We start from the raw sequence: 57,671 nt of genomic DNA on the forward strand, positions 1-57,671 counted from the left end.
AACCGCACCGTCGAAGGGGCTGTCCCCACCCGCCGCGCAATCTCGCGGGTCGGCATCCCGGCCGACTTCAATCTGATCACATCGCGCACATGGCGCATCGCAAACCTCTCCGTCGGCATCCAGGTCCCCCTTCGCAAAGCCGAAAGGCGGACCGTATCGGACCCAGAAGAGGCCTCGTCACCCCGGGCGACATCATCCCGGAATGGTGGGCGAGATCATCTCGGAATGGCGGGCGAGATCAAATCGGAACGGTGGGCGAGATCATTCCGGAATGGTGGGCGACATCGAGCGGAATCAGCAACCTGGGAGCTACGCTTCTACTTGCGCGTCGCGCAAATTGAACCCGGAGACCGGCTTATCCGCGCGAGCGACCCAACGCTCTCGGTGTGCGGAGATGCGGGTTCCGAAGTCAGCGATTCACAGATTGGGCAGACCAGCCTGCATGGGATGGGCTGGCTTGAGGCCTCACACCGGCTTCTGTAGAGGAGAGCCGAAGATCGCTCGCTGATATTCGGCGAGCAGAGCGGGATCCTCAATCGATCCGTGATGACGGAGCTGCCTCCAGACGCCGTTCATCCTCGTGAACCAGCGCGTAGTTCGGAAGCGCAGGTCGATGGTAGTCGACGGTGTCTTGCAGGCGCCCTTCTCACGCCCCACGAAGAGGTGCCAGTCGCTTCCACCTTGCGAGGAAAAGTCATAAAACGTCACGTTCACGACTGCGGCTCCTCCGAACAGCTTGGCACAGCCATTACGGATGGAGGGCCAACCGCGACGAATTCCGCTAATAGGATTGTCCATGCTCGGCACATCGCCTTCCGCCCAATTTACCGCGAGACCATCGAGGTCCCGCGCGTTGAAGAGCGATAAAAAGTCGATCAGCGCATCGAGCGCACCGCCGTCGTTTCACTTGCTTTCGACCTCCGATATCTCAGGGGGAGTTGAGGACATCTGAGATGGCTCCTTTCTTCAGTCAAGGGGGCAATGGGTCACCCTCGTGAGGCCTATCGTGAGATTTTGTTCTCCGTGCAGCAATGACAGTCCCGAGGCTGAACTCGATCACGAATGCTAATGCGAGGGCTTTGGCAACAATTTGCGCCGCAACATCGGCTGCGGAAACAGACCCTGCAGCAGCGCCTGCTCGACTCGGTTCGAGACGGCAGCCTCAAGGCTCGGCTGAGCAGGACCAAGCTCGCAGCAATTGCAACTCTTGCCGGCGAAGCCATGACGATCCGATGCATCACCCATGTGCTTTGCCCCCTTCAGCGTGCGAATTCAAAGATGGCACTCGGCGCCGCCTTGACGGAGCTTGGCGTATCAGCCGGGAAGCGGTACTTCGAAAATGCGCAACGGCCTTCGCGGAAAAGCGATCACCCGGCCTACGGGCGCCAGCAAAGCGCAGCCGATCAGCTCATCCTCGTCGAACTGAAGGCAAGGTATCTGGGTCACCAAGATCCCAATATAGCCCCGCCATAATCTCCAGAGCTTCACGCGCGAGTCCGATCGGCAGATGCTCGTTGGCTGCATGTTGCCGGCATCCAGGATAGGCATGGGGTACCCACAACGTGGGCAAATCCAGCACGTTGGCAAAGATGTCGTTCGGAAGCGATGCTGCAAAATTGGGCAAGATTGCCGGCGATTTCTGCGTCGTCCGAGCGATCGATGCTTGGGCCCACCTAGCCCAGGGATCCGAAGGATCGAGGCGCGTGGCAAGAAAAATGCCATCGTCTGGGCTAAGTGTCACCTGCACCATGTCGAGACCGGACTTCGCGAGGTGTCGTCGAAGCGCCGGTAAAATATCCTCGTGATCAACGCCAACCACGAAGCGGAGCTGACACCGTGCCCAAGCACTCGGGGGAATGGCGTTGATCGGCGCCTGCGGATTTCCGGAAGTGACGGCGAGAACATCAAACGAGCACCAGCCATACACCTGCTCTGCCGGAGTCAGTCCCGGCTCGCCCCAAGCCGGATCGATATCAGGCCCGCCAAGTCCTCCGTCAACGACACAATCGGCAAGCACCCTCCGGACGGAGTCAGGCAGCCCACCTGGAAGCCATTCTGGAATCAGGCTGGATTGCAGGATCGGAAAAGCAGACCGCCCCAATTGCCCGAATAATACTTGCGCATGCCCTGGCCACGATCGTCTCTCCGACCGGCCGCATCCATGCGCTCTCGCGCGCGTCAATTGAGATGTCGAATGTGACACATCCGCGCGAGCCCAGGAATATAGTAGGCCGATGCTCGGATAGACGGGGTCCGTCAGACGCCAAGAAAAGATCGCCGCAGAGGAGGTTCTTGTGCGTCGTGCATAGTTCGCGGAGGCCAGGGGAATCGACCTCTTCGCCCATTTCTATGAGGTATTTCAGGTTGAACCCCAGCCGACCCCTCGTCTCGAGGACAGCGCGGAGGCTGGCAATATTGATGGCATGCTGTCCTTTGTTGTCGGCGATACCACGGCCATACCAGCGATCACCGAGCTTTGCGAGGCGCCAAGGCGATATTTCTGTGGCCCACGATTCGTCCATTCCTCGAACCACATCGCCGTGCCCATATCCGAGCACCGTCAGTAACGCTCCCGCTTCTCTGCGCTCTGCATACAGGAAATCCGTGCCTGCAGCAGTCAAATGCTGCCAATCGCAGCCGAGCTCTTCAAGCATGCAGCGGAGTTCGTTGAGATATTCGACTATCTGAAGTGCTCGTTCCGGATTCTGACTCTCGGAACGAATGGCGACGAGCCGCGAAAGCACGGTCTCGAAGTCCCCAGAATCGAGATGGCTTCTCGCGCGCGAGATTGCGGCGTTCCGGCTCATCTAGGGCACCTCCTTACGCCAAAGGGACCTCAACGGGCGGCCGGAAACACGCGAGTATGCACAGCTTCGATCTCAACGCGGACCCGCTGACCGGATTGGAATAGCGGCCGTCCTGGCTTGACCGGAATCCGCGCGGTCAGCCTCAGCCCGCCCACTTGCACCAAAACGCTCTGGTTGGTGCCGGTGTACGCGGACTCCAGCACCGTCGCTTTGCCCTCGTCATCGATCTCCAAACGGATAAATTCGGGGCGCACTGCGAGCAGCCCTCGATCCTGCTGAGAGAGCACCTGCTCCTTGCGTAGGTCAACACGCAGCCCGAGATCCGGCGTTGCTACTTCAACATTTTCGCCAGACCGGCTTAGCTCGGCGGGCAAGAAATTCGTCTCGCCGATGAAATCAGCGACGAAGGCCGTAGCCGGCTCCTCGTACAGTTCACGAGGAGATCCGAACTGCTGCAGGCGGCCATGCTCAAGAACGGCCACGCGATCGGCCATTGACAGGGCTTCTTCCTGATCGTGAGTGACGAAGATGATGGTGCTGCCTACCTCCTTATGGATCAGCTTGATCTCTATCTGAAGCTGCTGCCGAAGCTTGCGATCGAGAGCCCCGAGCGGCTCGTCCATCAACAGAAGAGGCGGACGGAACACCAATGCACGGGCCAGCGCGACACGTTGCTGCTGCCCTCCCGAAATCTGGCTTGGAAGCCGCGCACCGTAACCGTCGAGCGCGACCAGCTTCAATGCCTTCGTGACCTCACGTTCGACATCGCGGCCGCTCATGCCGCGTCTACGAAGAGGATACGCAATGTTCTCCGCGATGGTCATATGCGGGAAGAGTGCATAGTTCTGGAACACCATTCCAAAACCACGGCGATGTCCGGGAACATCGTTGATCCGGACGCCATCAAGCTTGATATCGCCCGAAGAAGGAATCTCGAAGCCAGCGATCATCATCAGGAGCGTGGACTTCCCGGACCCACTGGATCCGAGCAGGGCGACGAACTCGCCGGGCTCTACCGACAACGAGACGCCGTCGACTGCTTTCACCGAACCGAACATCTTGGTGATCGCGTCGACCGACACCGCGCCCCGCTTGTCCTTGCTGGACACAGGAATACTAGCCGAATGCTCAGCGGTCATCGCTGCAATCATTGTCATGTTGCGTCCGTTTCGAAGATCTGGCGTGGCGTCTTGGTCAGTCGTTCGCCTCGCTCCTGGTCACGACGATGGAATCGCTCATCGCAAGACCTGCGGCCGAGGTATACATGTGGAAGACCATGCCCTCCTCAATCACCCAGTCCGAGTGGGGAGTGAAGCACCGATATAGATCACTCGTATGCTGAGAGACGAGTGGCGTCACTCCAAGCGTATAGCCGGTGATATTGTCGTAGGAATCACGCAAGCCCGCCGCCACAACACCTTCCCGCACGATGCGATCGACGTCGGCAGCTGCCGCACCAGGCCGAAGCGCAGCAATTTGCTGGTCCTGTAGCGAGATTAGGGTCTCCGCAGCCGCCCTCTGCTCATCGGTTGCTCGCCCCACGATGACAGAACGCATAATGCGAACAGTATAGAAGCGCAGGCGAGGCAGGAGCTCGATGCGAACGATGTCACCGTCCGCCAGAGGTCGCTCTTCGAGAAATCCGTGTAGAGAGTCCCAGCCGGATCCGACATTCAGCGGACCGACGAAGCCATCGTCAAACCCGAGTTTGTAATAGGCGCTTGCAGCGGCCCCCGCGACATCGCGCTGGCTCTTTCCACGTTCGATCTCCCTCACGGTCGCTTGCAGGGCGCTGTCCAGAAGGGAACCCGCGCGCTTCATATGGGCGATCTCCTCGGCCGACTTTCGTCCTCTGAGGCTCCATGCAGAGCGTTCGAGATCGCGAATGTCGGAGCCAGGGAGAAGCTCGCGAAGGCGATTGTGTCGCTGAACGGTGAAGGAGTTCGATTGAAAGTCGGCACCGATGTGCTTGTGGGTGATGCTCCGCTCGCGCAAGGCATCTACCAGGGCGACCAGCGGATCATCCCAGTCGCCGAAGCCGACGATATCTTCCATCCAGCTCCGCTGGCGCGCCGGCGGTATATCGAGCTTACGAACCAGAAGGAAGGGCTCGCCCGAGGCCGGCACGACGCATGTACGCCAGAGGTTCTCAGAGACGGTGTAGCTAGACAGCCACGCCATCATCTCCGGTTCATCGAGAATAACGCAGTCCAGCGACGAGCCGCCATCAGCGCCTGAACCAACAACAATCGCCGCCTGTACTCGTCGACAGAGAAGGTGAGATCGCGAACCATGTTACAAACTTTCTGCTCTTAAACTAGCGTAGCGACACCAACGAGATCACCCGTGTGCCAATGCGATGCGACGCGTCCCAAAGTCGTCATCTTCATTGTCAAGCTCCAACCTGCGTCCGGCGTCCTTCAAGGGCTGCTCCGACAAAGAGACGCAATAAGCAAAGTAGAACCAGCACGGCCAGGAACAAGACAGCGATCACCGCGATCTGCGGACTGATCTCCAGGCGGATATTGTCCCACATTCGCGTAGGCAGCGGGGTCGCGGATGGCCCACTCAGGAAAAGGCCAAACACCACGTCGTCGAAGCCCACGATGAAGGCGAATATCGCCGCGCTCGCGAGCGTCGGAAACAGAAGAGGCAAAGTCACGGTCCGTAAGGTGGTTAGAGCTTCGAGGGCTCAACACCGTCCGCCATCAGCGCTGCCTCGAACGTCCCGCCATCGGAGGCCCAGGTACCGGCCATCAACGAACGTCGGCCTGCAAATTTCTGGACATCCCAGACATCAGCCCATGAGTTCGGTGCATTGGATGTAAACTTCGACGCGTCGTACGCGATGAAGAGTGAATAGACGATCGCGGGCACAGTGAACTTGCCGACCTTGACAGGAGAAAACGCCTCCAGGTCGGACTTGTCGAAATAACCGTAGTCGATCGGGAGCAGCAGATTATCTCGCTCGAATGTCGGCGCCTTACCACCGGCAGAATCGTGACGTCATAACGAGGCGCCCCCGCGAGAACGCTCGCGCGCACAGCTCCTGTATCGGTGCGAGGTTGCGCGATCACCTTGATGCCGGTCTCGCGCTCGAAAGGCTCGAAATAGGCTATCCGCTTTGCTTCACCCCAGGACCCGCCGCCGTCATAGACGACGACTTCGCCGGTGCCTTTGGAATTTGAGCGATCGCGGGAGCCGGAAACAGCGAGCGCGTCGCCGCAAGGCCTCCGATGAGCGCGGTGCCCTGAAGAAGTCTGCGTCTCACGATGTCGACCATAGCTGCTCTCCCTTTACCTGATGACGACACTTGCTCCGACACTGCTCGCGCATATAATGTGACGTGCCGGCGGCGGAATTCTCCGTTTTTCATTCCTCCGTGCCGGAAAGTTGCAATCTTGAGGGAAGTTCGGATGACCGTCACGCGCGCGGATCTCGATCGCCTCGATCTCAAGTTGCTGATGTTGCTTCAGGAGAACAATCAGCAGACCTCGGAAGAGCTTGGGGAGCGTGTAGGCCTGTCACCGACATCCTGCCTGCGTCGACTACGGCGGCTACGCGAGAGCGGCGCGATCATGTCTGATGTTTCGATCGTAGCCCCGTCGGTCACGGGAAAGCGGGTGACGTCAATTGTGCTCGTCGCTCTGGAACAGGAACACCTTCCTCTGCTCGACACCTTCAAGAGCCGAATGAGCGGCTATCCCGAGGTCACGCAATGTTACTACGTGACCGGGGCAGCCGATTTCATATTGGTCGTCAATACGGATTCGATGGAAGAGTATGGAGCTTTCACTGAAAGGGCGTTTTTCCCTGACAAGAATATCAAGTCGTTCACAACCTTCGTTGCGATGCAGACAGTCAAGTTCACGACGCGCATCAATCTCGACGTTTCCTGACTGGACGTGCGCGCTCTCTTTGCCGCAGCCTAACGGCTCCCGCTCCAGGCTGAGAGGTCTGTGGGGCCTTCAGTCGCGAACAGCAGAACTTTCGAAGACTGTCCGAGTGCGAGCCTGTCTCGATCTTCGCCAGCTGCTCTGATGAGACCGGCAAATCCCGCCGCTCCCGACTCGCCAACCCGAAGACGCGGATCGTCGGACACGCCTGCATTTAGTAGACGAACCGCATCGGCCGCTTGCTCGTCTGTGACAGTAAGGAAGCCAGTGGACATGGATTCGATGATGGGCCAAACGAGCAACGACGGGCTCTGGCACTCGAGCATGGCCATGTTCGTGGGCGGCCCCGACGGAAGACGTACAGGCCTCTCTGCATGAGCGCTCTCGTAGAGGCATGCCGACCGTTCTGGCTCCACGATCCACAGATGGGTATCGCGCCCGAATAGACCTCGCGCCCAGCCGTGGCCGAACACGCTTGCTGCAAGGCCTCCAACGCCAGCCTGAACCAGAACATGCGTAAATGGCTTTGGTTGTCCCGCCGTCGCTGCAATGATTTCGTCGATCAGGATTGAGTAGCCCTGGACCACGAGCGTGCAGGCAGTCTCATCTTCTCCCGGCCCGACTGTATCCGGGACAGCAATCCAACCGTCCTGCGAAGCTGCCTTGGCCGCGGCCTCGACAGAGTCGTGATAGTCTCCGGCCACACGCACGATCGCAGCGCCGAGCCTGGAGATATGAGCGGCTCGCTCGTCGCTCACGCCTTCGTGGAGATACACGACAGCCCGCGCTCCGATGAGCCTCGCTCCTGCCGATACCGAACGACCATGATTCCCATCCGAAGCGCAGGAAAATGTGAGCTCGGAAAGCATGGATCGCACACCAGGCTCCAACAACTCTACCGGCAGACTCGCTCGTCCCGTCCGTCCCTCAACGTGTTTCATAGCGAGCTTCAGCACCGCGTATGCGCCGCCGAGCCCTTTGAAGCTGCCTATGCCGAGTCGGTGTGTCTCGTCCTTGATCCAGATCTCGCCGACGCCCAGCCTCTCGGCCGTACGCGGCAGAGAGATCAGTTTGGTAGGAGCGTAGCGCGGACAAGCTCGAAGCAGGCAGAGCGGCTCCTCCCCTGCGTTTCGGTCGCACCACCAAGGAATGTGCTTTAGGTCCGAGGACGGACGCAGCAGCATGGGTCGAAGCTGGCTGGATGGATCGGTCGATGCAGCCTTGACAGGCTGTAGGGGCGCTCGCAATTCGTCCTCCCTCGTGTCAGACCATACTTTGGCGAAACCCGATGGCGATTACCGCAAAGTTTGAGCTGCTCGATGACAGAATTGGGCATTGTTCGATGTAAAACGCCCGGTTTGGGCCTGAAGCTCCAGTTACGCTTCGAAGACTCGTGCACTGAACTTGGCCGAACGGGTTCTTAAGTTGAGGAAAGGTGATTTCCGGTGCAGCCGTCTTTTTCACAGCCGACAGGTTATTCGGAATTCGCGGATCTTTCCGATTCCGACGTGGATCGTTTGCGAGAAGATACACCAGGCGTCGCAAATCGACTCCATTTTAATAATGCAGGCGCGGCATTGATGCCGAAGCAGGTTGTCGGCGGCATGATCGAATACCTGCAGCGCGAAGCGGTAATTGGCGGCTATGAGGCAAGCGCTGAGAACACCGCTCGCCTCGACGGCGTATACGACAGCATCGCCCGGCTCGTCGGCTCCAGACGGGACGAGATCGCGCTAGCCGAGAACGCCACTCTGGCATGGCAGCGCGCCTTTTATTCGCTTTCCTTTGGCCCAGAAGACCGAATTCTCACGACCTCAGCCGAATTTGCGGCCAACTACGTTGCGTTGTTGCAAGTAGCGCGTCGTACCGGCGCACGGGTTGAGGTCATCCCTGACGACGCAAATCGTGTTCTCGACCCGCAAGCGTTCGAGCGTATGATTGATGCTCGCGTACGACTGATCGCTATCACGTGGGGTGCCGACCAATGGCGGCCTCGTGAATCCGGCTGAGGCCGTGGGACGGATCGCGCGCCGACATGGTATCCCCTACTTGCTAGATGCGTGTCAGGCGGTTGGGCAGATGCCGATCGATGTCTGTGCACTTGGTTGCGATATGCTTACCGCAACAGGCCGGAAGTTCTTGCGCGGTCCGCGCGGGACAGGGTTCCTGTATATACGTGACGATTTCCTGAAGGGCGTCGAACCTGCCATGATCGACCTGTTCGGAGCACCGTGGGTTGGACCTGAGCGCTACGAACTTAGATCCGACGCGCGACGATTCGAGACGTGGGAAGCAAACTATGCAGCGCGGCTTGGACTTGGGATAGCTGTCGATTACGCGCTTTCGATCGGCATCGAGAGAATCGAACGACGTTGCCGTCTGCTTGCGAATGGACTGCGCGAACTGCTCGCTGCAATCGCTGAAGTGTCGATTCATGACCTGGGAGAACGTCCCGCTTCAATCGTCTCCTTCACAATTCGCAACGTGGGTGCACGCGAGGTCATGCGTCAGTTGGCAGCAGGGAAAATCAATGTGTCAGTCTCGCCGCCAACAAGCACCCCGTTGGACGCAACGCGGAGAGACCTTCCTGATGTCGTTCGCGCGTCGCCGCATTACTACAATACATTCCAGGAGGTTGAAACTCTCGTGTCGGCGGTCCGCCGAATAAGCAGTTGATGGTAGCCTCGCCGAGGCTGCCTAGTCGGAAGCATCGGCGCCCGATCGGGCAGCTCCCTCATATCAAGGTACGACAGCAAGCAAGCCGCTTTACAATTGGACAGCTTCCACCCCGCGAGAGCTGAGAACCTGCCTAAGCTACTGGCCTAAGGCTTCGTTAGGCTGTTACTCCTTGTCACCGTGCTGGTAGCATCCAACTAAGCCATCCCCGACCACCACGAAGCCATCGGCAACGCGGCGACACCCCCTGCCCGCACGTACGACGACACCGCGGCGCCAAACATTGACGCCCACGTGTCGCAGATCGCACCCGATCAGACATTGATGTCGCGGCCACGAGTTTCCGGCAACAACAGCGCACCGACGATCGCCGTCAGGCCGGCAAACACCACCGTGTACCAGGGCCCAGCGAAGATGTTACCGGTCGCAATGACGACCGCGGTCGCGACGAACGGAACGAATCCGCCGATCCAGCCGTTTCCGAGTTGCAGGGCTACGGAAACGCCTCTATGGAGTGCGGACCGGAAAGAGTTCAACGAGAAGCGCTCCGAGCGGCCCGTAAACCATGGTCGCCAGGAAGACCATGGCGAACAAGATGGCCATGACCATGGGCCCGTTGGGCTGCGCCGGCGTCTTTGCCTATGGCAGGCCTTTTTTCGGTCAGCACATTCACAAGCTTGGTTTCGTCGAAGCCTTGATCCGCCGCCTCTGCTGCTGCTTCTGCTGATTATGGAAGGGTGTCGAGGACCACGGTTCAAGTTTGGAAGTCCTGCTGATTCGCTAGAGCTGAAGCTTGCCGAAGGAGAGCCCAATAGAAAGCGAGTGACAACGCCGCTCCAACATCCTCTATTCGTTGGAAAAACGCAGAGGCAGGATGGGATCGAGCTCCTCCTGCTCCAGCGTCTTGGCATCTTCCTTCGCCAGGTACGCCGCCAGAGCTGCAATCCCGGACTCCGGCGGACATCTCGCCGGGGCGGACTTTTTCGACGGCACCTCGCCGAATCTTTCAGCTATTTCGACGCTCATCAAATGGGGTCGAACCGGGCGACCGACGGCACGCTCGATCGTATGGAAGATCCAGGTGCCGTCCGGATCGATGTCCGACCAATGGAAGAGCGGCGTGCGTTCGGACACCATGCCCGCGATCGTTCGCAGCGCCTGTTGGGTGGCGAGCGAAGGATAGCCACCCACGTACATCGTCGTGCCAAGTCGACCAGGGTCCGCCTCGGCAATGTGCCTGTTGAAGCTTGCGAAGTTCTCTATCGTCAGGACGTAAGTCGGAGGCTCCCGAAAGCGGATGCGATCCGCCTCCTTGGGCGTAATTCCGAGATAGTGGGGTGAGGCGCGGGACAGATCGGCCCCATCTAGATCAATCCGCCCCGCGATCAGGAGCGGCGGAGCGAAGCGCTCCAACCCGATGGTTCGCAGCGCCTCTCGCGGGCGGGCGCCGGGCGGAAATTCGAGAATTCCGTTGAGAAGCCGCACGACGACGCCTTCTATGTGCTCGAGCGTCTTGCTGTAACCCACCGTCCTTCGTGAAAATGTTTTGTAATCGACGTCGAGATGCTTGTTGTCCAGGATCGCCTGAGCGAGAGCGAAGGCATCGCGCAGCTTGTTGACATCCGACGAGCCGAATCCATGCCAGCTCTTCCCTCTTCCCCAAGCATCTGTGATCGACGGGATTGCCTCGACCAGGCGCCCGTCCAAGGCGAGGCCGGCGACGAGTCGCATACCAGCATCTTGCGCGAGCTGTCCGGCCGGAACGCGACCTAGATGGCCATAAAGCGCATTGGCCGCGCGCAGCCTGACGTGCGCGATCTGGTCTCGTCTGGCGCCCTTTCCCGTTCCGAGACTGACTGCGCCGGCCTCTTCGGCGCGCGCGATTTGCTTTAGGAATGTGTCGGCAGCTACCACAGAAGAAAACGCGTCGTAGTCCGGATGCGCTATGGGGCTCGCGGCCCCGCCTTCGTACCGGTCGAGGAGGTCGTTCAGTAGCTCGTTTGCGTCAGTGAAGCGCCGCGCCATGGCTACTCGGCGGCAAGGCGCGTGGCGAGCTCATCTTCGGACATCAGATCCGGATCGATCGCCATCAGTTCGCGCTTGGCCTTTTCCTTTAGCGCGACCACGGTCGCCCTCGACTGCTCGCCGATGCGATCCACTTCCACGATCGTGTCCATGTGCTCCAGCACCGCGACCCGCTTCTCGAATGGCGCCGCGATCACGAACTGCAGCCCCAAATTCTTGTAGAAGCTCATCATCTGCCGCTGGTTCTTGCCGTCCATCTTGGAGAAGGCCTCGTCGAACATGGCAAGCGCGAAACCCGAAGGCTTTCCGGCACGCCGCTCCGCGCTGCCGTAGACGGCCGCAAGCGAGGCGCCGATGGCCACGTAGATCGGCACCTGCTGTTCGGCGCCTGATCCGGTGCCGCGCCGCTGCTCCCAGCGGCTCGACCGCCCCGTCGCGACGTCCTCCATATGGATTTCGAAGGTATAGAAGTTTCGGTAGTCCTCAAATTGGGTGAAATCCTTGTCGGGATCCTCGAGCAACGCCTCGAGCGCCAGGATCGTGTCCTTGTGCGGAAAGTCGTCGGGGACGTCGCCGCGGAACAGCATCTCCAACGCCTCCGGAGACGTCTTGCCGATCTCGATGATCTTCAGGATCGGTTGGAATTCCACCACCTGGGTCCGGTGGAACGAATAGCGCTCGTTATGGAATGGGTGGGCATGCAGACTGCGGGTCAGGGACTGCAGATCCCGCTCCATCTTGCCGATCCGCGAAGTCAGCGCGTTGATGAACTCCCCGCGCAGCAGCGTGGCGGCCTTCTCGGCCGCTTCACGCGCCTGCCGTTCGTACTGGCGCAACTCGTTCGACTCGATGTCGTCGATCAACTGAGTCATCCAGGGCTTCACCTCCTGGAGAGGCTCGCTCTCGATGCCCACCTGAGAGCTGACGCCGAACTCCCCGAAATACACCTCCAGCGCCTCGCGCACCTCCCGCTCGATCTCCCTGCGCTTGTCGTTCGCCGCCTCGACATCCTTGGCGGACTTCTCCGCAATGACGCGATGGCGTTCGACCTCGTTCTTGTGCGGCCGGGCGTCGAGACGCGCCCGGTGCACGGGGCGGCCTTTCGCCACTGAGTAGAGCGAGAGGTTCTTGGCGAAGAGCGACCAAGCGATCTTCAGGTTGAGCTGAGAGCCAGGCACGTTTTCACCATCGCTCAACCTGCTTCGCGCTGTCCTCACCTCGCCGTCGTGCTTGTTGAAGGCATCCTGCTGGGTTTTGCGCTCGGCGAGCCTTCTCTGCTTGAGTTGGTGCTGGGCCAGCTTTTTGTCCCGGAGGCCGCCGTCGCTAGCGCCGTTGAGGGCCGCAAGCCTCGCCTGCGCGTCCGCTGCCTCGGCTTGGGCTGCGGCAAACGCCGTGGCTGCGGCCTTCAGGTCGTTGGAAGGGGCATCACAGAGCGTCTTCAGCGCCATGAAGGCGCTGTCGGCGATTTGAGCTTCCTTTTCGGCCAGCGCCAACGAGTCCGCCAGATCTTCGGCTCGGTCCTGCAGGGCGCGCAGCGCGCTCGCCTGCGCCGCCTTGCCGATCTTGTGCTGCGACGGGTCGATCGACCGATGCGTCCGGACGAGACCGTCGTCGTAAAGGCCGTCCTTCATGATGGCGCGGCCGGGCCTATTGAACTGGTCCAGCGTGTCGGCAAGCCGAACCGAGCCGTACCGGCGCATGATGAACGAAAGCGCGTCCGGATCCTGTGTCCGGAAGATCGAGGGGAACGTTCCTCGCTCCGGCTTGGCCCTGAACTGTTCAAGCTTATTGAGACTCACAAGGGAGGTACGGCGGAATTCGCGGCGTCCTTCCTTGAAGATTCCCGTGGCCACTCCGATCTGCGTCCGGTCGACGAACACCGCATCGCGGTCGCGGCCAAGTAGGGCCTCCGCGGCTCCTGCCCATTCGGACTCAGCGACTTCGATCAATTCGCAAAGCACGCGCGGCGCCATTCCCTTCTGCCGAAGCCGTTGGCAGAGGAGTTTCGTATCATCCTCCAGGTGCGCTCCGGGTCCTCCGGATGCATGCTGCCGGATCCGCTCGAGGAGCTCGTTCCGCTCGCTGCGCAGCTTCGACACCTGTGCGATGATCGTCTGACGCCCCTCGTCCACTTTCGCGAGCCGCTGCGCGCCCAAGCCCGTCACGGCAGCTTCCGCGGCAGAGAGCTCCCCGGAAACTGAGGTGACGGAGCTCGTCCCTGCGGCGGCAAGGAGACTCTCGATGACGGGAATGAGATCGTCAAATCCGTGGCCAGCCATCGCGCGCAGCGGCCGCAGCCGGCGGATGGTCTCGAGCCGAGCCTTGAAATCGGAGGTCGCGCGGTGCGCTGCCTGCTCGGCTACCGAGGCGCTCTGCTGCAGCGACTTCCTGCCGGTCTTGGCGTCGTGCTGGGCGATGGCCTCGGTCAGTCGTTCGATCTCGTCGTCGATCGCCTTGATGTCGTCGTCCAGGAACTTGAGTTCGCCAGTGGCGGCGTCGCGCTGGGCCGTAGCCAGTCGCAGCTTGTTCCTGAATTCGCGGTTGGCGGCTCGCGCAGCGAGCCATTCCGCGCGCTTGGCGATCCACTGTTCGCGGAAAATGGCTTCGAATGTCGCCTCCAGGCTGGCCAGGATTTCCCTCAATTGCTTGAGTGCCTCCAGCTTCAGGCGCATCTTCCGGATGGTATCGCTGATGTTGCGGTAGGTCTGGATCGACTCGCGCAGCTCCTTGATCCCGATCGGACTGTCCTCGAGGATGTAGTTCCGCACGAACTGAGTGGCGGTCTGATTGTGGTCGAGTGTCATGGCGTTGACGATCGACTTTTGCAGCGCGCTCGCGTTCTGCTCGCCCCACGGCGAGTGCGGCAGGAGATGCCGCATGTACTCGCGGACGTAGTCGCCCGCCCGGTCGCGGTGATTGACGAAATTCGCCTCGCCGACCGCGGCGACGATCCTGGCGCGCACGTCGTCCCACTGCGCGGGGTACTGCGACTTTCCTTTCTGTTCGATGAAGTCCTTGGAGGTCAGGATCGCTCCAACCGCGACGAACAGTGCAAGCACGATCTCCCTGGTGTCTGACTTTCGGGCCTCCAGTGCCATGCCGATGGTGACCGACGGCCGCTCTCCGTCCGCGTCTTCGAAGCCGAGCGCGATGTAGGTGCGCGCCTCGTCGCGCCGCCGCTGGTCTTCGCCGAGAGCTCCAAGACAGTAGTCGACGACGCTGCGTTTCGAGGCGCTGCGAGATTTTCCGCTGTCGCCGGCGACCGCGTTCAGGCGCAGGAAGCGGCGGCTGCCGCCCGTGAGAACGACCTGCGCCATGTCCAGGATCGTCGATTTGCCGGAGCGGTTTTCGCCGAGCACGCCGACGTGACCCGCCACTTCGATGTCGGCAACATCGAACAGATGCCAGTTCACCATCGTGAGATGGCGGAGCTCCATCATGTCTCTCCTCCCGCCCTTTGCGGGAAACGAGCCTCCTCGCTGCGGACGTAACGCTCCAGGCGCTGAAGGGCGTCACCGCCGCTGATTAGCTTGATCATCGGGCGAATTCTGACCTCCCAATCCTGCTGCTCGTCGTCGAAGTCGCCGATCTCGACCAGGTTGCGCTGGGCGACCTCGCGCAGGATGTCGCGGAAACGGGCTGCGGAGATCGCCCCTCCGCCACTGTGCTGGGCCATCTCCCTATAACGGTCGAAGAGGTCGTTCAAGGTCGCCACCACGACCGCGCGATCTTCGACCGCGCCGATGTTGACCTCCTGTTGCCAATATGCCGCCAGCACCAGCACCACGATGGTTTCGTCGAGCTTCATCCGGGGCAGTGGCACGTCCTCGTCCATGGCGACGATGCCTGCCCACTGCGCCTCCGGATCGCGATGCACGCGATAGCCGCAACTGTCAAAGAAGCCGTCAATCACATCGCGGAAGCGGCCGTCCATGATCGTGTTGAAGACGCTACCGGTCCTGGGGTCTCCCGCGAACACGAATTGTCGGCGCAACAGGAAGTGCAGCGCCTTCCGGAGATCGGCCGCCTTCTCGGCGCCGGAGGAATTCTCGATGTTCTCGAATTCGCTAAGCATGGACCGTCCTGCCCTTCCGGAGCGGGCCCGAACGCCGGACCAGGAAGTTGGCGCACCGAAGCCAGTCGCTGTCGTGCGGCGGCGTGTCTGGACACGGCTCGAGTTCGAATCCGGCGGCGATCTGCACCGGCACTTCGCCGGTCAGCGCATAACGACGGGCGCAATCGAATGCGAGAAAGTCGTCCACGGTGTCGATCTCCATGAAGCGGGCTTCTTTGGTCGCGAAGGGAGGTACCTGCCCTTCGAGAAAGCGTCTTACGTCCTCGGGGTTCGGCGCGATGCGCGCGATGTATTCGAGACGGAGTTTCTTGCGCAGCTCGTACAGCGGATCCGATGGCGGTCCGGCGAGCGCCCTCGCCTCGACGGGGCGGCGCGGCTGCCTGGTCGGCGCCTGATGATGCTCCGACCAGGGTGACCGCAGCGGCTCGACGCTCCACTCGACGGTCGCCTTGTCGTGCCGGCCGTCGCGCAGGAGCGCGTCCAAGCGACGTACCAAGTCGCCGGCCCGTCCGACGAGCCCCTGGGCTCCGCGTTCGGCGTATTTGATCGTGTTGCGGACCCGGGCCTCGAGCTGCCTGCGGAAGGTCTCGATCCGATCGAACATCTCGCCGATCTGCTCGAAGATGTTTTCGATCGCCAACAGATCGTCCGCAGCGGCCATTCGCCCGTCCTCGACATCGGATGCCATACTGGCTGCCACGTATTCCTCGGCGAGCACCTGCATGGTCTCGGGGGTGTAGGAGACCCGTCGGGCGAGGTCGACGATGGCGTCGCGGAACCGGTACGGATGGTTGACGGTCAGGATGGACTCGAAATCCTTCAACAAGAGCTGGTCGACGAACTCTTCGAAGAAGGCCTCCAGGCGAGTGCCCACTGTCTTCGACTCCATGACCGTCCGGCGGATGCGCTTCAGGTCGGCGAGAATTGCCCGCAAGCTCTTGGTGAACTGGTCGGCCTGGTTGCGCGCCTCGCGGACAGCTAGTGCGGCTTCGCGCTGCTTGCGGTCGGTGATCTCGGGCGTGAGTTTTTCGACTGCCTCGAGATTGAGACGGATCTGCACGATCAGTCCGCCGAACCGCTGCGAGAGATCCTTGTTGAGACTAGCCAACCGCTGGATGACGAGGAGTGGTCCCATCGCCATGTCGACGGTGACCCTCAGACCGTATTCCTCCTCCTCGAGCCATCCCCAGGCGAGTAACCGCGCGTAGAGCTGCCGTGCCAGGCCGAGTGCTTTGTCGCCCTTCTCGGAGGCGAGCGCGACATCCGCCTTCCGGATGCGGCGGCGGCCCGCCGAGATCATTTCCGGCAGCGCGCCGAAATCATCGCCCTCGTTCCACAACGCAGGATTGGCTCGCATGACGTCGTAGACGGCGTGGACGACCTGTTGGGGCGTCGGAAACGCCGGCGCGCCCGAAAAAAAGCGCTCATGGAGGTCGAGCAGACACGCTGCGTACAGGTGTTTGTGATCGCGCGAAAAGGCCAGAAACGCTTCGTCATGCAAATGGCGGAACAAGGACAATGGGCGCTGCTCCTTGGACCGGCTTCATCCCGAAGGACTCATCAAGTCGGCCCCTAAACTCATGATATGCGGCAGAATATTGTGGTTGAGGGTGGGTTCAATAGGGTGCAACCAGGGGAATAGTTCTTACTATGTTCTTGATATAGCTTTCCAGTCCCGGCGTTGTCGAGTCTCCGAAAGTCGCAGCAGGGATCCCACCGCCGCTGGCTTCAGCGGCTCTAGGCTCCCGAAGGTTCGACGGGTGTCGGCCAGCGATACTACTGCCTAGCTGTTGAAATCATTTTGCTTTCTCCACATACGTAGATTTCGGCGAAGCAATTAAAAGCATATATGCAAACATTATGCATATTTTGCTTTGCGCATCCCTCACCTCCCACGAATGACCAAATGCTCGATGAGTTGCGGACCATCTTCCTGTTCGAGGCCGACCACGTCCTGATGAGTTCCGGATGGCGAAGGCGGAGGCCTTCATCGGATTCCCGGCCCGAGACAAGGGCGAGTACGTCCACGAGTCGCCCTCGAAGCTGGACCTATTGTTGTTTGCGGACATCACGGCGTTCGCGTTTGAGCTTCTCGATCCGCAGCTCAAGATGCGCGATCAGCGCCTCGTTGTCCGACAGCTCCGCCCGCACACTGGCAGCCACCGCCTCGGCTCGCAGCCGCGCCTCACGCTCGGCCTGCAGCGCCGCCAGGGCACTCGCAAGGTCAGATGGAAGATCGTCCGGCTTCGATATCATGAATCCAGTGAATCAGATCAAGCCGCAGATTCAAACCACAAAACGCTATCCGACCCGCGTCGGCCGCTGGGTTTCTTGTGGGTTGCGCCAATCGATCCCGGACAACAGATAGCCCAACTGCGCCGGCGAGATCGTTACCGATTCACCGGCAACCGATGGCCAGATGAACCGGCCTCTCTCGAGCCTTTTGGTAAACAGGCATGCTCCCTGGCCATCGTGCCAGATCACCTTCACAAGATCGCTGCGGCGACCACGGAAGACGAACAGATGACCATTGAGCGGGTCTTTGTGCAGCACCTCCTGCACCTGGAGTGCCAACGACGGAAAGCCTCTGCGCATATCGGTGTAGCCTGTCGCGAGCCACACTCGCGCGCCTGTCGGAACCGGGATCATCGGCGCACCAGGGCATCGAGAACTCGACGTAGCGCGTCTCCATCAACCTCACCATCGACCCGGATGCGGTGTCCGCTACCAAGATCAATCTCGATGATGCCCTGGCTCTTCCGTCGACGCGCCGACGCCGTCGTCGATCGTGCCGCATCAATGCGTCGTCACCGTGTTGCCGTTCATCGAGCCGGCTCCTTATCGTAATAGACATTGCGCCGCCCGATTCTTCCAGCGTCGAAAGGCGCCGGAGCGATGACGACCTCGGCGAGACCAGTCGCGGTATCAGACGATCTCTTTCGAGCTTCTTGCCTCGTTTTTGCAAGGTGACCTTGCCCCTCGGGCTTAATCCAGTTTGAAGTTCGTTCTGGCCCAAGACGAGGACCAGAGCATGAAGCGCAGGCGGTTTACGGAAGAACAGATCATCGGGATTTTGAAGGAGCACGAAGCCGGGGTTCCGGTCGCCGATCTCTGCCGCAAGCATGGTGTCAGCGACGCCAGCATCTACAAATGGAAGGCCAGGTTCGGCGGAATGGACGTCTCGGAGGCCAAGCGACTGCGGTCGCTGGAGGACGAGAACACGAAGCTGAAGCGGCTTCTGGCAGACGCCATGTTGGACAATGCGGCGCTGAAGGATCTCCTGGGAAAGAAGTGGTGACGCCCGCGGGGAAGCGGAAAGCTGTCGCTCATCTGGTGGATGCCCATGGGATGAGCGAACGGCGGGCGTGTAAAGCCATCGGCTGCTGCCGCATGACCATGAGATACCGGACGACCCAGGCTGACGATGCGAGCCTTCGCCAGCGCATGAGGGCGATCGCCCAGGAGCGCCGCCGCTTCGGCTACCGGCGGCTGCATGTTCTGCTCAAGCGGGAGGGGTATCTGATCAACCACAAGAAGCTCTTCCCGCTGTATCGGGAAGAGAAGCTGACAGTGCGCCGCCGTGGTGGCCGAAAGCGGGCGATCGGGACCAGGGCGCCGATGCTGGTTCCGATGACGCCGAACGACCGGTGGTCGCTCGACTTTGTGTCGGATCAGCTGACCGAGGGCCGCCGCTTCCGCATCCTGACTGTCGTCGATGATTGTACCCGTGAGTGCCTGGCGCTGGTGGCCGACACCTCGCTCTCCGGCGTCCGCGTGGCGCGGGAACTGGACCGGCTGATGATCGAGCGCGGCAAGCCCAGGATGGTGGTCAGCGACAACGGCAGCGAACTCACCAGCAACGCCATCCTGGTGTGGGCCGACCAAAGCCGCGTCGAATGGCACTACATCGCGCCGGGCAAACCCATGCAGAACGCCTTCATCGAGAGCTTCAACGGCCGGCTGCGGGATGAGCTGTTGAACGAGACGTTGTTCACGTCACTGGCACAAGCCCGCGTCACACTTGGATGTTGGCGGGCCGATTACAACGACACACGACCACACTCGCAGCTCGGATGGAGAACCCCGTCCGAGTTCGCGATGACCTGCCACCCGCGCCGGGATCTGGCGCTGCGCTATGCCGAAGGCTCCGCGCCAGCCCCCGTCGCTCCCACCGCCCAACCGGGCAAATCCAACGGCACGGGCGAACTCAGGACTGGATAAAACTTGGGAGCAAGGTCAAAGGCATGAGCCGCTGGCACGCTATGGGCCTAGCAGCTTCAGAAGCTCCGCTAAGGTTACGAATTGAACCCCAAACTCAGTGGTGAGCCACGCCCTGTTTGTCGCATCGAAAATGGACTTGCCCGCGGCGCGCGCCAGATCGTTCGTACATAAAAGATCGTTCCGATAAGCGATATGGCTGGCAACCAGTTCTCCATCAGCCCATTCAGCGCATGCCTTTGCGAACACTTTTTCATTGTAGGACGCGCCAGGCTGCGCATTCCAACCGCCAGCAGCGTCAAACGCAGCCTTGCCGACGCCCCGGCCTTCAATGCGGGCCGCAGCGTCGATTTGACGTTGCTCACCTTCAGGATCGCTGGTCTGTACGAAAAGTGCAGGATCGAGGATGTCCACGGGAGAAGGCAGTCCCAACCAAGCCCCGCCACGCATAAGCCGGACGCCCGCGGCAAGTGCGCTTTTCAATTTGAAGGCTTGGACCTCGGGCAAGCCCGGGTGGACCTCGTTCTTCGGCCCGACCGACATGATCTGAACGTAGGGCTTGCCGTTCTTGATTACGGTAGAAAACGGAAACTGAACCTCCATCGCGGGTTCAGCAAAATAGGCGGCGCGCTCGCGTTTGCGGATTGCTTCAATTCGGAAGCCCGCGTCGCAAATGAACCCGGTTATTCTTCCGCTCGACAGCGCTGCCCGAACCGGCGCGCAATCGTGATCGAGCGGATCAAAAACCTTCTCCCAAGAATTGCTGTCGAACGTAATTTTCATTGTTCGGACCTGGCGAGAATATACGGGTTCTGCGCCTTTCAAATTTGTCAGCTCTTAGCCGTTTGGCGCAACTGCCGAGCTACCCCAACCAGCCTCGCGGCCATGAGGCGACAGAACGCGATTTTCCGTCTGAATTTTTGTGGCATTTTGTGCGAGTTTTGTGCCGTGGAAATCTTGTGAGCGATTGGGAACGTGAGCCGAAATTCCGCTAACTAATTGGGATTAAACGTTTTCGTTCGAACAGGTTGCGAATGATTTGTAAGGCATGAACAAGCCCGCCACAGGAGCCTAATCCTCTGATTTCATTTGGAAATCTTGGTTGCGGGGAGGCGCGATACTTATCCAGCCCTTCACGACGGACTTCTGAGGCCGGCCCTGACGCGTGCGCGTCAGATCGCGTCGTCAACAATCAAATGTGGCTTACCCTGCGAGCAGGATTCAACACGTGCCTTAATGCGGAAGGTTGCGGCGAGGTTTTCCGGCGTCAAAACGCCAGCCGCCGTGCCGAAATCATGCAATGTTCCAGCGGAGAGGATTGCGACCTTGTCGGCGAATTTCAGTGCGAGGTCGAGATGGTGCAGCGCGATCAGCACGAGCATTCCGTCGTCATGTGCAAGGCTGCGCACCCGCCGCATCGCTTCGAGCTGGCGGTGCATGTCCAACGCGCTGGTCGGCTCGTCCAAGAGCAGCACCTGCGGTTCGCGCACGAGACATTGGGCAAGCCCAACGAGCTGACGCTGACCACCGCTCAGCTCGGAAAGGATTTCATTGGCGAGATCGCCCATGTCGAGTGCTGCCAGCGCCTGGTCCACCGCCACCAGATCAGAGCTCTCCAGACGCCAGGCGCTGACCTGCTTGCGCGCAAGAAGAACGGATTCGAAAACGGTCAGCACGGCGCTTGCCGTTTGGTCCTGAGGCATGTAGGCGACGGCGCGATCTGCATCGCGCACGCCTTCCAACCGGCACTCGCCGGGCCCCGGAAGAATGGCTGCCAGGCGCCGGAACAGCGTCGACTTGCCCGCTGCGTTCGGTCCGATGACGGCGACCACCTCGCCGCCGTAACAGGGCGGAAGCGTCACATCGCGTAGTACCTGGCGCGATCCGAAGCGGGCGCCGAGGCGATGGGTGCTCAGCACTACCATATGTCTCTTCCGCTTTTCAGGATCAAATAGAGGAAGACCGGCAATCCGATCGCTGAGGTGACGATGCCGATCGGCAGGACGGCGCCGGGTACCACGATTTTAGTCAGGATGGAGCTCAACGACATGATCAGCGCGCCAGTCAGCGCGCTCGCGGGCAGCAGGAAGCGCTGGTCCTCGCCGACCATCATGCGGGCGATGTGCGGGCCTACGAGACCGATAAAACCGATCGTGCCGACAAACGCGACGGGGATCGCGGACAAAAGGGAAACAAGGATCAGGGTTTCGAGTCGCAGGCGCCGCACGGGAATGCCGAAGCTCGCCGCGCGCGCCTCGCCAAGACGCAAGGCCGTCAGCTGCCAGCGGCGGCGCAGAAACACCGGCAAGGTGAGACCCACGACGAGTGCGGTGATGGCAAACTTGGGCCATGTCGCCTTGGTGAGGCTGCCCATGGTCCAGAAAACGATGGCCGCGACGGCCTGCTCGGCGGCGAAATATTGGGTGATAGCGAGCGCCGTATTGAAACTGAAAACCAGCGCTATACCCAAAAGCACGATCATCTGGATCGAGGCGCCGCGTCGAAGGCTGGCCAAATGAATCAGGAAAGCGGTTGCCATGGCCACGACGAAAGCATTGGCCGCGACGATGTAGTCGCCTGCCATCGGAAGCAGCGCGACACCAAAGGCCAGCGCCAGGGCCGCACCGAAGCTTGCACCGGCGGAAATGCCCAGCGTGAACGGGCTCGCCAGCGGATTGTTCAGGATGGTTTGCATCTGAGCGCCGCCAATGGCAAGCGCCGCGCCGACCACGACGCCCATAAGCGCCGATGGCATGCGGATCGACCAGACAATGACCCGCATCTGCGCATCCGCCTCTGCTGGCAAGATGAGCGTGCGCACAACGTCTCCAAGCCCGTAGCTGGCCGGTCCGGTCGAGAGGTCGCCGACCAATGAGATGCAAACCGCGACCACCAGCACAAGGAGAACGATCCACCGCCTGACGCTGAGCGCTTGGTAAGCGTGGCGTCCGGCTAAGGTCAGTGTTTCGGTATGGAGATCTATCATCGCTCGCTGTCGGAAAGGCTGACGCTATAGCCGGGCCGGTAGTCTATCGGCAGGAATCGACGATGGTACTCGGCAAAGCTTGCGTTGGGATCCAGATCGGCGAACAGGTGGGGGTGGAACCACTTCGCCAATTGCTGAACGGCAACAAATTCATATGGGCTATTGTAGAATTGGTGCCAAATGCCGTGAAAGTTCCGCGTCTTCTTTGCCGCAATACCGGTATAGGCATCGCGTGTAGTGAACCATTCGAGCTTCTTCCGCGTCACCTGAGGATCCGCCCCTGGTCCGAGCGGAATCCAGCGGCCACCGGCCGCATAGGCTTGCCAGTCGGCGCTGGTAACCACCACATGCTCGGGGTTGGCGACGATGACCTGTTCGGGGCTGATCTGCCCGAAGGTCGAAGGAATGATATCGCTGCCGATATTATGGCCGCCAGCCAGTTCGACATATTTGCCAAAATTTTCCGCGCCGAAAGACAGGCAGCAATCCTGCGTGTAGCCACCGATCCGCTCGACGAACACATTGGGGCGTTTCGGGTGTTTGGCGGCAAGGACGTTGGCAACCGCAGCCATGGCTTCTCGGCGAAATGCAATGATTTCCTCCGCACGCGCTTCGCGCCCCATGATCCTGCCCAGCAGCCGAATGGTCGGCTCGGTGTTTTCCAGGGGACGGTGGCGAAAATCGACATAAACAATCGGTATGTTCAGCGCCGCGAGCTTCTCGATGTAGTTGGCGTCCTTGTTGACCTGCATGGCTTCAAGATTGAGCAGCACCACATCAGGCTTCTGAATGATCGCGGATTCGATGTCGATCAGGCTGTCCTCCTGGCCCTTAAAGGCAGGGAGCTTCGCCAACTGGGGAAACACTTCGAGATACTGCGCGTAAGTGGCCGGGTCGGCCGCGATCAGATCGGTGCGCCAGGCAACCACATGGGCCAGAGGATCTTTGGGCTCCAGCGACGCGATCAGATAGAGCTGCCGGCCTTCGCCCAGAAGCATGCGCTTGACGGGCGCGTTAAGCGTCACCTGGCGGCCCGCGATATCAGTGACGGTAAGCGGCGCTTGTGTCTGTGTCAGCCTGGGTTCGCCGGCAAATGCTGCTGTTGGAAGCAAAGCGATCAGGGCAAAAGCCGTCACCGCGGCATGCAGCAGCGATCGGTGTTCCGTCATGGTCGGCTTCCTTTTTGAGTGGGGTGCGCAGTTTTGAGCCAAATGCCGAGAGCCGACAAAAATGATAAGGCGTAAAGCGTGGCGACGAGCGGGAAAGCGGCCTCGAGACCAAAGAGCTGGGTGACCGCGACACCGGCAATGATGCCGCTCGCGGAAGCGACCTGCTGGCAAGCTTGCGCAAGGCCCAGCACGGAACCTTGCCGATCATGAGCCACGGCCATCGAAATAAGCGCAAGTAGGACCGGCGTCGTTCCACCAAGAAGCATGCCCCAGATAAAGTACAGGAACGCAAATACGGCAACGGAGCCCGTACTGCCCGCCAGATGCGTCACCGAAACGCACGCGGCCGAAATTAGCACGTTGCCGCCCAGTACATAGGACGGCGTGCGATTGTCGAAGAGCCGCGCCCATAGCGGCGCGGCCACGACAAAGCCGCACGCGAGCAGCCCGTAAGTGAAGCCGGCGACCCAATGCCGGGCGCCAAATACCTGGGTGATGTACAGTGAGAAAGGAACCTGCAGGACCATGCGGCTGGCAAGCAGCATCCCCATCAAGACAAGAAGAGCTGCGATCGGAGCACCTGTCGATGCCCCGGGCTTTCGGGTACCCGCGTTTCCTGGATTGGCGGCAACAGCTCCCGGCGTCGGTACCGGCAGGCTCAACCAGGCAACGACAGCGCACAGCGCACAAATTGCCCCGGCGGTCAGATTTATTGCGGCAAAGGGGAAGCTATCGAGAATGAGCCCGCCCAAGAAGGCGCCGCCCAGCGAGCCCACATTGGTGGCGACCTGAAGCCAGGCGAAGAGGCTTGCGCGATCCTTCCCGCCGGTCATCTGCACGCCATAGGCCTGCGCTGGCGCGATATAGCCGGCGCAGGCGCCCTGCAAGAAACGCAGCGACATGATGGTCCAGACATCCTGTGCAATGGCAACAAGGAGCTGCGTGACCGCCAGACCGCCGAGCGCCCGAACCATCATCAGCCGATTGCCGTAGCGATCGCCCATTCGCCCCCAAAAGGCGCTGGTCAGCGACATGCCAATCATTGGGCCGACATAGACGCCAACGCCTGCGAGTCCAAAGACGGAGTCGGAAGGGCTCAGCACCTTGATTTGGATCGGCCAGAATGGACCACTCATTTCCATAGCCCCCATGGAAATGAATTGCAGCCCGAACAGCAGAGCAAAAACAGGTCCGAAGCCACGAACCGCGGCAGAAGCAGTCGTCATTCCGCTCCCGCCAGTGGATTTGGAAGTTCATGCTCAAGGCGATAGTCGCGATAACGCTCCAGATGCATCCGCAGCACCGAGCGGGTCGGCCATGGCTTCTGAAGAAAGGCTTCGCGTTCTTCCAGCCAGAACGCGTCCGACAACATGCGCGGCCTTAGCGCGTCGAAAACTGCTTCGACCTCTTCCCGCAGGATGCGCCAAAGGCTGGTGCTCGACAGCGCATAATGTTCGTCGAGGCACAGTGCCACCTCATGAAGGTGGCAGACGAAGCAGGCATCGATGACGAATGAGCGCACGAGACTGATATCGTCATCAAATGTGGTGGGTAAGATCCCCGCGCGACTGAAGGGCTTTAGGTGGTGCCCGCGTTCCTTAAAGAGAGGCGCAAAACTGCGGCCGTCACCGAAATCACGGATCAGCAGTTTTCGCGGGCGGCCCGTGTCATCGAACAGGATCGTGCTGTTTTGCTGATGCGCCTCAAAGGCGATACCGTAGAGCAGATACATGGCAAGCGTTGGCCCGATCACGGTCCCTGCATAGGCACGGAAGAACGCCGATACGGCTGCTTCGCTTTCATCGCCGTTTCTCGCGATCAATTCGCAAATGAGCGGGCGGCCATCGATCGGACTTGCCGTCAACAGTGCCGCGACGGTGACCGGCAACAGTCCATCATTTCGCGCTAGAGCGTTGGAGTTGCGGTAGACAACCGAAAGAAAGCGGCCGGGATGCTCGTCGCCGGTCACGGGATGGTGCAGGATTGCGCCCAGCTCTTCGGTGAAGACCTCCAACTTGTCGTGAAGATCCCTCTCTTTTGACAGAATATCGGAAATCAGGGTGCTGAGACGCGGTCCCATGTGAATCGACTTGGCCTGCAGCGTGCGCTGTTCGCTGGTCATCCAAATCGCGACCGGCAGCTTGATAAAGGACCTCGGTTCCCGTGTGTCCGGCAGCATCGTGCGGAACGACATTGACGGCAGCGTTACGACCTCCGGACCGTCCGGGTCGAAGACTCCGGAAGCTATCTCGGACGCAAATTCGCGGTGCAGGAAATTGTCAAGGTGCCAAATATGGACAGGCAGAGGCAGCCAGTCCTCAGGAGACTTTCCACGCTTGTTCAATCCTTCGGCCCAGTCGCGCGAGAGCCCGGGGAAGTTTTGTGCGAACCATTCCGGATAGCTGCCAACATGCGGCATCTTCTCCACGTAGGACCATTCCTTACGCAGCGCTGCGATTCGAACGCGCACGCGAGCACCGAACTCCGGCGACAAAGCAGTGACGTCCTCGGGCGACAGGTCGGGTTTGGCCTTCCATGTCGGATAGAAGGGGTGACCTTCCAGCGCGCCCCACTGATCGAGAGTCATGGCCGCAAGATGCGGTGGCAAGGTCTTTTGCAGATATGCGAGGAATCCCTGCGCACCTGCTTCGGTCACCTCGCCTCGCAGCTCGGCGCTCCATTGCTCCCGATGACGGCGCGCCAGGACGTCGTTGCGCACGCTGTCCTCGACATCGCGTATGAGATCCTGGATGCCGTCCGATGCAGGCGAGATCGCCAAGGCGGGCGCGACCTGCCCGATGAAGTCGGAGGGATCATCGATCCGGCGCCGAGCGCCGGTCTCGTCCAGGACTTCGACAGAACCACGAATTTGCAATGTTCCGGCAGGTGCACGACGCAGGTCGGTGAAATGCAGGACCCGGCGTGACTGCCAAAGGGGGAGCCATGCCTGGTTGGCGTCACGCGCCCACAATAATGCACCAGGGTCAAGAAGACGCTCGGCGAACAGGCAGCGTACCAACCGCTTGAGCGCATTGCGCGATGCGCCGAACCGAAGCTGCGCCTGAGCGTCGGCATTTGGGCAGGAAGACATCCTCTCGTCCATCACGCTTCCTCCGGCCAGTTGATGGGCAAACAGGCCGGCGCGCTTTCGGTGAACCCGCCGTGATAGTTGAGCGCCCAGTTGTAGGTTTTCGTAATCGCGGGAGTTGCCACTTCAAGCCGCGCGGCCAGTTCCACGAGCAGTGCCTGCCCGAAGGCGATGTCTTCGTGGAAAGCGCGGCTTGCGCGATCGATGACAAGGCCGGGCCCGTCCGGATTGGGAACAAGTGGGGCATGAATGCCAGCGTAAGCACGGTTGGTTCGCAACAGAGTATACATGGTCCGGTCGTCCTCGATCTGGCTGCCATAAGCCTCGATCAATTCCTGTCGGAGCGGCTTCACCGAACTCAGATCAATGCCCAGGCGTGACTCGACGGCATGGCGGATTGCCTGGTTTTCTGCATCGCAGTCCTCCAGCAATTCGGCGCCGGCGCGCGGGCAATCGCTCCACCAGCAAAAGGGACGGTCAAAAGGCTTGTCTTCCCAGGGGGCGCCAGGACCGATTAAGGCATAGAGCACGGCGGGATGCATCAGCGCGTTGCCCGGCGTCAGCGTGATTTCCAGATAGTCCTGCAGCACGGCGACCGGGGCTTCATAAAGGCTATTCAGCATCGCCTGAAGCTTGGCACGGCTCGCTGCGGTCTCGCGGCGATGAAGCGCCGCAAAGAGCTGAGCCTTTGCCCCGCCCATGCGCACCCGCTCGCCCGGAACAAGGTCGAAGGCCGTATGGGGCACGTCCTTCATGCCCCAGATCACCACATTGTCTGTGGCGGAAAGGGTTTTGGCTGCGAGCCAGTCGAAGCCGCAAAAGCCAGGAATGGCGCCGACATAGACGCGCCTGTCGCGCGGGAGATGCCGTGCGAAGTCACCCAGAAGCGCAGGCCGCGCGTGGGCTGGCTGCGTCACGATCACCAGGTCCGTGTCTTTGAGTGCCTCGCCCGGATCGGTCCCGACATAGTCAGGCCGCCCGCTCAAGACTTGGCCGTCCGGCATCTCGGCGCACCAAACACCATCTCCGCTCGTCCATCGATTGGCGACGGCTGCCGCTCCGGTCAGCACCGACACAGTGAGACCTGGACGCTGCTTGAAGAGCACGGCATTCAAATGCCCCGTGCGCCCCGCACCGCAGATCGTCACCTTCATGCTGCGCGCGCCCTTCCGGATAGCCAACCGTCGAGCTGTGCGCCGATTGTCGGATCCAACAAATTGCGCTTGGCCATCCACTCATCGTCGAACACCGAACTCAGATATTTCTCGCCACCGTCAGCAACGGGCGTGACCACGGTGCCGGACAGCTTGCCGGCTGTAATGAATTCGAGCGCCTTGTAGATGGTGCCTCCGGTCGAGCCCCCGACTAGAATCCCATGGCGCCGGGCGATAAAACGTGCTGTTTCGAAGGCTTGGGTGTCGGTGACCTGGACCCCTTCATCGATGCATCCATAGTCGAGCACCTTGCCGATTTCATCGCCAGCGGGCGTCCCCGTTCCCGACTGGTAGTAGGGATGGCCGGGTTTGCCGAAGATGATCGAGCCGGCCGGCTCCACGGCGATCGTCCGGACAGCAGGATTAACCCGCTTCAGACGCTGGGCTATACCGGTCATGGAACCGCCAGTGCCGACACAACCGACAAAGGCGTCGATGCCGTCTGGAAGCTGCGCCAGGAGTTCGTCGACAAAACCCGCATAGCCTTCCGGGTTTGCTGGATTGTCGGATTGGTTCATGAACAACGCATCAGGAAGCTGGGCACCAAGTTGGGCAGCCAGCCGTTGGCGCTCCACCACCGCAACCTCGTCCTCCTGAAAATTGCCCTCGACATAGCGAATTTCCGCGCCTAGCGCGCGCATCGTGCGGATCTTGTCCGGCGCGGCGTGATGATCGACAACGGCGATGAAACGTAGGCCCAATTCCAAAGCAACTAATGCCAATCCGATTCCGGTGTTTCCGGACGACGATTCGACGATGGTGCCGCCTGGCGGAAGCCGCCCATCCTCAAGCGCGGCAAGCACCATGCTGCGCGCCATTCGGTCCTTCATGGAGCCACCCGGATTGTTCTTCTCAAGCTTCAGCACTAGCGTGGCATCGCTGTTCGGTACGGCAATCGGCATCACCGGCGTTTGGCCGATCAACTGGCTTACGGTCGTGCAGAGCATTGTGCCTCTCCTATCGTGTCGGGAACGAGCGTGAGCTGCCTTTTTGCGTCCTGAACCACGCAAAGGCGGCTCGGCATGGGGTGGCGATGGAATTCGTTTTCAAGGAGGTCCATCTGGTAACCGCCGGTGTTGGCGTAAACCAAAAGGTCTCCGGCTCGCGGAGGAATCGGAAAGGTGAGCCATCGATTGCAAAGGACGTCCTCGTCCAAGCAGCTATGACCTGCCAGATAGCCTCGGACGGGTTCTGCGGCGACCAGGTGCGGTGTGGCCGGCACCAGGATGGGATCGACCAGGAATTCGGAGCCGAACCAAGTTTCGCAAGCGCTGAAACTACTGCCTTCGACGAAAACGACATGGGCATCAGCGCTAACGGCTTTCACGCGCAATACCCGGAAAACGGAAATCGCGACTTGATCGGCCAGTGCTCGCCCGGGCTCCATCCCCAGCATCAGATCCTCATCGACAAGGTAGTTCGTGAGACTGCGGCCATCGGCCATCGGCGCACGCAGCAGACTGCGTAGCCATTCGGCCGCGGAAAGCTCTCCCCCGTAGGGATAGAAGGAGGTCGGCACCTTCCCGGTGCGGTAGTCCTCGGGCATCTGCGCCCCGAGATGCGCCTGATAGGCGCCCTGATCGACATATTGGATCGGCAGGCCGCCGCCGATGTCGATCATGCGCGGCGCAAGACCTTGCGCGCGGGATTCGCTGATCAAGCCGGCGACTTCTCCAATCGCTTGCGCACGAGATTCCCAACTATAGCCACTCAGGTGAAAGTGCAGCCCGTCAAAGCGCAACCGGCTTTCGCCAGCAATGCGCGACAGGCATTGCCGGATAGCCAGCGCCGGCATGCCGAAACGACTGCGCGCCTGGCTCGTAGGTCGCAAACGCAGCAGCACCCGCTGAGCCGGGCCGTCTGCAGGAAGCAAGCGGATCAGATCCTCGAGTTCTTCCGGTGAATCGACCGATATCAAAGCGTTGCAGCTGATAAGCTCGTTGTGGAATGCTGCCGTCTTCGCTGGGCCTGTCGCCACAAGTTGTGCGCCATCGGCACCGAGCCGTCTGGCATCTCGCAACTCATAAAGGCTCGAGACGTCAATGCCGGCCCTTGCGCGCAGAGCTGCGGCCAACAGCCCGGGCGATTTGTTGACTTTCACTCCGTAATAGAGCGCGTGTTCGACACCGCTCTCTCGCAACACGGATTTGAGTGCGGCGAGATTCACCTGCAGCTCATCGGGCCAGATCAGATTGAGCGGTGACCCATGTCGGGCAACCCAATCGATCAGCAGCGGGCCGTTGCCAGCCAAGAGCTCCGCCGTGCTCGGCCGCAGAATTGGCGAGAGGCCCGCGCGGGGCTTGTGGCAGAAGGTCATGACCTCGCCCTTTCGGCATGGGCTACGGCGCGTTCTGACGGAGCAAGGAGGCGCAAGGTCTGCAATGGCAGGCTGCAATTGGGCAGGCCTTGATCAAAAATATGTCGCGTCGTCTTGCAGGGAAATTTTCGGCCACTGCGCGCCATCGCGAAGATGCATGAGGGCGTGATCGTCAGGCCCGGGCGCCAGCTCTCCACCCGCACCGCGCTGTAGTCCAAGAGAATCACTGGTACTAGCGGCAGCTGCAGGCGGTGCGCGACTGCCAGCCGGTGATGACCGTCCATCACGAACAGGGCGTCCTTCTCCGCTGTTATCGGAACAGTCCAGCAGTCCGTACAGAGGATCTGCGCCTGCAGCTCCGCTACCTTGTCGGGATCGACCTCCTCCGTCGGGATCAAGCATGTTGGCGAAAGGAGACAAACTTGCATATCGAGCAGCCTGATTTGTCAGCAGGAACAGTTCACGAAGCGCCGTCATGAGGGCGCATCGATAAGCGTCTCACCAACCGTAAGAGCAGCGATTACATGTCTACAGTCATCGATAGCAGGTACGTGCGCGGTGCTCCCAGGAAGAACGTTCCGAATGAAGCTACGCTGGACCAGTAATTCTCACCGGTCACATTCTGAACGTTGGCACGGAAAACCGTTTTCCTGCCGTTGATCGCCGTCGTGTAGCGGGCACCGAGATCGAGTCGCGTCCAATCCGGGATCGGCTGCTTGTTCGCCGCATCGACGAACTGCCTGCCCGTGTAGATGACAGCCCCATTCAAAGTGAGCCCTCTCATCCACGGAAGATCCCATTCGGCGCCTATATTGGCCTGTACGTTCGGAACGCCGATTGGCGTGTTGCCCACGTTTGCCGCGACGGCGGACTTTGTCAGGGTGCCGTCCAGCAGCGAAACGCCTCCGAGGACACGAACATCGGGCATGAGTTCACCGTACACATTGAGCTCGAGCCCACGGACTTGCTGTTCGGCAGTCGCCCCGAAGCGCCCGGCGGACAGCTCGCCGCTCGCTTTCGATATCTCGAAGGCGCTGAAGGTGGTTGCGAACCGGCCGAAGTCTACCTTGATGCCGGCCTCGTACTGCTTGGCGATGTAAGGCGGGAGTACTTCGCCGAAATTGGAAGCGGCTTGAGGAGCGATGTCGCCCCGGCTTAGACCTTCGATGTAGTTCGCGTACAGCGAGACATTGTCCCTGGGCCGGATGACGAGGCCGACCACGGGGGTGGTCGCGCTCTTGTCGTAGGACGACGTCAGCGTTCCGACGTTGGAGAGATAGTTGTTCGCCTCGATGCCCTGGCGCCGGACACCCAAAGTCAACAGGACACGTTCATCGAGCACAGACAAGGTGTCAGCAATCGAGAGCCCCGTGAGTTCACTGTCCGAGAGCCGAGGGCGCCCGGGGATCTCGTTTGCGAACTGCATTGGCGCCACGGTCGGACTATAGATGTTCGAGGTGACGAGACTGCCATTGGTGAGCCGCCGGTACAGTGCGTCATGATAGACCGAGGCCTGGAAGGTGACGGCATGGTGAACGAATCCGGTATCGAAACGGGCCCGGACGCCGCCATCATAGGTGTACCGATCAATGCTGAGTCCGAAGAATTGCGGCGTCGAGGTGGTGTCGCCGCTCGTGTTGGTGATCGTCGGAAGACCGAAGAAGCGCTCGACATTGGTGTGCGATCCGCCGACATCGGCGAACACCGTAACCTGATCGGTTACATCGTATTCGTTGCGCCACAGGACAGACTGGTCGTTGATGCGCGACCATTCCCAGGGTTGCGTCACATTCAGTCTTCCGTCCGGCGCCTTTGGCACTGGCAGGCCCGCACGCATGAGGAATGGACGTGACGGAGCGTCGAACCGATCGGCCTGGGCGATGAGGTAGAGCCAAGACCTGAACCGTTCGCCCTGATAGTCGAGGGCCAGCGCTCCGACGCCTGTCGTCTCAGACTGGCGGTCGATGGGTGTGTCTCCGCCGCGCACGCTGCCGCTAGCCCGCACGCCCCATTCCTTGCCGTCGCCATAGCGCCTAGCGACGTCCCAGTGACCTCCAAACCGTGCGGCCGAACCGTAGCTCGCGGTAACACGGGTCAAGTCCTCTCCCGCACGCTTAGGCACGACATTGATGACGCCGCCGACGCCGCCATTGGGTGCGATGCCCGAGAGCGCGGCTGACGGCCCCTTGAGCACTTCGATGCGCTCGACGTAATCCGTGAAGATGCGGTAGCTCGGCGCGATGCCGTAAAGGCCCTCGAAGGCGAACTCACCATTGTTGCCTTCGTTGATCGGGAAGCCGCGAATATTGAAGGAATCGACCACGCCGCCCGTTGGATGGGAACTGCGCACGGAAGGATCCAGGATCAAGGCATCGGCACCGGTCGCTGCCTGCTGATCCCGAATGAACTTGTCCGTGTAGCTCGCCACATTGAACGGTGATTTCATTGTGCTCGTGTTGCCGAGCATTCCCAGCCGCGCGCCTTGAGCGACCTGGCCGCCTGCAAAGGCGGGCACGACACCCGGCTGCGATGGTTGAGGCTGTACCGCGACCGTTTCCATTTGCGAGGCGCCAGGCGACGTGGCGCGCCGTGATGTGGATCGGACCGGGCCGGCAGTGCGTTTGCTCGGTGTGCGGCGGACCGACTGTTGCGCCGGGGCATCGACGGTAACAGGTGGAAGGGCGTTGGTGCCTTGCGATGTTTGGGATTGAGCGGGCGATTCGAACCATGCCAGCAACGCCACTCCACTTAGCAGCGCCGCACCACGGCGAGCTACCGACCCAATCTCAGTTGCGCGTTGCATTCTCAGAAGGCCCCTCATCAACAGCACGTCGCCCAACGTGAAATGGCTCCACGCTCGGCCCGCAATCACCGTGGATCGAAGTTCGGCTCTCCGCGTTCGAGCGCGGCCGACATGAAACAACTCACCCGCAAACCCGCGCTGTTGTTGCCTGCGCCTTATCATCAACGTCCGATTGCCAGCGATCTGCATCGCCTCTTTAGAGAGACGATATCGTGACTGCAACGCAAATGCGTGCGGCGCGACTTAGAATGTCTCGATCATCGATCGACTCGAACAGTGACACCGTGTTTGGAAAAATTCCAAAGGTAGTTTGGAGGATTCTAAATCAGTGCTGTTGAAGCTTTGGCAGGAAAGGAGAGGACTGTCAGCGTCCCTTATTGGTACTAATCGGACGAAAGCCCATGGGCCGCCGAAGTCACCATTCCCAAGTGTGCAGTATCACGGCAGCTAGACGAAGATGGCGTAGAACATCTAATAGAAGTCGACCAGCGAGCGTTGCCATCTGCTTGTTGCGGCAAATCGAGGATCGTAGTGGCCCATCCACCTGAGATAGCAGGGGCGATTTCGCTCATGAACGGCAGTCCAATTAGTGCGAAGGGAAAGAATAGTGACTGGTCGGCTGAGCTCACCGCCGCCGCGTTTTCCGCGTGCATGGTCCATTGCTCCCAGGCGCTCTCGTCTGCACCGTCCCTCCCGGGCTTGAGGCGGGACAGGGGAAACACGCCAGCGCGATCACGGGCTGCGGCGCCGCTGATTACGCTGTCGCAAAGCGCGCGCGTCACTTGCTGAAATACCGGCGGCTCGACGAGACGGCCCGATAGGCGTCGGGCGCGGCAACGACAGCCATCGCGAGCTCGACGAGCGGCCCGATCCGACCCGACCGGGCAAGCGCAATCAATCCGAGCTCTGGCAGCCGGCCCGCGGCTGCCTGCCACAGGAGATCGCCAACAACATCGAACTGCGCACTGACGCGCCGCGGCTCGTTCAAAACGCCTCCTACCTTTTCCTTGCCGGCCATTGGACCAAACGTTCGGTATCGGACACCCCAGCGCAAGCGGGACAGATCGTCTTCAGATACCACAAAGATTTGATTGCCATTTGACTTGAGGTCACCACCATAAGCTCCGCCCGATCCATAAAGGCGTCAGGTCTTGTCCGCCCGCTTCCCTCCGAGGACACATCCGCCCTTGCACCCGAGACGGACGACGAGGGCATTCGGCCGCTTGACATTCCGGCGTTCCTTCCTCTTCCAGCTCCGCGGAGTGCAGATCATGTGGTTTCTCGGCGCCGGGGCGTCCCGGGCTGCCGGGATCAAGTCCGCCGGCGACATGATCTGCGACTCAAGCAGCGGCTCTATCGCTCGCAAAGGAACCTATCGCCCTCGGCGATCCACCGACATCGGGGAACCCGCCGTCCAGCGCAGGCTGCAGGCACATTTCGATGCCAGCGGCGGCTTTCCGGCCGCGGGGTCGGAGTCTGAATATTCCTCCTATTTCGAGGCGACCTATCACTCGCCGAGAGACCGGCGCGCCTATCTCGATGAGCTTATCGCGCGCGGAAACCTTCCCTTTTTGTCCCGGATTCCGCCTATTTGGATGTTCGGAAACCGGGTTCGTAGCGAGCTCAGCCCGTTCGTCGAGTATCTCAAAGAAAGCTCCGAATCGCTTTCCACCGGGCGGCCCAAACTGCCGCTGACCACCTGCATGAAGATCATGATCAGCGGCGCCGGCAATGCCGGCGCCGATCATGGCCGCGATGATCGCAGTCTCGATGTCGACGCCGACGATCATCATGCGGCTGCTGGTGCTGGTGCTGGTGCTGGTCTATTCGCCAGCCCCCAAAAACTAGGTCCCCTTTAGCAGGCGTTCGCAGTCCTGGGCTCGTTTGGTTAAAGCCGTTGCCAATCGCTCGATAACGGCGTTCTCCAACCCCTCCTTTTGCGCGCGCGCGCGGATGTCGTTCACGAGGTTGGGGATATGCCCGGCCATGGAGATCAAGGTCCCAATGACCACATCCGCGTCAGCCCGCATTTCGCGCGCGAACTTCTGCCATTGGCGCAGCCCAATTTGATCGAGCTTGTATTCGCCTCCGACCTTCATGGCGAGTTTGACCTTCCGCTGGTCGACGTGATCGTAAGGAAGAATGCTGGCTATGTCGTAGAGTGGTGCGAGGCGTACGTGCGGGCCGCTAGCCAGAAGCAAGGAATAGTTCTTTGCGTGAGCGTCGGAGCCTCCAATGAGCCAGTTGAAGCCCAAAGCGCTGACGAACGTCTCAAGGTCAGCCTCGCGGTCTGTCGAGTAGGTGCGTAGGAGCTCGATCACATCGGCGGGCGTTGGTCCGCCCTCGTTCTGGTATTTCTTGGTCGGGAGGATGCCCATGGCTTGGCAGATGTCCTCCTGATGCACGCGGATGATGTCGTTCCCACGGACTTGCCGATCGTAGCGTTCAACCACGATCGCGATTTCCTTTTCGAACCACATCACGTTGGTTTCAGCGGCCGGCAGCCCGAGTTCGCGCGCGAGTTGCAGGCAAATATGCTCATTCTCGGCGTGACCATCGAAGTGGCCTGTCGGCGGTTTCAGGATATGGGTGGTCGGAATGCGTCCGGACGGAATGCCCCATCGTTTGTTCTTCAGGACAAAAGCCGTTTTCGGCTGGGCGCCTGCAAGACTGAATTGGCCCGTGTCGCGGGGCAGACGCCAGGCAGCATGGTCCTCGCGCAACGCATGAAGCCGGTTTGCTAGTTCGGGCTCGTCCAGCCATTCGATCTTGTCGTCTTTGCCTGTCTTTAGATCTTCCAGCCGATCCGGCGTTACAAACTGGACGGCTCCGGCGCAATCCTCGCCGACATTGGAAATGAGAGCAAAGACGTTGCGAGCTGAGACCTGGAACTTCTTTGCCCAACGATCGAGTACGCGCTCATTGTCCGGCAGAAGCCCCCAAAGAAAGGCCTGCACGGCGGCAGGGCCGTGTTCCTGTGCGGCAAGGGGCATGGACAGCGAGAGAGGGTAAGCTCCCGCTGATCCCCGCCAGTCGTCGTTATAGACGAAGGTCAGCCGGCTGCGGGCATCGCTGCGCACCCGGCCAACTTCATTGCCGTCCAGGAGCGCGACAAGTTCACTCGTCATGCTTTGCCCTTCTTCGCTTTGGTGACGATGGCGTTGATATCAACCGCGGAGGTTGACCCGCGGCTGGTGGGCATTCCACTGTTTGCGTCCACAGGGATGCCGAGGACGTCGAGAGCGCGGAGGACAAGCGCCAGCTCTGCGCGCGGATGTCCGTGCTCGACCTCGATCACCCATTGACGGCTGACGCCGATGCGCTTGGCCAGTGTCGACTGGTCGAGCTTGAGGCGTTTGCGTTTGTCGCGAATGACGGCGCCGAGCTCGGCAGGTGTACGTATGAGCATGGGGCAATCCAAATGTCAGCGTTCGCTTACGTTAGCGTATGTCACCGTTCGCTGACAACCGAAAAAGTCGTCCTTCGGCGACATTTCGAGATGTCATCGATCGACGACATAGCAAGGTCAGGAAGTATCAACCTTTTCAACACCTTAGACCAGATAAAACCTGGCATTAAACCAAGCAATAGCCGCTCCGCTGCGGCCAGTTCCTCGCTGTCATCATGACGCGGAAACAGGCAACCGTAGATGTCCAGGGTCACCGCGATGCTCGAATGACCAAGGCGCTCCTGAACCACCTTCGGCGGCAATTCGAGGCGGCCATCGACCTTGCGGTTGATACACCAGCTCGCGAAGAAGTGCCGCAGTGAGTGCAGCCCGGAATATTAGGGTTTATTCGAAGCTGCGGGGATCGATGTGCGGGCCTGCCTACAAAGCACAGCTTCGTTGATGGGCTGACAGCATTGATTAGCTCCGCCATTTCGGGATCTCTTGCAAAGCTCAGTTCAACAGCATCGAGCAAAATCCGGCCTCAAATCGAAGTGCTTGCGGTAACGAGGGGCACTTGCGTGCCGGATCAGAATTGCGGGCCTGCCAAATAAATTAAGGGTGAATGTAGAGTATGTACTGTCCTCGCCTGAGCCCGGCATAGCCGTCAAGACCAGAGTTGGACGAACCAAAGACACTCGGATGCGTGCATCAGGCGATCTTCAAGAATCGCGGCGCATTCGCGCCACTTCCCGCTTACGCCAGTCGGCTCGCGCGCAAGCTGTTGGCGATCGGGCGTCGGCGATGTAAGATGCGCAAGCGAACTCGCATTTTCTCGCGCGGGTCGGCTCCGTGCACGACCATGATCGCCGCGTTGCGAGCTCGGTACCATCAGGGCATCTACAAAAAACTAGCCTCTACTCACAGCGTTGAGGCCGCTGCCACGATTTCGCCTCTGGGCGATCGGCTAATTCATCAGTGTCATGCAGCGATTCGCGTGAGGCATGGGATGCCCGACTTGACGCTCTGGAACAAGCTGTCTCGCAAGGAGCAGAGAATTGTCATTAAGCTGTACGGCGGAGGTTCCACGCATGGCGACAGCCTGACCGAGACGGTCAACCTCACGCGGCTGGGTCTCGTCACTGAGAACGGTTTAACCTCGGCCGGCCTTGAGGCCTTCGTCGCTGCTTTCAAAGCGCAACGTGACGCGCGTCAGCGGGAGTTGGGCGCTACCAGAACGGCAAGCCGGCTGCGAGACGCTATGTTCGGTTAGGTGGGTCGGGTGCGCTGGTGCGCCGGACCCGATGCCAAGCTAAAAGTGCTTGGCGGCTAGCAAGCCCAGCAGCACGGTGCCTGACACGGCTGCTTCAGGCCAGACTAATCGGCGCAGAATAGCATGGTGCTGCATCAAAGCCGCGTCAAAGCAGACGAGAGCCAAATTTGAACGCCGATTGACACGAAGTCGGCCAGTACAATCAGAAGATTTAAGGGCGCTGGCGAGCTTTCCACCAAGACGCGGCTCCATGATCTCGACGGGTAGTGTCCCCTGTCAGCCTGCCGCACGCGCCCTCAAACAGAACTTGAAGCGGATCGGGCTGTGAAGTCAGATCGAATAGCGCGCGGTATTCGACGAGTCGAATGGCTCCAACCAGCGGACGTCGGCAAGTGGTACGTCAACACAGATGGAATCGATCGCATTGCGCCGTCCTGTTCGGACTCGTTGCTAAAGCTTTCGAGATGTTGTTGCAGGTCCTCCGACTTCTGCTGAGCGTGCCCCGCGGGCGACTAGACCGTTTAAAAGAGTAGCCGACAGGAGGGGCAGTGATAGCGACAGCGGCATGGCCACATGACAGCGGACTCTCGCGCGAGTGCAGCGTGAGCAAAGTGCACGGCCAGATCGCCAAAGGCGCCGGATTTTCCGAGCCTGCAAACTGGGTAAAGAACAAGCACCCTTAAAGGGCCACCGGCGGGCGACGGTGACAGTTGAGGCCCTGGCTCGATCTCACGCAATCTAGGGCTACTGTTCAAACGCCGTTTTCGACCACGAATTGCGCCGGCTTGCCGTGACTGCCCTCAACCAAGCCCCTCCCCACCAACAGCTCGCGGGTATCGCGCACCAGCGCAGGGCTGCCGCAAATCATGACGCGGTCATGCTGCGGCTCGACTTCCGGCAGTTCGAGATCCGAAAACAACTTGCCTGACGCGATCAGGTCGGTGATCCGGCCGCGGTTGCGGAAAGGATCGCGGGTAACGGTCGGATAGTAGATCAGCTGGTAGCGCACGAAATCCCCGAGCAGCTCGTCGCTCGGTAGCTTCTCGGTGATCATTTCGCCATAGGCAAGCTCGGCAACGCGGCGGCAGCCGTGCAGCAGCACGACATTTCCGAATCGCAGATAGGTTTCAGGATCCTTGATCACGCTCAGAAACGGAGCAAGACCAGTGCCGGTGCCAATCAGATAGAGATTGCGCCCATCCTCGAGATTGTCGATGACCAGCGTCCCGGTCGCCTTGCGGCTCACGGTGATCTTGTCACCTTCCTTCAAATGCTGCAGACGCGAGGTTAAGGGATCGTTCGGCTCCCTGGTCGAGAAGAATTCCAGCCGGTCCTCTTAATGGGCGCTGGCGAGGCCGTAGGCACGCAGCAGCGGCTTTTCGTCGACCTTGAGCCCTATCATAGTGAATTCGCCGCTGCGGAAGCGGAACGATGGATTCCGCGTGGTGGTGAAGCTGAAGAGATTGTCGGTCCAGTGATGAACGCTCAGCACGCTTTCCTGGCTGAAGTTGCTCATCTCACCGCTCCCGCGAAGGTTAGAGTGTGATCCGGGCACCTGTTTTCCGGAAACATCATGGTGAAGGCGCCAAACGCAACGAGCGCGTTCGCTTTAACCGAACGCAAAAGCAAGCAGGCTCGAGCAGAGCACCACCAGACCGACCGCAGTCAGTGTCAGGAAGCTGTCGGAGACAAGGTCACGATTGCGCATGAAACACCCACGATTGCTCCTAGGAGCGAGGGCAGCAGTCCCGCCTTGGCTTGACGAGAAAATAGCCGGCCACCGCCTCAAGCGCCTTCTGCCTCAGCGCTCGTACTTAGGTCTCGGGAATGGGACACCGGTTAGAGGGATGCGGAGATCGTCGCGCCCACATCACCTCTATGGCCTTGGCGACATTAGACCTGCCCTTGCGTTCGCATCGTGCGTGTTTGGGGCTGAACCCGCAGCATTGCTTCGTTCTATCGGATATGACGCGGGAAGGCGGCGCGATGTCGGGCGGTCACGATCGGCACGAGTTGCGTCATCCTACCGACGTTATCGATAGAGAAAGTCGTCGGCGCAGGCGGCCGTAACTTACGATGCGTTCGGCATCTCATTTTCGTCGAGAACTATCGATCTCATACCGCCCCACCGCAGGTTAGCGCACAAGCTGCCATCATGGTCGCTGAGCTGAATTCGGCGATCGATTAAAGGCATAGATCAGTACGCAACGTACAGAACTATGCCCCGCGTTTACGGTGACAGAGGACAAGGGGTCGACCCCAGCTGTCGGCCCTGCCTTAGCTACCGAAATAATGAGTTCGGCCACCCCATCCCGCGCCGAACGTGGCGAACTTCAAGAATTTATCTTTTCTCAAATGTTTGCCGCGACCTTTCAGTACTGGCGGCAACGTTAGAGCCAGTCCTGCGGGGTCGCAGATGAGGACATATCTGAGCTCGTATCTCTCAAAGCTATTCGCGGGGGATCTGGCGGCTTTCGGCGGCCCGGCGACTGATGAAGCAGTCGCAGGGCACATTCGCGCGGAGCAGATCTCCCTCGTGCTTGGTTATTCCCTGGGCATAATGCTAGCCAACGTCTGCAATGCGACGGTGCTTGCAATTGCCTTCTGGCACTCGCCCAACAGAAACTATGCGTTGATCTGGGCAGCTGCCGTGGTTTGCGGCGCCTTATCGATAGGCTTGAAGGCGCGTTTATCCCGACGGATTACGAAGCCCCAGTTCGTTTCCCGACAGGCCATGCATCGGCTGGTGCGAAATGCGCTCGTTCTTGGAACAGCCTTCCGGTAGCTTTCTTCGCCGACGCCTCGAATGGCGGCCAACTCGTGATCACATGTCTTTGCTCCGGGATGCTCGCGGGCGGAGCATTCGCCTTCGCTACGATTCCGGTGGCGGCCGTTGCATTCACGGCTCCGATTTTCGTGGGTACGGCAATCTGCCTCGGCAGAAACGGCGATTTCGTCTATCTGCTCGTCGCTATCCTCGTTGTGGCCTATGGCTTCGTGCTTCTGCGCGGCGTTTTCGCCCATTCTTTCGAATTCACGAAACGCACCATTGCTCAATTGGAAGCCGAACGAAGAGTCCGGCGGGATTCCCTGACCCGGTTGCCGAACCGTTTCGCCTTCAACGAAAGCCTCGAAGCTGCCCTCAACCGGTTGGCTCGATCGGGCGAGGGATTCGCGGTTTTTCTCCTTGATCTCGATCGCTTTAAGGAGGTGAACGACAAATTCGGCCACCCCGCAGGAGATGAGTTTCTCATTCAGGCCGCGGCGAGACTGCAGCGATGCGCGCGTGAGATCGATAATGTCGCGCGGATCGGCGGGGACGAATTTGCGCTGATTATGTCCAATCTGGCCAAAGTAGAAGACGCGTTGGAAATCGCCGAGCGCTTCGTCGGCGCTTTCGGCGAGCCATTCCTGATCGAAAGATGCGAGGTCGCGGGCACGACGAGCGTCGGAATCGTGTTGGCCCCGCGCGACGGCGATACGCCTCATGAGCTCCTGAAAAATGCCGACCTTGCGCTCTATCGCGCAAAAAAAGCGGGACCCGGAACGGTTCGCATCTTTGAAGTCAGCGACGACAAATCAGCGCGCGATCGAAGGGCGCTGCAAAGGGATCTGGAGGAGGCGATCGGGAGAGACGAGCTTTTTCTCGTCTACCAACCGTTCTTTGATATTCGCGAAAACCGAGTAACCGGCTTTGAGGCCTTGCTGCGCTGGCAACACCCTGTCCGGGGAGTCATTTCGCCGGCTGAGTTCATTCCAATTGCCGAGGAAACCGGCTTGATCCACCCGATCGGTGAGTGGGTAGTCCGACGCGCCTGTTCAACGCTGTCGAACTGGCCCTCTGATCTCAGGGTCGCCGTGAACTTCTCTGCAGCTCAATTCCATAACACCAGCATCCTGCAAACAATCGTGCAGGCCCTGACGCAGGCCAGAGTCGCCCCTAGCCGGCTTGAAATCGAAATAACGGAGTCGATGCTGATCTCAAAGTACGGGCCGGCGTCATCGATCCTGAGTTCACTCCTGCAACTGGGGGTGACGGTGGCGCTCGACGATTTCGGAACGGGATTTTCGTCGCTGACCTATTTGCTAAAATTGCCTTACACCCGCATCAAAATCGATCAATCCTTTATACGCGACATGCTGACACGGCCGGATAGCGCTGCGATCGTAAAATCAATAATCACGCTAGCGCAGGATCTGCACATTGGCGTGGTCGCGGAAGGCGTCGAGACCACCGAGCAGCTCGAGTGTTTGCGCCAAACCAGCTGTGATGAAGTTCAAGGATATCTCATCGGTCGGGCGGTATCAGCCGACCGCATCTTCGCCCTGCTCGACCAAAATAAGCAATGGTCGACGCCTGCCGCTTGAAACGCCTTGGCCAAACCGACAGACCATCATGCAGCGCGACGCCGCGTGCGGCGCTGGCATCGCTAGCTGAATAATCCCAGGACAGGAATGTGACCAACTTGCGATAGCACCCTACTGCACCAAGTTCGTCACACCGTCTTGTTGTTAAGCGTCAAGGGTAAGGCCGATATCGATCAACTAGGTCGAAGGTCTATCGGTAGGTACGTCGGGCGCGCGAAGGCGCCGTTCCGCAGGGCATTCCGCAAATAACGAACCACTTCCACGATGATAATTGGCGCGTCATTTTGCGTACGAATAGCCGTATCAACGTCTTCGACCAGCAGCCTCAACCGCTGGCGTTCCGTGACTTCTCAACCTCGTCGAGTAGACTAAGCCGCACGTGGACTCGCTGCCCGAACCGTAGCGCACCGAGATCGCTGTGCCCCCCTGAAAGCTCCTGGAGGACGAGATCGGGACAGGCAATCTCATCGCAGTGGGGATCAGACCATGATTATGAAGATGATAGGAACTCTACCATCTTAGAAACCTATCTCGACCTTAGCTTCCGCTGTTCCACGTCGATCCAGCGACCACAGCCGAAGCGACATCCATACACTGACGACAGCTGGCTGAACTCTCCGGCGAGACCCAACATGCTCTGCGGAAATGAACGGAGCCCGCTCAACGAGGACCTAACATTTAGAAGCGCGATGCGTGCGACTGTCAAAATGGCCATCTAAACCAGAGGCCAGAAGGGCCGGCGGCGTCCTACTGGCTGACCTTCAGGTTTGGCAAATAAGCCCTACCGCGACAATCGTTTTGTGCTCTATAAGCGCCTACCGCGACTGTTCGCCGAGCTCGCCTGGCGCGCGACGACAGTCGCCATCAACGCCTATTGTACGATCTCGACCGCATCGAGCTTCTGCTCCTCGATCACCGCCGTCTTGAGCCGATCGACGCTGGCGTCCCTTGCGCTGCAGTTCGGGTCCATTAATGGTTTTCCGTTCACGCACAGCTGACAGCACAACGCCGCAGCGAGCCGACTGCTTCAAATGAGATTCTAGATCTGGATCGTTGACATCAATTGCCCACCACGTTCCGTCCAAGCATATCAAGGGTGAAGAGACGAGAATTTTACCTCCCTTGCCAGAACGCACGTCGTTAAGCTCAACTTTCACGATTTCCGCTCCGACCCAATTCAGATTTCAGTGTCGGCAACGTATCCCGAATGGCTCCAGATTTAGTTCGAAGAAAATGAACACTTTTAGTCATTTCCTCGGCAATTGACGGGAGCACGGGGCCAGGCAAGGGGTGTTTGGCTCGGCTGTTCGGCAATGGGACGCCGCCATGTTTCGCGAAAATTAACCAAGAATTGTTTCTGTTACCCATAACACTTCCTTAAGACTTAAAGCTAAGCGAGACCAACTTTTGCTAGTGGGTCGCGAGCAATAGTCGCGCGGCAAACGCTGACGCTATCTTTCCAATTTCATGGAACGCATGATGAGCGATCTTACGGACACCGCCCACCATCCGCAGAACCCAATTGCCATTCCCGGCTTACGGAAGGATGACGTTGTTCGCGGAATATACTGCATGATCGCCGCGAGCGTGATGTTCGCACTATCGAGCGCACTATCGAAATGGCAAGCCGCTCTCTATCCAGTTGGCGAGGTTATGTTCTTTCGCTCCGTTTCTGCGTTCGTTCTCTGCGCCGCATTGATCCTTCCGGCAACGGGCATGTCAGTCTTTAAGACTCGGCGGCCCCGCGCCCACCTTGCGCGCGGGTTGTCGCAGTCGATCTCGCAGACGTTCACTGTCATCGCCGTTAGTCTGATGCCGCTTGCAGGAGCGATCGCAATCAATTTTTCTGCATCGTTGTGGGCGGCCTTGCTGTCTTTTATCTGGCTCAAGGAGCGTGCCGGAATCGCGCGTTGGAGCGCGCTGGTAACGGGATTCGTCGGGGTTCTCGTTGTGGTAAATCCAGGTGCAGATTCGTTGCAGATTGGCGCATTGTTTGCGCTGGCAAACGCGGTTATGTATGGCAGCGTCACGGTTGCCGTTCGCGGAATGACCGCAACTGAGTCTGCAAAGACGCTGTTGATGTGGCAGATGCTTACGGTAACCTTCTTTCACTCCTTCTTACTGCTGTTTGGATTCCGGATGCCGACGCCGGTTGACGCAGTCATGTTGACCCTGAGCGGTCTTACAAACGCCGCGGCACAATATTTTTGGACGCAAGCGCTTCACCTAGCCCCGGCCGCCGCCGTCTCGCCATTCTATTACCTGACGCTCGTCTGGGCACTTGCGATCGGATTTTTCGTTTGGGGCGACGTACCGACGCTTTGGCTTCTGATCGGGTCCGGCATTGTTGTTGCATCGGGCCTGTTCCTGCTCGTGCACGAGGCTCGGCGACCAACTAAGAAGTTGATCTCCGGTGAACAAACTGGAGAATACAGCCTTCAGAAAGTCGCTGGCTAAACGAGCGGGTCCCAAACTCTAGGCGACAAATTTGCGCCCGGGCGACCATTTGGCAATCATTTCAGGAACTTTCGCCATTGGAACAGGCGGACTGAACAGATAGCCTTGCCCTTCGTCGCAATCGAGCGCCGCGAGAAATTCGTACTGTCCGACGGTTTCGATGCCTTCTGCCAACGTGGTCATTCCCAGAGCGCGAGCAATACTCACCACGGCTTGCACAATCACAACGTGCTCGGTGCCTTCAGCAAGGTCAGAAACAAACGACCTATCTATCTTGATTTTGTCGAATGGGAAGCTGCGCAGATAACTGAGAGAGGAATACCCGGTACCGAAATCGTCCAGAGAAATGCGGACGCCGAGTTGCTTCAACTGACGCAGGGTAGATAGGGTGGATTCATTATTGGTCATGAATACTCCCTCGGTAATTTCAAGCTCAAGGCGATGCGGCTGAAGTCCGGTTTCCGCCAGGGCGTGTCTCACGACCTCGGAGAGATTGGAAGCTGCAAACTGAATCGGAGAAAGATTGACCGCTATCGTAAGATCGTTCGGCCAGTGCGCGGCGCAGCGGCACGCCTCTCTCAGAGCCCATTCGCCAAGAGGTTGAATGAGTCCAGTATCCTCCGCTACCGCGATGAATGTTGCCGGCGGTATCATGCCATTGACCGGATGGCGCCATCGCGCCAGGGCTTCGAATCCGGTTATGATGTTGCTCCTCAAATTGAGGATGGGCTGATAGTATAATTCCATCTCATTTTGCTCGATCGCCTCACGCAGATCGATCTCAAGCCGCCGTCGTTGCCTAAGCTCGCTGTTCATTGCAGCATGATAGAATCTATAGCTGCCCCGACCTTGGGCTTTGACCGCGTATAGTGCCAGATCGGCGGCAATCAGAAGGTCGTCGCAATTTGCTCCATCGCACGGTCCAATGGCGATGCCGATACTGATTCCAGAACGGATTCGGTGGCCGCCAATCTCAAAGGGCTTCTGTGCTGCCTCGATCATGCTATTCGCCAGGGCCTCGATCGCTGGTCGAGACTCAACCGTCGGCACAACAACTGCGAATTCATCGCCACCGAGGCGTGCCAGCACTTCATTTGCACCGAGCGTGCTCTTTAGGCGCCGGGCCATCTCCTGCAGAAGCAAGTCGCCGGTCTGATGGCCAAGCGTATCGTTGATAGCTTTAAAACGATCGAGATCAAGAAACAGGACGGCGAATTCCGCCGCTGGCTGCTGGTTGTCTACTGACGATGGTTGCCGGCGGCTCATCTGGTCGAGCATGGAGCGGAACATCCGCCGGTTTGGGAGCCCGGTGAGTGAATCCTCAGAACTAAGGCGGACTGCATCTGCTTCAGCGCGCGATCTTTTCGTGACGTCAGTGAAGGTTTGCACGAATCCACCATCGGGGAGACTTTCCCTGCGAATCTCGATGATTGATCCATCCGGCATCGTTCGTTCGCTAACGCCGAGTTCTCCTGCGACAAGATCTGCCAAGATCCGAACAGACGCCGCGTTCAATCTGCCCGTCGGTGTCTCGTATTCGGCGAGTTGATCGACTCTTGGTGGGTTCTGTATGAACTCTACGGGCAAATCGAGCAACTCGCCGCAGCGACGATTGATAATCGGAATCTGCTGGTCATAGGTAACCAGCATAATTCCCTGGTTCATATACTCGAGCGTAAGGTCAAGCTGATTCGCTTTTTGTCTTGCCTTCGCGTCTATCCGTAGAAGCTGCTCAAGAGCAATGAGAACCAGCAAAGTAAGTACGGTGCCCACCAACGAATTCAATTTGAGGGCGTTCCGAGAGCTTTCCAAGATCTGGCTTTTGCTCAAGCTAACGCTGACCCACAATGGATAGCCCTTGACCTTGCGGACGGTAATGAAACGCGCCTCGTTGTTGGCAGGATCAACGCTCTCAAATGTAGTTTCGACCCCGGCTCGCATTTGGTCGAGCAATTCTGTTCCGCTAAGATCGTCTCCAAGTGCGTAACCGACCGCGCTCCCGCCACTCGAACGAACCACACCATCACTTCCGATCAGGGCGATCGCCGCCGCCGATCCAAAATTGATGTTGTTGTAGAATTTCGTCAAATGGTCCGGATTGAGCGAGGCCACGACGACGCCGCCGAACGTCTGGTCATTGTTCACGAAGCGCCGCGTGAATTGCACGGACCATTTTCCGCTGGCACGGCCAACCACCGGCTTGCTGATAAACAGCTGATCCGCGATGTTGTTCACATGAAACTTAAAGTGCTCCCGATCACCCAGATCCAGGGCAGGCGCGGGTTGAGGACCGCTGTTCGACGCGCGCATAATTCCCTTGTCATCAATAATGGCGACTTGGACGATGATGTCGCTCAGCACGTCGGTCGTGTTGGCAATAGCACTGAAACTAACCGTACTTTTCCGGGTCTCAATGCTCCGTCGCAAGTATAGGAGCGCCTTATCAATTTCTCCGATTGATCGAAGAACATTCTCTTCGAATACCAGCGCAAAGTTATGAGCGTCCCGATGCGCCTCTCTTTGGTCCCCCCGAACATCGCCGAAGTATTTTACAGCAACTCCTGCCCACATCATGGTGATGATCACCAGGCCGAAAATTGCCGAGCTTCGACGCTCAGCAATCAGCTTTGGCAGCTCTAGGATTTGTAAATTCATGCCGAAAACAGGCCCCCTATCGGCAGGGCTTACTCGTCGGATATTTCGGGCGACTTAACTTCATTGATCGGCCACCGGAGCGTGGAAGGTTAACCTTAATAGATGGGTCACCACTCTTCCGAGTTGACGTTGAGAAAAATAACCGATTATTAACCCGCGATAAAAAGACCTTCTTTCGGAGTTCATATGTCGGGTTGCGATACGGTTGTTTCGAAAGAAGACACATCAACCAACACTCAAATAACGGCTTGTCCGCAACCCTTTGGCAACAAAGCTGTTGACGGACGATCAATCCAAATTGCGGTGCCTGTCACTCCTCGAGCCAAGGAGATCGCGCCAGAAAAGGTCCTGCAAGCCTTCAATACCTGGGCTTTTAAGCGTGAGCAACCTGACAACTCGGTTGCGATGTTGCAGAGCATTTCCAAATCAATAGCGGTCAGAAATCCTGTTCCGTTTGTGCTCTATTGGGGCAAAGGTCCGCGGTCCAACATCGACAAGCCAGACTTCGAATGTCTGAACTATTTGGCTGCCTTCACCCACCGAATCAGTAAAACATACGCGCCCGGGGCAGCACTAAGATTGATTTTCACCGATACCCATGCGGAATTGAACGGACATTCATCACAGAACATGCGCCAATATTTTGATGAGGTTGCAGATGGCGCCCGCGAACGCGGTTTCGAGAGTTGTTGGTTGGGCGACCTCACCAAGGCCGTGGAAGCGGATAACACAAGTCCTTTAATCGATGAGATCGTACCGGAGCCGACGTTCCAGCGGCTGCTTGCTAGCGCGATGAAATGGTATCGTGGAAATGGAAGTTGTGAAGAGGGCGCATTAGAATATTACCGGATGAACATGGTCGAAAAGCGTGCGGTCGAACGCGCATTTCCTGACTCAATTTTCATCACCTTCAATGGAAGCGAATTTCGAGAGCTTTTTCCCCAAAGCCTTCCAATCTTCTACATGTATTCGCTTCGCAAAGGGATCAGCATCAAACCTTGGTTTCTCTTCCCAGATACGGCCGCCTGCGAACAGCGAGCAAGTTAGTCTCGCGTATTGGAAAGGCCGCGCTAGTGGTTGAAATTCCTTCACGCCGCATGAGCCCCGAAGTGCAACAACAGCGGCCGCCTGATCTAGCCTCGCTCCGCGAATGTCGATAACGCGTGGGCATTTCGAGGCTCGTGTAGGAAGTCAAGCGACCATCATCGACCAAGACACGCGGCTCAGATCTGGTCGCGGGTGCGCCCATCCAATCGCGACCGCCCTTGCCATCTCGCGTGCGTACTATTTGCCCTTGGCACTTTGCGGCGTTTGCGCAGCCAGTGTTGCTCGCGCCGCGTAGGCCGGCTCCGAAGCGATAACGACACAGACAATCATCATCAACCCGACTTTGATCGAAAGCTCCCTCCTGCGCTGTGGCATGATTGCGCGAATCCACGCGGCGCGGCGTGCGGGTGACTGTCGTGTCCACGATCGCGAGCCAGACGCCAATGATAGCCGACGAACTTCGACGGCAGGCGGACGAATTTATCGACCTGGCACAGTCGAAGCTGAAGCTGGGTCGCAATCTGTTCGATCCGTTAGACCCACGTCAGAACGAGCGCCGGGCTCGAAAAATCGGAGTGCCAGAGAGACTCTGAACGCCCCGCGGAATCCGCCGCTCCCATCCGCATTTCTAGGAACGCAACGCCTAGCCGGCCGGCACCAATACCCGTCACCACAGTTCGCTGACCTGGGTTAATCCCCGGCTGGGCTGTGGCCTTTGGACCCCTCTAAAATGCACCTTTGATAAAGTCTGTGAACGATGCCGCCGGGACCGTTAGCAAGGACGCACCCATGGGGAAATGCCAGGTTTCGCAGCTCTGGTTGGTGGTCGCATGGAGATTCGCGCCGTCGATGAAGAGCGCGACAGTGTTCGAGGCTGTCATTCGGGCTACGAACCTGAAATTGGATCAACGGAATGATTGTTACGCACCAGAGAGTGTTGCCGCCCGAACCCGACTTTCCTGCCACGATCGCGCTCGATCAACGTCTCCAGCAACTCGCGGCGATCGGTTTCTGTCATCCTGCAGTCTGCCATGCAGCGATCATCAGAGACGCAAGAATAAGCAACAAGATCGCGTAAAGCAGAAGTTGAGAGATCAAGTCACCATCGCGCTCGAACATTATATTCCCATCCGCGTTTCCCCTGTTCGGGCTTGGCCGGAACACTGACTTTGCCAGCGCTTTGGGCGCTTTTGCTCGACCAACACTGCACGAAACGAACGAACAATCTCCTTTCTTACCTGAGTGTGTCGTCTCGGCTTCACTTTGCGTCGTGTCGGCTTCACATTGGAGCGTTTTGTTTAATCGCTTCATGCAACGAGACGCACGTTCGCACCTAATCCTCCATTTGACCGGCTTCTCCGGTGTATTTCAGCACCTCCAGCCGAAGACGATGACTGCGGTCCGGGCCATGTCTAGATCCGCTGCGGGTACTGTCCTTTAAACTGACGGGAAGCGCTCGCTACAATTCAAGGCGTCGACCTCCTCGTCCGGAAACTTCTCGGCCTCCAGGTCCAACATGTACCTCGCCTCTTCTAACTGCCCGATGATAAGGACGTAGTCTTCGAACCTGCTCGCCGCGCTGATGTGCTTCTCGATCAGCTGCCGCAACTCGTGACTGAACTGATATTTGCTGACGGTCATTCGTCTCCTCCGCGCCTGCCTGCGCTGGATCTGGTTCTGAACCTTCCCCCGTGCATGCCAACATCCCTGACTTACAACTCTGAACTGATGGGGCTCTTACGCAGCCTTTCGACGAAGGCGGTAGGACGGCCTGTTCAAGTGCTTGTGCTAGGAACTATGGAGCGGGAGCGTTCAGATATCATCGCTAGATTCAAGAAGGCCATCAAATCGTCAGCCGAGGTCGTCAACGGATTCGATATCACGGGAGATGCGGACTTCGTTCTATACGTTACCGACGGCGCGGTCGTGATGTTTATGATGACTTTTGTACGAAACGCACCGCCGAGGTGACGGACTCAGGCGAGAAACGAAATTGTTCGTTCGTTACGTACTGTATCTGTCGTAGCACGGTCCGCGGGACTAAGGTATTTGTCGCTGGAGTCCGACCCTAGCGTCGTATGGTGAAGTCATCCCTTGCTGTGCGGAAGGTGACGCTGGTCCGATGGTCCTAACATGAAAGACAGCAATAGCAGCCACCCTGGAACATCGGAGACAGATGACCAGCGCGAATTGAGGCGCTGCAAGCAAGAGATTGCGCGTCTCAAACAGCTGGTTGTGGAGCTTTCCGAAATTGTCTTGCGCAACGTCGTAAAGAGCGACGAGGGGCGACAATCGGAACGCCCGCTGAGTCTCTGAGCGACGTCCAATTGGTGCGCTGTTTCTCAGCAGCGTGGCTTCCCGCCTTGGGGAGCACGGGGAGCGGCCCTGCCCTTATGCTCCATGAGGCAGGGCTCTTAATTTTTAAAGCGTAGGATAGGCCAGGAGACACATTGATGACGGGATGGACTGATCAAGCGCGCTGATGGCAGCGATTGCTTCTGATCTGGCGTGGCGCGCTCATTTCAACCGTTTTTTTGATGGATCACGCGGCCTAGGCGAATGAGTGGTGGGAGCGGTCAAACGCCAATGTCACCATTCGACAAAATCGCGCTCTTTATCGACGGCGCCAACCTTCACGCAACCTGCAAGGCGCTTGGCTTCGACATTGACTGCAGGCGCTTGCTCGGGGAGTTTCAGAGCCGCGGCACGGTGCTGCGAGGAACAGGAATGTTCGCCAATCAGGCCGCTCATCGATTGGCTCAGGTATACCGGCTACACGGTTGTCACCAAGTTGACCAAGGAATTCATCGACGCCAGCGATCGCCGCAAGGTCAAGGGCAACATGGATATCGAGCTGGCGGTCGACGCCATGGAGCTTGCCGAGCATATCGACCAGATCGTCCTGTTCACGGGCTTTATGGCGATCCATTCATGGTCGGCGAGTTCGTAGGGCATGATTCGAGCCCCCAGTGCGCGGCGAGTTTGAATCACAGGGGCCGGCCAAACGCAACGTCCTGGCCTGGCCGCGCTCATCGCTCACGGTGGAAACGCCCATCCGCCCGATTCCATCGATGCGCGATGTCCTCCTACGCAGGCTCCAGGGATTTCCAAACAGCCTAAATCCTAGCCCGCCTTGCGCAAAAGATGTGCAATCAATGATTGCTGTAACAAAAATTTCAACTAAATCTTGGTAAAAAATTTACTGGATGGCCTGCAGCATGACGACGTTTAGGAAACATCGTCTTCCAATATTTTCCATTTGTGCTGTCGCTCGTTTCGCAGGAGTCCCTTGCCATGCTTTCGCGCTATTCGATCAGGAGCAAACTCGTCGTCGTTATTTCTTTGCTCCTTCTCGTGTTCGGCGGCACTGGCCTGCTCGCCATCAGCAACATGCGGCTCATCCAGGGGGGCGTCGCTGAATTCCAATCCCGTTGGCTGCCCGCGGTCCGCCTGCTCGGTAACCTCAGAGCCTACACCATCCGATATGGCAGCGTCGTGCGGGATCACATTCTGGAATCCGACTCCGCGAAGAAAGCCTCAGCCGAGAAGCTTCTTGCCGACCTGACGCGCGACATCGAAAAGGAGGGCGTCGCCTACGAGCTGCTGCTCTCCTCTCCGGAAGAGCGCAAGCTTTACACGGACTTCCAACAACTCTGGAGCGCGTATGTCGCGCAAGTTCCAGACGTGCTCTCTGCGTCCCGCAGGAATGATATTGCCACTGCCAGCGATCTGATTGTTCATCAAATGCAGCCGCTGCGTCAGGACAGCGGACAGGCCCTGCTGAAGGCAATGGACATCAACAACAAGCGTGCAGCGGCCGCCGGTCAAAGTGCTGAGCAGACCTATGCCTTCGCGTTTGCTCTCATTGTTGGGACTCTTGTCCTCACCTTGGTACTCAGTTCTATCGTCGGTCTATTGCTGTTGCGCGACATCTCAATGGGGATTAGATCCATCATTGCGCCGATGCGGGCATTGGCCAACGGCGATGTTACCGTGGCGGTCCATAGCCGGGCCAAGCATACCGAGATCGGCCAAATGGCCGCTGCCCTGCAGGTCTTCAAAGAGTCCCTCATCGCAAAGCAAGCCGCGGACAAGCTTGCCGCAGCAGAGGCCGAGGCTAAGATCTTACGCGGTCAGCGGATCGACAAGATTACCGGCGGCTTCCGATCAATGATCGGCGAACTCGTCGCCGCGCTATCCACTTCCTCCGGCGAACTGGAAGCGGCTGCAGAGACTCTATCTAAGACTGCTGATACAGCCCTGCATATTTCGGCAACAGTGGCCGCGGCCTCCGAAGAAGCATCTCTCAACGTTCAGACTGTTGCGTCCGCTACTGAGGAGATGACATCGTCCGTTAGCGAGATCGGCCGACAGGTTGAGGCATCGACCAAAGTCGCGAGCGAAGCGGTTCGTCAGGCTGCAGAAACCAATCATCGGATCAACAAATTGTCCACGGCAGCAACGCGCATAGGCGATGTTGTCAGCCTTATCACGACCATCGCAGGGCAAACCAACCTGTTGGCTCTGAACGCGACGATAGAAGCGGCGCGGGCTGGAGAATCCGGCAGGGGCTTTGCGGTCGTTGCTTCCGAAGTTAAAGCCCTCGCCGGCCAGACCGCGCGGGCGACGAGCGAGATAAGCGAGCAGATCAGCGAAATACAAATCGCAACGCAGGAATCCGCCGACGCGATCAAACATATCAGCACAACAATAGATCGCATCTCGGCGATTACGGCCGCAATTGCCGCCGCCGTGGAAGAGCAGGCCAATACGACCGGAGAAATTTCGCGCAGCTTGCAGCATGCCGCCCGGGGAACGGTACAAGTCGCTTCGAACATAACTGAAGTAAAACAGGGCGCAGTCGAGGCAGGATCAGCATCCTCGCAGGTGCTATCGTCCGCGCAGTCTCTCACGAGAGAGCGCAGTCGCTTGGAACACGAAGTCCAGAGATTTCTCGCTGCCATCCAGGCCGCTTAAGCGCGCATTTCGAGCCATTTCCAGCGCCGCCTATTCAACAATCACGCAGCAATCCAAAATAGATCTGGAGATAGCCATGGGGACGGTCGTTCATTTCAAGCCAGCTGGTCGGCCACTATTACCGTTCGAGGTCCAAGAAGGTGAGCGCGTTCTTGCGGGGGCACTGGACAGACTCACGAAAGCGAGGCTGTGGACCGCCGTCGGCCATCTTCAGACAGCCCTGATAGGCGCCGACAAAATTCGCGACCGACTGCCGGCCGGACCGATCAAGGATGATTTCGAGCAGAAGCTGGCGGCGCTTATACGGCACCTCTCCCATTTGCGCGAACAGGTCGAGCAATTGTAGCCTCATGATGGAGACACAGTTCGGAAGCCAGTGAGGTCACCAAGTGGCCCATCGCGACCTTTGCTGCGGTTGCACAGAGGCGGCGGGTACCAGAGCGAAGCCGGCATCGACGAAGATTCATGATGGGGTGGACGCCCCGCCCGACGGCATCGATGTGCCAAAGTGGAGGTGTTGAGCACCACTTAAGGGAGGCGTCCGTGTCAGAAGTTATCACAATCGGTCTGGATATCGCCAAGCACGTTTTTCAACTTCACGGAGCGGATGGGCGGGGTCGAGCGATGTTCAGCAAGCGGATCAGCCGAGGAAAGCTGCTGGATTTCTTCGCGGCGCAGCCGAGTTGCACGGTAGCGCTGGAAGCATGTGGTGGAGCACATCACTGGGCTCGTCAGCTGACCCAGCTTGGCCATGAAGTTCGGCTGATCCCGTCCGCCTATGTAAAACCGTTCGTGAAGCGGCAAAAGAACGATGCGAGCGATGCCGAAGCGATTTGCGAAGCGGCGCAGCGGCCGAGCATGCGGTTCGTGGCCATGAAGAGCGAAGAGCAGCAGGCGGCGGGTCTGCTGTTCCGAACCCCTGATCTGTTGGCGCGGCAGCGAACCCAGCTCATCAACGCGATCCGAGGACACCTTACTGAATATGGTTGGATCGCACCCAAAGGTCCGTCGCATGTGTCGATGCTTGCCGACCTGGTCGACGCAGAAGCGATGGCCAGCTCGCTTCCCGAAGCGGCCCACACCATGTTCCGATTGATGTTAGACCTGTTCGCCGGCCTCAACGGCAAGATCGCAGATCTCGACAAAGAGATCGCGCGACGCGCTCGCGAGGACGAAGTATCGCGCAGGCTGATGACCGTTCCTGGCATCGGCCCGATCTCCGCCACCGCGATCGCCGCTCTAGCACCGCCGGCCGAGACTTTTGCCAAAGGTCGCGACTTCGCGGCCTGGCTCGGTCTCACGCCCCTTCAAAGATCTACGGGCGGCAAGCAGAAGCTCGGCGCGACATCCAAAATGGGCGAGCGCACGCTCAGGCGCCTCCTCATCATCGGCAGCAGCGCCGTAGTGCAGCAGGCAAGCAAACGGGGCGGGCCAAAGGGGTCGTGGCTCGAACAGATGCTGGCTCGCAAACCGCGCATGCTGGTAACGGTGGCGCTCGCCAACAAGATGGCGCGGATCGTCTGGGCGCTACTTGTAAAGCAGGAAAACTACAGAGCTCCGGTCGCCGCGAAGGCGTGAGCCTGGCGGGCCTAAGGTGGTCACAGGTGCAGTCGGTCGAAGGAGAGTATGGCGCAACAGTCGGCGAGACGGGGCTGGAAGAACCAGATGTACTCATCGTGCCTGGAGCACGCATTTATGATTTGGTTCCGGTCCGCGAACTCCCATACAGGCCCGCAGCTCCATCGCTGCATCAGAGGCCGGACAGATGGCAGCATCCGACTACGTGCCAATCTTCCTCTAAAATTCCGCTTGCATCCGGCGGGGCGTCCACAGATGAGTACGCGCCCTAACAAGCCGGGCGTTGCATAGTAGCGCGCGGTTCGCGGCAGCGTGGCTCCCCGCCCTTGGGGGGCAGGCGGAGCGGCCCCGCCCTTGTCTCCATGGAGCCTCCATGGGGCGGGGCGGGGTATTTGTTGGACGGTCAGCCAAAGTGGAGGCCTTTTCACAATGAGCGAATACAGTCCCCTCCAATCCGATTGGTCCGCCGCGTGAAGAAAAGAGCCGAGAGCCGGACGAGCGATACGGAGTAATCTCACCCGGGTGAGAGTGATAATGAGCAATTTTATCCTGTGCTGTTGGCTGTCATGGCCATAGGAGCACACTCAGGAGGCGTCATGGGCTTCTTGCTGGCCGAAAGAGTGGCGCTTGCTTTAGCCGTCTTCGTTTCCGCTATATCGGTATCTTTTTTGGATGGATCGCACGCGGCCTCGCGAATGAGTAGCGGGGCGCGGATTGCGGCCCGCCGTTGACTTTGTAAGCTCATTGCGACGACAACTCCCACGCCGAGGACATATATCCATCCCTCGTGAAAATCGAAGAAATTCGAATTGAAAGACGGGAGCTGGTGATACTTCTGGATCACTACACGGAGCCCGCCCAGCTCCCCAATCCGTCTTCGTATCGACGTCTTTAAGCCGTTTATGCCGTGTCATTCGGCCCTTTAATTGCGGTTTGATGTCAAGTGGTGTCTCCTTTCTTGAAGGCGGTAGCGCTCGACCTGTCGGAGCCGGCCATTGCGTAGACAGGGCGAGCGCGGGTGATGACGATGCCAGTCCGGTTGCGGTTTGGCGTCGTTGGGCCTGATGCCATCGCTGGGGTCATGGTCCTTTCCGAGGTCGCGCAGCGCCTCATGATGATGTCCGGGGCGGACGCCTCAACGTCTGCAGCGGGGTACGGTCGAGCCGCCACCAGCCGAATGAACGAGGTCGTCACAACCACCGTCCCAGCGGGACATCGCTAGTCCGGCGAACCGGACCAGGAGCTAATAAATAGGATCAGGCTTCCTTCGCCTGCCCCCAATCGAACGGTGTGCCATCGACCCAGACGCAGTGGAGGATCACGGCGATCTTGCGGGCGATGGCGACTTTTGCCTTTCTCATGCCAATTCGCTTGGCAAGCTTTATTCCCCAAGCCTTGAGAGAAGACCATTTCTTGGTCCGATAAAGCAGCACCGTCGCCGCCTCGAACAGGTAAGTCCGGAGCAGACGGTCGCCCCATCGGGATATCTTGCCATTGATGTCCGTTTCGCCAGATTGGCTGCGCCGCGGTGTAAGACCCAGATAGGCGCCGACGCTTGATGCCGATCGGAAGCGCGATGGATCATCGATCGTATGGCGGAACGTCAAGGCAGTCACCACGCCAACACCAGGAACCGTCATTAGGCGACGCGTCGTTTCATCCGACTTCGCCAACTGGCGGACTTCGTTGTCGAATGTGCCTTGTTGCTTGCAGATCTGCTCATGGATCGACAGAAGCGGCGCGATCGCACTGAGGAGCTGATGATCTTCACCCAATAGCTCGCGAACCTGATTGCGGAATTGCAGTCCGATCGCACGGGGGAACAGCAAGCCGTATTCTTTGATCAGACTGCGGACCTGGTTCTCAATATCTCGACGAATGGCCACGAGCCGGGATCTTGCCACGAGTATCGCACGGATCTTCTGACTTTCCTCGCTCTTGACCTTGACTTCTCGATACCAGCCAACCCGTACCAGTTCGGCCAGACCTCGAGCATCGTTCTGATCGCTTTTGTTCATGCGCACTGACAAAGCCGCGTGCGCATGCCGAGTGTCGATACAAACCACTGGAAGATCGACCCTACGAAGCTCGTGCCAGAGCCAACTCGCCATCGCCCCGGTCTCAAAACCAATGCGCTCGGCGTGTGGAGCTCGCTTGCGAAGCAGTGCCGTGAGCGCCCCGGGGTCGGACTTGGCCTTTCCCTCGAACAAGACCTGACCTACCTCGTCGACCACACATACTGACGTTTCTTTCTGCGAGACATCCAGCCCAACATATTGCTTCATAGCCCCTCCGATTCCTAAGATTGCGGAAGGCTTGAAGATAGCGGACCTTTCGTGCCGCGGGCGCCGACCGCAATTACGTCATCGTCTGCAATTTGGGACGCCGATTGATACTCCAATAGAAGTGGTGCTCCGGGCGCACCGCACGGTGCAGATTTGAGCTTGACCCGCGGCCGGTACTCAGCAACCATACGTAGATTGACTGAGGAATCACCGCCTAGTGGCGTCGAGGTGGTGCTGAAAGACAAGCTCGGCGTCATCATGACAAATGCAAAGCATATTGTGACGTTTCATAGACTCGCGTCGTGGACGACGCGAACAGACATATAGGATAATAGCATGCGGCTTCTTATTGTCGGCACCTTGAAGGGC

The 57,671-nt window shown here is 59.1% G+C and carries 39 protein-coding genes and 12 pseudogenes (1 of these 51 running past the window's edge); 17 read left to right on the forward strand and 34 right to left on the reverse strand.

Annotated features, from left to right (window positions below; genetic code table 11):
• Positions 1–465: 465 nt before the first annotated feature.
• The 7 genes and pseudogenes from A3AS_RS0125080 to A3AS_RS50115 form a co-directional block, all read right to left on the reverse strand.
• Positions 466–948 (reverse strand): annotated as a pseudogene (locus tag A3AS_RS0125080) (nuclear transport factor 2 family protein).
• Between the two features lie 460 nt (positions 949–1,408).
• Positions 1,409–2,017, reverse strand: coding sequence for a hypothetical protein (locus A3AS_RS49190; protein WP_245283273.1), 609 nt, complete (start codon positions 2,015–2,017; stop codon positions 1,409–1,411).
• A gap of 13 nt (positions 2,018–2,030) precedes the next feature.
• Positions 2,031–2,807, reverse strand: a complete 777-nt coding sequence (locus A3AS_RS49195) for a M20/M25/M40 family metallo-hydrolase (protein WP_245283274.1) — start codon at positions 2,805–2,807, stop codon at positions 2,031–2,033.
• Between the two features lie 29 nt (positions 2,808–2,836).
• A complete protein-coding gene (locus A3AS_RS0125095) occupies positions 2,837–3,964 on the reverse strand; it encodes an ABC transporter ATP-binding protein (protein ID WP_018320312.1) in 1,128 nt (375 codons plus the stop codon).
• Between the two features lie 37 nt (positions 3,965–4,001).
• Positions 4,002–5,057 (reverse strand): M24 family metallopeptidase, encoded by a 1,056-nt coding sequence (locus A3AS_RS0125100; protein WP_371260714.1) that lies wholly within the window; start codon positions 5,055–5,057, stop codon positions 4,002–4,004.
• A 142-nt stretch (positions 5,058–5,199) separates the two neighbouring features.
• Positions 5,200–5,475 (reverse strand): annotated as a pseudogene (locus tag A3AS_RS0125105) (ABC transporter permease); the annotation flags it as partial.
• Between the two features lie 8 nt (positions 5,476–5,483).
• Entirely contained in the window at positions 5,484–5,765 is a 282-nt protein-coding gene (locus A3AS_RS50115) for an extracellular solute-binding protein (RefSeq protein WP_371260715.1), read from the reverse strand.
• 458 nt (positions 5,766–6,223) lie between these two features.
• On the opposite strand from A3AS_RS50115, the gene A3AS_RS0125120 reads away from it, so the two are divergent.
• On the forward strand, positions 6,224–6,706 hold the full coding sequence (locus tag A3AS_RS0125120) for an Lrp/AsnC family transcriptional regulator (RefSeq protein ID WP_018320317.1): 483 nt from the start codon (positions 6,224–6,226) through the stop codon (positions 6,704–6,706).
• 29 nt (positions 6,707–6,735) lie between these two features.
• On the opposite strand, the gene A3AS_RS43785 is transcribed toward A3AS_RS0125120, so the two are convergent.
• Positions 6,736–7,887, reverse strand: coding sequence for a diaminopropionate ammonia-lyase (locus A3AS_RS43785; RefSeq protein ID WP_018320318.1), 1,152 nt, complete (start codon positions 7,885–7,887; stop codon positions 6,736–6,738).
• A 396-nt stretch (positions 7,888–8,283) separates the two neighbouring features.
• Here A3AS_RS43785 and A3AS_RS43790 point away from each other — a divergent pair.
• Positions 8,284–9,379: pseudogene (locus A3AS_RS43790) on the forward strand (aminotransferase class V-fold PLP-dependent enzyme).
• A gap of 314 nt (positions 9,380–9,693) precedes the next feature.
• On the opposite strand, the gene A3AS_RS49200 reads toward A3AS_RS43790, so the two are convergent.
• Positions 9,694–9,915: a hypothetical protein gene (locus A3AS_RS49200; protein WP_026202332.1), complete on the reverse strand. Its 222-nt coding sequence runs from the start codon at positions 9,913–9,915 to the stop codon at positions 9,694–9,696.
• Between the two features lie 47 nt (positions 9,916–9,962).
• Here A3AS_RS49200 and A3AS_RS49205 point away from each other — a divergent pair, with 47 nt between their 5' ends.
• Positions 9,963–10,106, forward strand: a complete 144-nt coding sequence (locus A3AS_RS49205; RefSeq protein WP_245283275.1) for a hypothetical protein — start codon at positions 9,963–9,965, stop codon at positions 10,104–10,106.
• Positions 10,107–10,225: 119 nt separating this feature from the next.
• Here A3AS_RS49205 and A3AS_RS0125150 read toward each other — a convergent pair whose 3' ends face one another.
• The 6 genes and pseudogenes from A3AS_RS0125150 to tnpB form a co-directional block, all read right to left on the reverse strand.
• A complete protein-coding gene (locus A3AS_RS0125150) occupies positions 10,226–11,404 on the reverse strand; it encodes a Wadjet anti-phage system protein JetD domain-containing protein (RefSeq protein WP_018320320.1) in 1,179 nt (392 codons plus the stop codon).
• Positions 11,405–11,406: 2 nt separating this feature from the next.
• The gene (locus A3AS_RS0125155; protein ID WP_018320321.1) at positions 11,407–14,844 is read right to left on the reverse strand and encodes an SbcC/MukB-like Walker B domain-containing protein; all 3,438 of its coding nucleotides are present in this window, start codon (positions 14,842–14,844) and stop codon (positions 11,407–11,409) included.
• Entirely contained in the window at positions 14,841–15,479 is a 639-nt protein-coding gene (locus A3AS_RS0125160; protein WP_018320322.1) for a DUF4194 domain-containing protein, read from the reverse strand. Before A3AS_RS0125160 ends, A3AS_RS0125155 begins: the two co-directional genes overlap by 4 nt.
• Complete coding sequence (locus A3AS_RS0125165; RefSeq protein WP_018320323.1) at positions 15,472–16,998, reverse strand: Wadjet anti-phage system protein JetA family protein; 1,527 nt, start codon at positions 16,996–16,998, stop codon at positions 15,472–15,474. Before A3AS_RS0125165 ends, A3AS_RS0125160 begins: the two co-directional genes overlap by 8 nt.
• 533 nt (positions 16,999–17,531) lie before the next feature.
• A pseudogene (locus tag A3AS_RS0125170) lies at positions 17,532–17,735 on the reverse strand (IS66 family transposase); the annotation flags it as partial.
• A gap of 45 nt (positions 17,736–17,780) precedes the next feature.
• Positions 17,781–18,128: an IS66 family insertion sequence element accessory protein TnpB gene (tnpB, locus tag A3AS_RS0125175; protein WP_018320325.1), complete on the reverse strand. Its 348-nt coding sequence runs from the start codon at positions 18,126–18,128 to the stop codon at positions 17,781–17,783.
• 382 nt (positions 18,129–18,510) lie between these two features.
• On the opposite strand from tnpB, the pseudogene A3AS_RS49210 reads away from it, so the two are divergent.
• Positions 18,511–18,663: pseudogene (locus A3AS_RS49210) on the forward strand (transposase); the annotation flags it as partial.
• Positions 18,630–19,700, forward strand: coding sequence for an IS3 family transposase (locus A3AS_RS0125185; RefSeq protein ID WP_245283276.1), 1,071 nt, complete (start codon positions 18,630–18,632; stop codon positions 19,698–19,700). The pseudogene A3AS_RS49210 and the gene A3AS_RS0125185, both read left to right, overlap by 34 nt.
• 39 nt (positions 19,701–19,739) lie before the next feature.
• Here A3AS_RS0125185 and A3AS_RS43795 read toward each other — a convergent pair whose 3' ends face one another.
• The 12 genes from A3AS_RS43795 to A3AS_RS0125245 all read right to left on the reverse strand — a co-directional run bounded on the left by A3AS_RS43795 (position 19,740) and on the right by A3AS_RS0125245 (position 34,292).
• A complete protein-coding gene (locus A3AS_RS43795; RefSeq protein ID WP_018320328.1) occupies positions 19,740–20,480 on the reverse strand; it encodes a hypothetical protein in 741 nt (246 codons plus the stop codon).
• Positions 20,481–20,869: 389 nt separating this feature from the next.
• Positions 20,870–21,622: an ABC transporter ATP-binding protein gene (locus A3AS_RS0125195; RefSeq protein WP_026202335.1), complete on the reverse strand. Its 753-nt coding sequence runs from the start codon at positions 21,620–21,622 to the stop codon at positions 20,870–20,872.
• Positions 21,616–22,683, reverse strand: a complete 1,068-nt coding sequence (locus tag A3AS_RS0125200) for an iron ABC transporter permease (RefSeq protein ID WP_049814978.1) — start codon at positions 22,681–22,683, stop codon at positions 21,616–21,618. Before A3AS_RS0125200 ends, A3AS_RS0125195 begins: the two co-directional genes overlap by 7 nt.
• A complete protein-coding gene (locus A3AS_RS0125205) occupies positions 22,680–23,852 on the reverse strand; it encodes an ABC transporter substrate-binding protein (RefSeq protein ID WP_018320331.1) in 1,173 nt (390 codons plus the stop codon). Before A3AS_RS0125205 ends, A3AS_RS0125200 begins: the two co-directional genes overlap by 4 nt.
• Positions 23,849–25,078 carry an MFS transporter gene (locus A3AS_RS0125210; protein ID WP_018320332.1) on the reverse strand — a complete coding sequence of 410 codons (1,230 nt, stop codon included), beginning with the start codon at positions 25,076–25,078 and terminating at the stop codon, positions 23,849–23,851. The genes A3AS_RS0125205 and A3AS_RS0125210 overlap by 4 nt, the downstream gene beginning before the upstream one ends.
• On the reverse strand, positions 25,075–26,955 hold the full coding sequence (locus A3AS_RS0125215) for an IucA/IucC family siderophore biosynthesis protein (protein ID WP_026202337.1): 1,881 nt from the start codon (positions 26,953–26,955) through the stop codon (positions 25,075–25,077). The genes A3AS_RS0125210 and A3AS_RS0125215 overlap by 4 nt, the downstream gene beginning before the upstream one ends.
• On the reverse strand, positions 26,955–28,094 hold the full coding sequence (locus A3AS_RS0125220; RefSeq protein WP_026202338.1) for an NAD/NADP octopine/nopaline dehydrogenase family protein: 1,140 nt from the start codon (positions 28,092–28,094) through the stop codon (positions 26,955–26,957). The genes A3AS_RS0125215 and A3AS_RS0125220 overlap by 1 nt, the downstream gene beginning before the upstream one ends.
• On the reverse strand, positions 28,091–29,101 hold the full coding sequence (locus A3AS_RS0125225; protein WP_018320335.1) for a PLP-dependent cysteine synthase family protein: 1,011 nt from the start codon (positions 29,099–29,101) through the stop codon (positions 28,091–28,093). Before A3AS_RS0125225 ends, A3AS_RS0125220 begins: the two co-directional genes overlap by 4 nt.
• A complete protein-coding gene (locus A3AS_RS0125230; protein WP_018320336.1) occupies positions 29,083–30,471 on the reverse strand; it encodes a Y4yA family PLP-dependent enzyme in 1,389 nt (462 codons plus the stop codon). The genes A3AS_RS0125225 and A3AS_RS0125230 overlap by 19 nt, the downstream gene beginning before the upstream one ends.
• Complete coding sequence (locus A3AS_RS0125235; protein ID WP_026202339.1) at positions 30,468–30,899, reverse strand: ParB N-terminal domain-containing protein; 432 nt, start codon at positions 30,897–30,899, stop codon at positions 30,468–30,470. Before A3AS_RS0125235 ends, A3AS_RS0125230 begins: the two co-directional genes overlap by 4 nt.
• A gap of 92 nt (positions 30,900–30,991) precedes the next feature.
• Entirely contained in the window at positions 30,992–33,031 is a 2,040-nt protein-coding gene (locus A3AS_RS0125240; protein WP_084674905.1) for a TonB-dependent siderophore receptor, read from the reverse strand.
• 1,021 nt (positions 33,032–34,052) lie between these two features.
• Positions 34,053–34,292, reverse strand: coding sequence for a hypothetical protein (locus tag A3AS_RS0125245; RefSeq protein ID WP_018320339.1), 240 nt, complete (start codon positions 34,290–34,292; stop codon positions 34,053–34,055).
• Between the two features lie 253 nt (positions 34,293–34,545).
• On the opposite strand from A3AS_RS0125245, the gene A3AS_RS0125250 reads away from it, so the two are divergent.
• Positions 34,546–35,133: a hypothetical protein gene (locus A3AS_RS0125250; protein WP_157644379.1), complete on the forward strand. Its 588-nt coding sequence runs from the start codon at positions 34,546–34,548 to the stop codon at positions 35,131–35,133.
• Here A3AS_RS0125250 and A3AS_RS0125255 read toward each other — a convergent pair.
• The 3 genes and pseudogenes from A3AS_RS0125255 to A3AS_RS48495 all read right to left on the reverse strand — a co-directional run.
• Positions 35,119–36,402 (reverse strand): type II toxin-antitoxin system HipA family toxin, encoded by a 1,284-nt coding sequence (locus A3AS_RS0125255; RefSeq protein WP_018320341.1) that lies wholly within the window; start codon positions 36,400–36,402, stop codon positions 35,119–35,121. The two genes, A3AS_RS0125250 and A3AS_RS0125255, sit on opposite strands and share 15 nt — an antisense overlap.
• Positions 36,399–36,683: a helix-turn-helix domain-containing protein gene (locus tag A3AS_RS0125260; RefSeq protein WP_018320342.1), complete on the reverse strand. Its 285-nt coding sequence runs from the start codon at positions 36,681–36,683 to the stop codon at positions 36,399–36,401. The genes A3AS_RS0125255 and A3AS_RS0125260 overlap by 4 nt, the downstream gene beginning before the upstream one ends.
• Before the next feature lie 173 nt (positions 36,684–36,856).
• Positions 36,857–37,060 (reverse strand): annotated as a pseudogene (locus A3AS_RS48495) (site-specific integrase); the annotation flags it as partial.
• Between the two features lie 611 nt (positions 37,061–37,671).
• On the opposite strand from A3AS_RS48495, the gene A3AS_RS47560 reads away from it, so the two are divergent.
• Positions 37,672–37,935 carry a hypothetical protein gene (locus A3AS_RS47560; RefSeq protein WP_157644380.1) on the forward strand — a complete coding sequence of 88 codons (264 nt, stop codon included), beginning with the start codon at positions 37,672–37,674 and terminating at the stop codon, positions 37,933–37,935.
• A gap of 751 nt (positions 37,936–38,686) precedes the next feature.
• On the opposite strand, the pseudogene A3AS_RS0125275 reads toward A3AS_RS47560, so the two are convergent.
• Positions 38,687–39,451 (reverse strand): annotated as a pseudogene (locus A3AS_RS0125275) (ferredoxin--NADP reductase).
• Between the two features lie 900 nt (positions 39,452–40,351).
• Here A3AS_RS0125275 and A3AS_RS0125285 point away from each other — a divergent pair.
• Both A3AS_RS0125285 and A3AS_RS0125295 read left to right on the forward strand, forming a co-directional pair.
• A pseudogene (locus tag A3AS_RS0125285) lies at positions 40,352–42,303 on the forward strand (putative bifunctional diguanylate cyclase/phosphodiesterase).
• 1,479 nt (positions 42,304–43,782) lie between these two features.
• Entirely contained in the window at positions 43,783–44,760 is a 978-nt protein-coding gene (locus tag A3AS_RS0125295; RefSeq protein ID WP_198293727.1) for a DMT family transporter, read from the forward strand.
• Between the two features lie 18 nt (positions 44,761–44,778).
• Here A3AS_RS0125295 and A3AS_RS0125300 read toward each other — a convergent pair whose 3' ends face one another.
• Complete coding sequence (locus A3AS_RS0125300; RefSeq protein WP_018320348.1) at positions 44,779–47,415, reverse strand: EAL domain-containing protein; 2,637 nt, start codon at positions 47,413–47,415, stop codon at positions 44,779–44,781.
• Between the two features lie 186 nt (positions 47,416–47,601).
• Between A3AS_RS0125300 and A3AS_RS47565 the strand changes: the two genes are divergently transcribed.
• Positions 47,602–48,462, forward strand: coding sequence for a hypothetical protein (locus A3AS_RS47565; RefSeq protein ID WP_157644381.1), 861 nt, complete (start codon positions 47,602–47,604; stop codon positions 48,460–48,462).
• A gap of 392 nt (positions 48,463–48,854) precedes the next feature.
• Positions 48,855–49,055 (forward strand): annotated as a pseudogene (locus tag A3AS_RS49215) (NYN domain-containing protein); the annotation flags it as partial.
• 844 nt (positions 49,056–49,899) lie between these two features.
• On the opposite strand, the gene A3AS_RS0125320 reads toward A3AS_RS49215, so the two are convergent.
• On the reverse strand, positions 49,900–50,103 hold the full coding sequence (locus tag A3AS_RS0125320) for a hypothetical protein (RefSeq protein WP_018320352.1): 204 nt from the start codon (positions 50,101–50,103) through the stop codon (positions 49,900–49,902).
• 105 nt (positions 50,104–50,208) lie between these two features.
• Between A3AS_RS0125320 and A3AS_RS49220 the strand changes: the two are divergent.
• The 5 genes and pseudogenes from A3AS_RS49220 to A3AS_RS0125345 all read left to right on the forward strand — a co-directional run.
• Positions 50,209–50,376: pseudogene (locus A3AS_RS49220) on the forward strand (ArsR family transcriptional regulator); the annotation flags it as partial.
• A gap of 672 nt (positions 50,377–51,048) precedes the next feature.
• A pseudogene (locus A3AS_RS43810) lies at positions 51,049–51,376 on the forward strand (NYN domain-containing protein); the annotation flags it as partial.
• 380 nt (positions 51,377–51,756) lie between these two features.
• Entirely contained in the window at positions 51,757–53,439 is a 1,683-nt protein-coding gene (locus A3AS_RS0125335; RefSeq protein WP_018320354.1) for a methyl-accepting chemotaxis protein, read from the forward strand.
• 76 nt (positions 53,440–53,515) lie between these two features.
• Entirely contained in the window at positions 53,516–53,785 is a 270-nt protein-coding gene (locus A3AS_RS47575; RefSeq protein WP_157644382.1) for a hypothetical protein, read from the forward strand.
• A 197-nt stretch (positions 53,786–53,982) separates the two neighbouring features.
• A complete protein-coding gene (locus A3AS_RS0125345; RefSeq protein ID WP_026202341.1) occupies positions 53,983–55,017 on the forward strand; it encodes an IS110 family transposase in 1,035 nt (344 codons plus the stop codon).
• A gap of 1,256 nt (positions 55,018–56,273) precedes the next feature.
• On the opposite strand, the gene A3AS_RS0125360 is transcribed toward A3AS_RS0125345, so the two are convergent.
• Positions 56,274–57,302: an IS110 family transposase gene (locus A3AS_RS0125360; RefSeq protein WP_018320359.1), complete on the reverse strand. Its 1,029-nt coding sequence runs from the start codon at positions 57,300–57,302 to the stop codon at positions 56,274–56,276.
• Between the two features lie 336 nt (positions 57,303–57,638).
• Here A3AS_RS0125360 and A3AS_RS0125365 point away from each other — a divergent pair.
• Positions 57,639–57,671 (forward strand): annotated as a pseudogene (locus tag A3AS_RS0125365) (sigma-54-dependent Fis family transcriptional regulator) (its annotated part continues 408 nt past the right edge of the window); the annotation flags it as partial.

The organism is Bradyrhizobium sp. WSM2793 (assembly GCF_000379585.1).
GTDB lineage: Bacteria > Pseudomonadota > Alphaproteobacteria > Rhizobiales > Xanthobacteraceae > Bradyrhizobium.

Bases quoted from the DNA above. Each gene is read 5' to 3' on its own strand.
- A3AS_RS0125300 (WP_018320348.1), bottom strand. From the start codon at position 47,415: ATGAATTTACAAATCCTAGAGCTGCCAAAGCTGATTGCTGAGCGTCGA.
- A3AS_RS0125320 (WP_018320352.1), bottom strand. From the start codon at position 50,103: ATGACCGTCAGCAAATATCAGTTCAGTCACGAGTTGCGGCAGCTGATC.
- A3AS_RS0125160 (WP_018320322.1), bottom strand. From the start codon at position 15,479: ATGCTTAGCGAATTCGAGAACATCGAGAATTCCTCCGGCGCCGAGAAG.
- A3AS_RS0125150 (WP_018320320.1), bottom strand. From the start codon at position 11,404: ATGGCGCGGCGCTTCACTGACGCAAACGAGCTACTGAACGACCTCCTC.
- A3AS_RS0125230 (WP_018320336.1), bottom strand. From the start codon at position 30,471: ATGACCTTCTGCCACAAGCCCCGCGCGGGCCTCTCGCCAATTCTGCGG.
- A3AS_RS0125215 (WP_026202337.1), bottom strand. From the start codon at position 26,955: ATGGACGAGAGGATGTCTTCCTGCCCAAATGCCGACGCTCAGGCGCAG.
- A3AS_RS49195 (WP_245283274.1), bottom strand. From the start codon at position 2,807: ATGAGCCGGAACGCCGCAATCTCGCGCGCGAGAAGCCATCTCGATTCT.
- A3AS_RS0125250 (WP_157644379.1), top strand. From the start codon at position 34,546: ATGTGGTTTCTCGGCGCCGGGGCGTCCCGGGCTGCCGGGATCAAGTCC.
- A3AS_RS47560 (WP_157644380.1), top strand. From the start codon at position 37,672: ATGCCCGACTTGACGCTCTGGAACAAGCTGTCTCGCAAGGAGCAGAGA.
- A3AS_RS43785 (WP_018320318.1), bottom strand. From the start codon at position 7,887: ATGCTGCTGCGTCCGTCCTCGGACCTAAAGCACATTCCTTGGTGGTGC.
- A3AS_RS0125260 (WP_018320342.1), bottom strand. From the start codon at position 36,683: ATGCTCATACGTACACCTGCCGAGCTCGGCGCCGTCATTCGCGACAAA.
- A3AS_RS0125220 (WP_026202338.1), bottom strand. From the start codon at position 28,094: ATGAAGGTGACGATCTGCGGTGCGGGGCGCACGGGGCATTTGAATGCC.
- A3AS_RS0125195 (WP_026202335.1), bottom strand. From the start codon at position 21,622: ATGGTAGTGCTGAGCACCCATCGCCTCGGCGCCCGCTTCGGATCGCGC.
- A3AS_RS0125200 (WP_049814978.1), bottom strand. From the start codon at position 22,683: ATGATAGATCTCCATACCGAAACACTGACCTTAGCCGGACGCCACGCT.
- A3AS_RS0125255 (WP_018320341.1), bottom strand. From the start codon at position 36,402: ATGACGAGTGAACTTGTCGCGCTCCTGGACGGCAATGAAGTTGGCCGG.
- A3AS_RS0125245 (WP_018320339.1), bottom strand. From the start codon at position 34,292: ATGGCCGGCAAGGAAAAGGTAGGAGGCGTTTTGAACGAGCCGCGGCGC.
- A3AS_RS0125205 (WP_018320331.1), bottom strand. From the start codon at position 23,852: ATGACGGAACACCGATCGCTGCTGCATGCCGCGGTGACGGCTTTTGCC.
- A3AS_RS49205 (WP_245283275.1), top strand. From the start codon at position 9,963: ATGGCGAACAAGATGGCCATGACCATGGGCCCGTTGGGCTGCGCCGGC.
- A3AS_RS0125120 (WP_018320317.1), top strand. From the start codon at position 6,224: ATGACCGTCACGCGCGCGGATCTCGATCGCCTCGATCTCAAGTTGCTG.
- A3AS_RS0125240 (WP_084674905.1), bottom strand. From the start codon at position 33,031: ATGGAAACGGTCGCGGTACAGCCTCAACCATCGCAGCCGGGTGTCGTG.
- A3AS_RS47565 (WP_157644381.1), top strand. From the start codon at position 47,602: ATGTCGGGTTGCGATACGGTTGTTTCGAAAGAAGACACATCAACCAAC.
- tnpB (WP_018320325.1), bottom strand. From the start codon at position 18,128: ATGATCCCGGTTCCGACAGGCGCGCGAGTGTGGCTCGCGACAGGCTAC.
- A3AS_RS0125210 (WP_018320332.1), bottom strand. From the start codon at position 25,078: ATGACGACTGCTTCTGCCGCGGTTCGTGGCTTCGGACCTGTTTTTGCT.
- A3AS_RS0125360 (WP_018320359.1), bottom strand. From the start codon at position 57,302: ATGAAGCAATATGTTGGGCTGGATGTCTCGCAGAAAGAAACGTCAGTA.
- A3AS_RS0125225 (WP_018320335.1), bottom strand. From the start codon at position 29,101: ATGCTCTGCACGACCGTAAGCCAGTTGATCGGCCAAACGCCGGTGATG.
- A3AS_RS0125185 (WP_245283276.1), top strand. From the start codon at position 18,630: ATGGAAGGCCAGGTTCGGCGGAATGGACGTCTCGGAGGCCAAGCGACT.
- A3AS_RS0125155 (WP_018320321.1), bottom strand. From the start codon at position 14,844: ATGATGGAGCTCCGCCATCTCACGATGGTGAACTGGCATCTGTTCGAT.
- A3AS_RS43795 (WP_018320328.1), bottom strand. From the start codon at position 20,480: ATGAAAATTACGTTCGACAGCAATTCTTGGGAGAAGGTTTTTGATCCG.
- A3AS_RS0125335 (WP_018320354.1), top strand. From the start codon at position 51,757: ATGCTTTCGCGCTATTCGATCAGGAGCAAACTCGTCGTCGTTATTTCT.
- A3AS_RS0125095 (WP_018320312.1), bottom strand. From the start codon at position 3,964: ATGACAATGATTGCAGCGATGACCGCTGAGCATTCGGCTAGTATTCCT.
- A3AS_RS0125235 (WP_026202339.1), bottom strand. From the start codon at position 30,899: ATGCAAGTTTGTCTCCTTTCGCCAACATGCTTGATCCCGACGGAGGAG.
- A3AS_RS0125295 (WP_198293727.1), top strand. From the start codon at position 43,783: ATGAGCGATCTTACGGACACCGCCCACCATCCGCAGAACCCAATTGCC.
- A3AS_RS47575 (WP_157644382.1), top strand. From the start codon at position 53,516: ATGGGGACGGTCGTTCATTTCAAGCCAGCTGGTCGGCCACTATTACCG.